At 38.8% G+C, this 57,671-nt stretch carries 42 protein-coding genes and 1 tRNA gene (1 of these 43 running past the window's edge); 22 read left to right on the top strand and 21 right to left on the bottom strand.

What is annotated here, in order from left to right; genetic code table 11:
• From I4641_RS10165 to I4641_RS10155, 3 genes are all read left to right on the top strand, one after another.
• Positions 1-574, top strand: partial view of an oligosaccharide flippase family protein gene (locus tag I4641_RS10165; protein ID WP_229640404.1) — the 3' end only. It extends 701 nt beyond the left edge of the window; 574 of the gene's 1,275 nt are visible here — the last part of the coding sequence; its start codon lies beyond the left edge, outside the window; the stop codon is at positions 572-574.
• A gap of 254 nt (positions 575-828) precedes the next feature.
• Positions 829-2,412 carry an MBOAT family O-acyltransferase gene (locus tag I4641_RS10160; RefSeq protein ID WP_229640403.1) on the top strand — a complete coding sequence of 528 codons (1,584 nt, stop codon included), beginning with the start codon at positions 829-831 and terminating at the stop codon, positions 2,410-2,412.
• 35 nt (positions 2,413-2,447) lie between these two features.
• Positions 2,448-3,596, top strand: a complete 1,149-nt coding sequence (locus I4641_RS10155; protein ID WP_229640402.1) for a hypothetical protein — start codon at positions 2,448-2,450, stop codon at positions 3,594-3,596.
• Positions 3,597-3,601: 5 nt separating this feature from the next.
• On the opposite strand, the gene I4641_RS10150 is transcribed toward I4641_RS10155, so the two are convergent.
• From I4641_RS10150 to gatB, 3 genes are all read right to left on the bottom strand, one after another.
• Complete coding sequence (locus I4641_RS10150; protein WP_229640401.1) at positions 3,602-4,882, bottom strand: MFS transporter; 1,281 nt, start codon at positions 4,880-4,882, stop codon at positions 3,602-3,604.
• A gap of 108 nt (positions 4,883-4,990) precedes the next feature.
• Entirely contained in the window at positions 4,991-6,133 is a 1,143-nt protein-coding gene (locus I4641_RS10145) for a citrate synthase (protein WP_229640400.1), read from the bottom strand.
• A 401-nt stretch (positions 6,134-6,534) separates the two neighbouring features.
• On the bottom strand, positions 6,535-8,025 hold the full coding sequence (gene gatB / locus I4641_RS10140; protein ID WP_229640399.1) for an Asp-tRNA(Asn)/Glu-tRNA(Gln) amidotransferase subunit GatB: 1,491 nt from the start codon (positions 8,023-8,025) through the stop codon (positions 6,535-6,537).
• 188 nt (positions 8,026-8,213) lie between these two features.
• Between gatB and I4641_RS10135 the strand changes: the two genes are divergently transcribed.
• Positions 8,214-8,933: a response regulator gene (locus tag I4641_RS10135; RefSeq protein ID WP_229640398.1), complete on the top strand. Its 720-nt coding sequence runs from the start codon at positions 8,214-8,216 to the stop codon at positions 8,931-8,933.
• 14 nt (positions 8,934-8,947) lie between these two features.
• Here the strand turns inward: I4641_RS10135 and I4641_RS10130 are convergent, their stop codons facing one another.
• The 3 genes from I4641_RS10130 to moaC are packed head-to-tail and all read right to left on the bottom strand — an operon-like array spanning position 8,948 to position 10,065.
• Complete coding sequence (locus tag I4641_RS10130; protein ID WP_229640397.1) at positions 8,948-9,247, bottom strand: DUF3181 family protein; 300 nt, start codon at positions 9,245-9,247, stop codon at positions 8,948-8,950.
• Positions 9,247-9,498 (bottom strand): 2TM domain-containing protein, encoded by a 252-nt coding sequence (locus I4641_RS10125; RefSeq protein ID WP_229640396.1) that lies wholly within the window; start codon positions 9,496-9,498, stop codon positions 9,247-9,249. The genes I4641_RS10130 and I4641_RS10125 overlap by 1 nt, the downstream gene beginning before the upstream one ends.
• A 60-nt stretch (positions 9,499-9,558) precedes the next feature.
• Entirely contained in the window at positions 9,559-10,065 is a 507-nt protein-coding gene (moaC, locus tag I4641_RS10120; protein WP_229640395.1) for a cyclic pyranopterin monophosphate synthase MoaC, read from the bottom strand.
• 74 nt (positions 10,066-10,139) lie between these two features.
• On the opposite strand from moaC, the gene I4641_RS10115 reads away from it, so the two are divergent.
• The 5 genes from I4641_RS10115 to I4641_RS10095 all read left to right on the top strand — a co-directional run bounded on the left by I4641_RS10115 (position 10,140) and on the right by I4641_RS10095 (position 13,735).
• Positions 10,140-10,213, top strand: a tRNA-Arg gene (locus I4641_RS10115).
• Between the two features lie 284 nt (positions 10,214-10,497).
• Complete coding sequence (locus I4641_RS10110; RefSeq protein WP_229640394.1) at positions 10,498-11,265, top strand: Tic22 family protein; 768 nt, start codon at positions 10,498-10,500, stop codon at positions 11,263-11,265.
• 10 nt (positions 11,266-11,275) lie between these two features.
• On the top strand, positions 11,276-12,172 hold the full coding sequence (gene prmC, locus I4641_RS10105; protein WP_229640393.1) for a peptide chain release factor N(5)-glutamine methyltransferase: 897 nt from the start codon (positions 11,276-11,278) through the stop codon (positions 12,170-12,172).
• A 28-nt stretch (positions 12,173-12,200) separates the two neighbouring features.
• Positions 12,201-12,797, top strand: a complete 597-nt coding sequence (locus I4641_RS10100) for an L-threonylcarbamoyladenylate synthase (RefSeq protein WP_229640392.1) — start codon at positions 12,201-12,203, stop codon at positions 12,795-12,797.
• Between the two features lie 140 nt (positions 12,798-12,937).
• Positions 12,938-13,735 carry a sensor histidine kinase gene (locus tag I4641_RS10095; RefSeq protein ID WP_229640391.1) on the top strand — a complete coding sequence of 266 codons (798 nt, stop codon included), beginning with the start codon at positions 12,938-12,940 and terminating at the stop codon, positions 13,733-13,735.
• A 524-nt stretch (positions 13,736-14,259) separates the two neighbouring features.
• Here I4641_RS10095 and folB read toward each other — a convergent pair.
• From folB to I4641_RS10065, 6 genes are all read right to left on the bottom strand, one after another.
• Positions 14,260-14,622 carry a dihydroneopterin aldolase gene (folB, locus tag I4641_RS10090; RefSeq protein ID WP_229640390.1) on the bottom strand — a complete coding sequence of 121 codons (363 nt, stop codon included), beginning with the start codon at positions 14,620-14,622 and terminating at the stop codon, positions 14,260-14,262.
• 20 nt (positions 14,623-14,642) lie between these two features.
• Positions 14,643-15,947, bottom strand: coding sequence for a glutamate-5-semialdehyde dehydrogenase (gene proA, locus I4641_RS10085; RefSeq protein WP_229640389.1), 1,305 nt, complete (start codon positions 15,945-15,947; stop codon positions 14,643-14,645).
• An 80-nt stretch (positions 15,948-16,027) separates the two neighbouring features.
• Positions 16,028-16,717: a carbonic anhydrase gene (locus I4641_RS10080; RefSeq protein WP_229640388.1), complete on the bottom strand. Its 690-nt coding sequence runs from the start codon at positions 16,715-16,717 to the stop codon at positions 16,028-16,030.
• 124 nt (positions 16,718-16,841) lie between these two features.
• Positions 16,842-17,150, bottom strand: coding sequence for a hypothetical protein (locus I4641_RS10075; RefSeq protein ID WP_229640387.1), 309 nt, complete (start codon positions 17,148-17,150; stop codon positions 16,842-16,844).
• 77 nt (positions 17,151-17,227) lie between these two features.
• Positions 17,228-19,141 (bottom strand): peptidoglycan D,D-transpeptidase FtsI family protein, encoded by a 1,914-nt coding sequence (locus tag I4641_RS10070; RefSeq protein WP_229640386.1) that lies wholly within the window; start codon positions 19,139-19,141, stop codon positions 17,228-17,230.
• Positions 19,142-19,173: 32 nt separating this feature from the next.
• A complete protein-coding gene (locus tag I4641_RS10065) occupies positions 19,174-19,689 on the bottom strand; it encodes a hypothetical protein (RefSeq protein WP_229640385.1) in 516 nt (171 codons plus the stop codon).
• Positions 19,690-19,918: 229 nt separating this feature from the next.
• Here I4641_RS10065 and I4641_RS10060 point away from each other — a divergent pair, with 229 nt between their 5' ends.
• The 4 genes from I4641_RS10060 (at position 19,919) to fusA (ending at position 28,079) form a co-directional block, all read left to right on the top strand.
• Positions 19,919-20,839 (top strand): NAD(+) kinase, encoded by a 921-nt coding sequence (locus I4641_RS10060; RefSeq protein ID WP_229640384.1) that lies wholly within the window; start codon positions 19,919-19,921, stop codon positions 20,837-20,839.
• Between the two features lie 81 nt (positions 20,840-20,920).
• The gene (locus I4641_RS10055; RefSeq protein ID WP_229640383.1) at positions 20,921-22,678 is read left to right on the top strand and encodes a mechanosensitive ion channel family protein; all 1,758 of its coding nucleotides are present in this window, start codon (positions 20,921-20,923) and stop codon (positions 22,676-22,678) included.
• A 150-nt stretch (positions 22,679-22,828) separates the two neighbouring features.
• Complete coding sequence (locus I4641_RS10050) at positions 22,829-25,411, top strand: M1 family metallopeptidase (RefSeq protein WP_229640382.1); 2,583 nt, start codon at positions 22,829-22,831, stop codon at positions 25,409-25,411.
• 580 nt (positions 25,412-25,991) lie between these two features.
• Positions 25,992-28,079, top strand: coding sequence for an elongation factor G (fusA, locus tag I4641_RS10045; protein WP_229640381.1), 2,088 nt, complete (start codon positions 25,992-25,994; stop codon positions 28,077-28,079).
• Positions 28,080-28,303: 224 nt separating this feature from the next.
• On the opposite strand, the gene I4641_RS10040 is transcribed toward fusA, so the two are convergent.
• The gene (locus tag I4641_RS10040) at positions 28,304-28,669 is read right to left on the bottom strand and encodes a hypothetical protein (protein ID WP_229640380.1); all 366 of its coding nucleotides are present in this window, start codon (positions 28,667-28,669) and stop codon (positions 28,304-28,306) included.
• 568 nt (positions 28,670-29,237) lie between these two features.
• Between I4641_RS10040 and I4641_RS10035 the strand changes: the two genes are divergently transcribed.
• Together I4641_RS10035 and I4641_RS10030 are read left to right on the top strand one after the other, a co-directional pair.
• Complete coding sequence (locus I4641_RS10035) at positions 29,238-30,485, top strand: type IV pilus twitching motility protein PilT (RefSeq protein ID WP_229640379.1); 1,248 nt, start codon at positions 29,238-29,240, stop codon at positions 30,483-30,485.
• Positions 30,486-30,584: 99 nt separating this feature from the next.
• On the top strand, positions 30,585-31,334 hold the full coding sequence (locus I4641_RS10030; RefSeq protein WP_229640378.1) for a circadian clock KaiB family protein: 750 nt from the start codon (positions 30,585-30,587) through the stop codon (positions 31,332-31,334).
• On the opposite strand, the gene I4641_RS10025 is transcribed toward I4641_RS10030, so the two are convergent.
• On the bottom strand, positions 31,331-32,656 hold the full coding sequence (locus tag I4641_RS10025; RefSeq protein ID WP_369426758.1) for a J domain-containing protein: 1,326 nt from the start codon (positions 32,654-32,656) through the stop codon (positions 31,331-31,333). The genes I4641_RS10030 and I4641_RS10025 overlap by 4 nt on opposite strands.
• A 369-nt stretch (positions 32,657-33,025) precedes the next feature.
• On the opposite strand from I4641_RS10025, the gene I4641_RS10010 reads away from it, so the two are divergent.
• On the top strand, positions 33,026-34,351 hold the full coding sequence (locus I4641_RS10010; RefSeq protein WP_229640377.1) for an MFS transporter: 1,326 nt from the start codon (positions 33,026-33,028) through the stop codon (positions 34,349-34,351).
• A 33-nt stretch (positions 34,352-34,384) separates the two neighbouring features.
• Here I4641_RS10010 and I4641_RS10005 read toward each other — a convergent pair whose 3' ends face one another.
• The gene (locus I4641_RS10005; RefSeq protein WP_229640376.1) at positions 34,385-35,470 is read right to left on the bottom strand and encodes a response regulator; all 1,086 of its coding nucleotides are present in this window, start codon (positions 35,468-35,470) and stop codon (positions 34,385-34,387) included.
• A gap of 316 nt (positions 35,471-35,786) precedes the next feature.
• On the opposite strand from I4641_RS10005, the gene dprA reads away from it, so the two are divergent.
• Both dprA and I4641_RS09995 read left to right on the top strand, forming a co-directional pair.
• Positions 35,787-36,896 carry a DNA-processing protein DprA gene (dprA, locus tag I4641_RS10000; RefSeq protein WP_229640375.1) on the top strand — a complete coding sequence of 370 codons (1,110 nt, stop codon included), beginning with the start codon at positions 35,787-35,789 and terminating at the stop codon, positions 36,894-36,896.
• 88 nt (positions 36,897-36,984) lie between these two features.
• Positions 36,985-38,706: a ShlB/FhaC/HecB family hemolysin secretion/activation protein gene (locus I4641_RS09995; RefSeq protein ID WP_229640374.1), complete on the top strand. Its 1,722-nt coding sequence runs from the start codon at positions 36,985-36,987 to the stop codon at positions 38,704-38,706.
• Here I4641_RS09995 and I4641_RS09990 read toward each other — a convergent pair whose 3' ends face one another.
• Positions 38,707-39,255 (bottom strand): metal-binding protein, encoded by a 549-nt coding sequence (locus I4641_RS09990; protein WP_229640373.1) that lies wholly within the window; start codon positions 39,253-39,255, stop codon positions 38,707-38,709.
• A gap of 165 nt (positions 39,256-39,420) precedes the next feature.
• Here I4641_RS09990 and tyrS point away from each other — a divergent pair, with 165 nt between their 5' ends.
• Complete coding sequence (tyrS, locus tag I4641_RS09985) at positions 39,421-40,641, top strand: tyrosine--tRNA ligase (RefSeq protein WP_229640372.1); 1,221 nt, start codon at positions 39,421-39,423, stop codon at positions 40,639-40,641.
• Between the two features lie 50 nt (positions 40,642-40,691).
• Entirely contained in the window at positions 40,692-41,243 is a 552-nt protein-coding gene (locus I4641_RS09980) for a hypothetical protein (RefSeq protein ID WP_229640371.1), read from the top strand.
• A gap of 46 nt (positions 41,244-41,289) precedes the next feature.
• On the opposite strand, the gene I4641_RS09975 is transcribed toward I4641_RS09980, so the two are convergent.
• On the bottom strand, positions 41,290-49,563 hold the full coding sequence (locus I4641_RS09975; protein ID WP_263858202.1) for a hybrid fatty acyl-AMP ligase/type I polyketide synthase: 8,274 nt from the start codon (positions 49,561-49,563) through the stop codon (positions 41,290-41,292).
• A 192-nt stretch (positions 49,564-49,755) separates the two neighbouring features.
• Positions 49,756-51,402: a mechanosensitive ion channel gene (locus I4641_RS09970; protein WP_229640370.1), complete on the bottom strand. Its 1,647-nt coding sequence runs from the start codon at positions 51,400-51,402 to the stop codon at positions 49,756-49,758.
• Positions 51,403-51,727: 325 nt separating this feature from the next.
• On the opposite strand from I4641_RS09970, the gene I4641_RS09965 reads away from it, so the two are divergent.
• The gene (locus tag I4641_RS09965; RefSeq protein WP_229640369.1) at positions 51,728-52,189 is read left to right on the top strand and encodes an SRPBCC family protein; all 462 of its coding nucleotides are present in this window, start codon (positions 51,728-51,730) and stop codon (positions 52,187-52,189) included.
• Positions 52,190-52,211: 22 nt separating this feature from the next.
• On the opposite strand, the gene I4641_RS09960 is transcribed toward I4641_RS09965, so the two are convergent.
• Positions 52,212-54,125: a sensor domain-containing diguanylate cyclase gene (locus tag I4641_RS09960; protein WP_229640368.1), complete on the bottom strand. Its 1,914-nt coding sequence runs from the start codon at positions 54,123-54,125 to the stop codon at positions 52,212-52,214.
• Positions 54,126-54,274: 149 nt separating this feature from the next.
• Complete coding sequence (gene recJ / locus I4641_RS09955) at positions 54,275-56,596, bottom strand: single-stranded-DNA-specific exonuclease RecJ (protein WP_229640367.1); 2,322 nt, start codon at positions 56,594-56,596, stop codon at positions 54,275-54,277.
• A gap of 61 nt (positions 56,597-56,657) precedes the next feature.
• Between recJ and I4641_RS09950 the strand changes: the two genes are divergently transcribed.
• Positions 56,658-57,314, top strand: a complete 657-nt coding sequence (locus I4641_RS09950) for a serine/threonine protein kinase (RefSeq protein WP_229640366.1) — start codon at positions 56,658-56,660, stop codon at positions 57,312-57,314.
• A gap of 89 nt (positions 57,315-57,403) precedes the next feature.
• Here the strand turns inward: I4641_RS09950 and I4641_RS09945 are convergent, their stop codons facing one another.
• Complete coding sequence (locus tag I4641_RS09945) at positions 57,404-57,616, bottom strand: GAF domain-containing protein (RefSeq protein ID WP_229640365.1); 213 nt, start codon at positions 57,614-57,616, stop codon at positions 57,404-57,406.
• Between the last annotated feature and the right edge of the window lie 55 nt (positions 57,617-57,671).

Genomic DNA, 57,671 nt, shown 5'->3' with positions numbered 1-57,671 from the left:
TTCGGCGAATAATATTAATGCTGGCTTAGATAAATCTATGCTGGGAAAGTTGTCTAATGTGGCTTCTGCTGGAATATATGGTTCGGCATATCGTTTTATTGACGTGGGAAATGTTCCTCTGTTAGCTTTGTTTGGAGCGAGCTACAAAAGATTCTTTCAACACGGTGCCTCTGGTATCAAAGGCAGCTTTAATTTTGCCAAACGGTTGTTGCCGATGTTGGTATTTTATGCGATCGCTAGCTTAATTGGTTATTGGCTTCTCGCCCCATTTATTCCGACGATCTTGGGAGAAGAATATAGAGAAGCGATCGGAGCTTTGCTTTGGCTATCTCCTTTACCAGCGATCGCCGCTTTTCAATATTTAGCAGCAGATACACTAACTGGATCTGGACATCAAAAAGCCCGAAGTATGGTACAACTTGGGGCTGCTGTCCTCAACATTATTTTAAATATATGGTTAATTCCACAGTTTTCTTGGAAAGGAGCAGCTTGGGCTACCCTAATTTCAGATTCTATCAGGCTCGTGTCTTTATGGTTAATTGTTTTTTTGTTATACCGTCGAGCAAATCGATAGATGTAACTAACGAAAAATACAGATAACAGAGAGCTTACAGATATTAGTAATTTTATATTTTTTCAACTATCTCGTCTGATTAAATTGACGTTTTATAAGGAATCTATAGATACTGTGATAAATTAAAAACCAATGCCCATTAAACAAAGATTAGTATTTGAAATTAGTATTTGAATACCAACAACTATCACTTTGATAATTGAGCAAGCTGTTTAAAACGGTAAATAACTATACTAAAATTATGAAATAAAATCATGCTTTTTAATTCTTTTGAATTTATTTTTCTGTTTTTACCTGTTACTTTGATAGTCTTTTTTTTACTAGGAAAAAGAAAAAAATATATTAAACAGCAGATACCAATACTATGGTTGGTCTTAGCTTCTTTATTCTTTTATGGTTGGTGGAAGCCATTGAATTTACCGTTGATTATTTTATCAATCGTAATCAACTACAGTTTAGGACACTTGTTAGGTAATGTACTAGAAAAAACAACAGTTAAAAAAGCTATTATTTTTTTTGGTATCATGTTTAACTTGGGATTGATTTGTTATTTTAAATATGCCAATTTTTTCGTAAGAAATGTCAATCAGTTGTTTAATACCAACTTTGACTTACCTTCCATTATAATTCCTCTGGCAATTTCTTTCTTTACATTTCAACAAATAGCATATTTAGTTGATGCCTACAATGGACAAACTAAGGAATATAACATTCTGAAATACATGCTATTTGTCTGCTTTTTTCCTCAGTTAATAGCAGGGCCAATCGTACATCATAAAGAAGTATTGCCACAGTTTGAGAAATCATCTATTTATCAATTTGACAAGCAAGCTTTGGCTATAGGTTTAACCGTTTTTGTTGCTGGTTTGTTTAAAAAAGTAATATTTGCCGATCGCATTGCTGAATATTCCAATCTAGCATTTGCAGCTGCTTCTCAAGGAATCGATCTCACTTTCTCCGAGGCTTGGGTAGGAGCATTAGGCTATAGCTTACAACTCTATTTTGATTTTTCGGGATACTCTGATATGGCAGTTGGCGCAGCCTATATGTTTGGCATCAAACTACCATTAAATTTCAACTCACCTTACAAGGCAATCAGTATTATCGATTTTTGGCGCAGATGGCACATCACTCTCTCCCACTTTTTACGAGATTATCTATACATTCCTCTAGGAGGCAGTCGTAAAGGTCAACTGAGACGCTATACCAATTTAGTCATCACTATGTTATTAGGAGGTCTTTGGCATGGTGCTGGCTGGACTTTTATTTTTTGGGGTGGCTTGCATGGAATATACTTAGTAATCAATCATTTATATCGCTCCCTCCGTAAAAGTTTGGGACATAATTTAAAAAATGATGGTGGGCTATTACGCGGTATCGGATGGTTGACTACTTTTATAGCAGTGGTGATTTCTTGGGTATTTTTCCGTGCCAATAATTTTCCCACGGCAATTTCCATGCTTAAATCTATGTTTGGCTTTGATGGCATACAGCTACCAGTCTTTTTAGAAGAATATCTAGGTTTTTTGAGAAATTTGGGAGTAGGATTTTTGGGCTTCACGGTCAATGTCGGTATTAGTCAAAAGTATGCCACTTTTGGAATTGTTATACTTTTATTAATTGCATGGTTTACTCCCAATACTCAACAGTGGATGGGCAACTATAACCCTACTTTGACAGAGCCAGTTGAGCAAAATAGTTCGGAATGGTCGCAAAAGTTTTGGAAATCTTTAGCTTGGAAACCCAATAAAATTTGGACGGTAATTATTGCAGGATTAACTTCACTATCTTTACTATGTTTCTCTAGAGTAAGTGAGTTTTTATATTTCCAATTTTAATTTTTAAAATATATACTTGTGGTGAAAATTTAAAAATGAATTTTAAGAGTGTAGCAGCAGAATTTTTAAAACTAGGTAAATATAAAACTCAAGAGATGTCCGTTAGTACAACTGCTCAAAAACACAAAAATTCCCAGTTTAGCTTTAAGCTGTATGGATTAGTGACATCCCTCTTGTTAGGTTCGGTGGCGGGTATAAATTGGGCGATCGATCCCTTGTGGTATAGTCACGGTAATATTCTTACGGGCAAAAATTTTACTTTTAATGAAAGAATAACCAAAACTAATTTATTCCTGAGAACTAAAGATAAAGTTAATTATGATTGTATTATTCTTGGTAGTTCTAGAGTTACCGCTTTAAGAACGTCTAACTTCAAGGAAGAGAAGTGTTTTAATTATGCCCTTAAAGGGGGTGAAATTCCCGACTTTGTTAATTATGCCGAATCTTTGAAAAATGAAGGAGTAAATCCTAAAACAGTCTATATTGGCGTGGATGGTTTAAATTTTGTGGAAAAAGAACGGAAAAGCCAAGAACCCGTAACCTTAGATACTTTGACTACTAAATCTCCTTTGCAAGCATATTTGTCGGCGGATGTTCTTTTGTTTTCTGTCATGACTTTATTGGGTATTAGTCCCGATCCAGGTAATTACTACGATCGAGATTTTGAACCTGTAGATTTTTCTGCCCCTCCTGTCTACACTCCAAGGTTTTATAAACCCCAACCACCACAAAAATGCGATCTTTCTTCTGTGGAAACATTCAAAAGTTTGAGAAGTATTTTCCCCAATGCTAAATTCATTGGTTACGTACCACCTAGATCTGCTTGGAGTATGATTAATGACACCTATGCCAGAGAATTGATGGATTGTGATTTGCTAGGGTTTCACGAACTCGCCCAAAGCTATGATGTGATGTATGATTTTTCTGCTCCCTCAAATATCACTAAAAACCCCAATAACACCTTTGATGGCAGTCATTATTCGGTGATTGTTAACAATCAAATCGCTGATATTTTACAAGGTAAAGATCCCGAAGAATTTGGGATTAGAGTCGATCAATATAATTTTGAGGAATATCGAAATTTATATCGTCAAAAGCTGAAGAATTTTCTGGCTGAAAATGAGCGATTGGATCTTTGGCAAGAATCGCCAGAAATATTGGTCAATATGGTTGAAAAAAAGTGATGGTTTTAATCTCTCAATGATTTTAAAGCATATGTATCTTGAGCTTGACCTAAAGCAAAAAATAGAGAGTGGCGCATATTTTTCCCTGCTTGAGTCATAAAAACCCCTAAAGCCATAGTAGCTAAAACTGCCGCCAGAGCAAAAATACCTCGATAGCCTCCTAAAAATCCAGCCAGAGAACCTAAAATTAAGCCACCCATAGCAATACCAACATCAAATCCACCCATGCACAGAGCAAAGACTTTGCCTCTTTCATTAGCATAAGAGCGATCGCTAATTAATGCCAAAATTAAAGGAATTAAAATCCCTGCTCCAGAACCTTCAGCGATCGCAGCTAAAATAAACATCATGGGAGTTTCTGCCTGGGTAAGTAATACCATAGAGATGATATAGCAAACTAGACTCCCACTAATAAATAAGCCTCGACCATAGCGATCGCTTGCTTGACCAATAAATAAACGTACCGAAAAAGAAGCGATCGCTACCACAGTATAGAAGAAGCCTACATTAAAATCCAGTTGTAATTCTGTGACAAACAAGGGTAGAAAAGCTACTAGAGTGCCAAAGACTAGTCCGATCAACATTAAAACAATAGTAGGCACTACTAAACCAGGATCTTTAGTTATTTGCCAAAAATCTCGCTTAATGATCGGAGAATTGGCATCTTGTTGTGATATTTCTCCTGGTAAAGAAGATTCTTTAATTTGGCTAGCTAATAAAAACGCCAACACTCCACAAATAATAGAAATTAAGAATAGTACCTCATAACCCGTACCATCAGGTACAAACTTCTTCCCACTCTCTTGTAAAAATCCGCCTAAAGCAGGACCTACAGACATTCCAATCGGTACGGCTAAATTCATGTAGCCGATTAAAGTTCCTCTATATTTTAAGGGAGATAAATCTACTACTAAGGCACTATAGCCAATGGTAAATGCAGCAATGCTGATGCCATGAAAAGCTCTAATGTAGCCCAAGCCTATAATGGAACGAACCATCAGATAACCAATTGGCGCAGATGCTGCAACAAAACTCCCAATCAAAATTACTAACTTGCGACTGCGAAGATCTGCTACTTTCCCCAGCCAAGTACGAGAGGCAATCAACCCAATGGCAAAACAACTCATGACCATGCCTACCTGCTGAGTTGTTCCTCCCATTGACTGTATATAAGTTGGGAGGGTAGGTAACATCAAAGTGATGCTAATCCAAAAAAGTAATCCTGCGGAGAATAAGTTGATTAGTTTTTGTTTAGTTTCTGTTTCAAGAACTTTCCAGGCTTCCACAGGCTTTTTCTAAATATAAAGATTACCAATATCCATTGGCTATCAGTTATATTAACGTTTATTAAGCTGCGGTTGAAATAATCAACAAGATAATAACTGTATCTTTAGTTACCTTTCTTCCATCGGAATGTAAGGTGCATTATGTTCTCCCGTATAAATTTGGGTAGGACGAAATATTCTATTTACAGCTAGTTGTTCTTTCCAGTGTGCCAGCCAGCCAGCCACACGAGCGATCGCAAAAATAGGAGTGAATAAATCGCTAGGAATGCCTAATTTACGGTAAACCAAACCAGAATAGAAATCTACATTAGGATATATACCTTTTTGTCCTAGTTTGCCCTCAATTATCCTTTCTAATTCTACCGCCATCTCATAATAGCGATCGTGTCCTGTTTGATCGAACAGTTTTTCCGCTAATCCTTGTAAGATTCTCGCTCTAGGATCTTTGACTTTATAAACTCGGTGTCCAAAACCCATGATTTTTTGCTTGTTAGCAATGAGGTTTTGTACGAAAGGCTCGACATTTTCAAGAGAATCGATATTTTCTAACATCAATAATACTTCTTCATTTGCCCCTCCGTGAAGAGGTCCAGCTAAAGTACCCACCGCAGAAGCGACTACAGCATAAGGATCTGTAAGAGTTGAAGCCGTTACCATCGCCGAAAAGGTTGAAGCATTGATCGTATGTTCTGCATGAAGAGTTAGGCAGACGTCAAATATCTGTGCTTCCAATGGATGAGGTTCTCTTTCTGTCAGCATATAGAGAAAATTAGCTGCATAATCGAGATTGTCATTGGGTGTAATGGCATCATTTCCCCGACGCATCTGATGGAATGCAGCAACCATAGTAGGAATTTTTGCCAGAATGCGTACTACTGCTTTTCTAATATATTCTGGGTCATCTAATGCCCGACGAGCGTAAAATAGACCTAATGCTGCTGCGGAGGTTTGTAGCGCATCCATTGGATGGGCAGTCTCAGGACAACATTTCATCATGTCTCTGATACGATACTTAATCCGACGATGATACAGAATGTCGTTCTGGAATTCTTTTAACTGTTGTTCGCTGGGTAATTTCCCCCAAATCAACAAATATGCCGTTTCTAAAAAGCTACCTTGTTTGGTTAACTCCTCGATCGCAATTCCTCGATATTCTAAAATACCTTTTTGACCGTCAACAAAACTAATACTAGATTTTGTGGCAGGAATACCTTCTAAGCCTGGCTTATATTCGCAAAATGTTGCTGTCATAGACTTTCCTAAATTAATTTAAAGATAATATATTTGAAATTAGCCCAAATCCTTTTGATTAAATGTCTTGAACGTTACTAAACTTAGACTGGGGGTATGAATTGTATTATTCCCATTTTATCGGCAATAGTCTAATTTCCTATCTGGAAAGAGAAATACTTATTGATTTTATAACCAACTCGATCTATTTTAGTTTGATATAAAGAGATCCCACGACAATATCTTTAACCATCAAATAACTAATTAAAAGCAAAAAAATAGCAGGTTTAGACCTTATCGATCTCCCTACTACTATGCCACATTTTCAATAGTCTTAATTAAGTACTTATGCGGAATTAATCAGACATTTATCTTTACTACTTTTCCAGTCATAAAAGATAAATTTTATGTTGCACGGGTACTTATCCTTGCAGCTTTTTACTTAATAATTGATTGGTTAATTTAGGATCGGCGCGTCCGCTAGTTTTCTTCATTACTTGTCCGACAAAGAAACCCTTGAGCTTAGTTTTACCGTCGCGGAACTGTTCTAATTCTTTCGGGTGAGAGGCAATTACTTCATCAATAATCTTTTCAATTTCTCCCGTATCAGAAATTTGAATCAAACCTTTTTTCTCCACCAAAGCTTTTGCAGAACCTCCTTTAGTTGAAAGTTCGGGAAGAATTTCCTTGGCAATTTTTCCGCTAATTGTACCTTCACTAATTAAACAAATTAACTCTGCCAAAATTTCAGGCTTTAACTCAGTTTCCGCAATCTTGAGATTGTTACTGTTTGCATAAGCAGCAAGATCCCCCATTACCCAGTTTGCCACTTGTTTGGTATCACCCCCAGCAGCGATCGCTGCTTCAAAATATTCTGCTACAGTGCGATCGTCTGTTAATACTCTCGTATCATAAGCAGACAAACCCAATTCTGACTGATAGCGATGGCGTTTGCTAAGGGGAAGTTCGGGTAATTCTGCTTTCCAGCTTTCTAATTGTTCGGTAGAGACTTCAATGGGGGGAAGATCGGGTTCGGGAAAATAGCGATAGTCGCTGCTTCCTTCTTTCATCCTCATGCTTTTAGTTCTTTGCGTACCTTCCTCCCAAAGACGAGTTTCTTGATAGATGGGTTCGCCTTTGCCAATCGCTTCGATTTGTCTTTCAATCTCGTAATCGATCGCTTTTTGAATGGCACTAAAGGAATTCATATTCTTAATTTCTACTTTAGTTCCAAATTCCTTTTGCCCCACAGGGCGTACAGAGATATTAACATCACAACGCAAGGAACCTTCGTTCATCTTGCCATCACTGATACCCAAATAAAGCATAATGCGACGGATCTCTTGGGCATATTCGGCTGCTTCCTTCCCGCTACGCAGATCGGGTTCGGATACAATTTCCACCAAAGGTATCCCCGCACGGTTGAAATCTACCAAAGAATAAGTAGAACCATCAATGCGATCGCTTCCTCCGTGGGTTAGTTTCCCCGCATCCTCTTCCATATGCAAGCGGGTAACGCCGATTTTCTTCCGAATCGGTTCGGTGTTGGGTTTTTCGACGATTTCGATTTCCACCCAACCATGTTCAGCGATCGGAAGATCGAATTGAGAAATTTGATAATTTTTGGGTAAGTCAGGATAGAAATATTGCTTGCGATCAAATTTACTATAGGGTGCAATCTGACAATTGAGGGCTAAACCCGCCTTTACCGCATACTCCAGTACTTTTTCATTCAAGACGGGAAGCACCCCAGGATATCCCAGACAAATAGGAGAGATATTGGTATTGGGGTTGTCGCCATCAAACCTAGTTGACTCGCGACTAAATATTTTGGTTTCGGTATTTAGTTGACAATGAGTTTCTAGTCCAATTATTGCTTCGTACTCTGTCTTAGCTGGTGCAGCACTAGTCATAAATCTTGAGCTTAATAGAAAATGATTTTCTTATTTTATCGGTATTATCCACTTTCCCGTCAGGTTGAAGCGATCGCTTGACTAAAAATAATTTTTCAATCCATTAAAAGTTACAGATTGTAAGATAATAAAATAATATAAAGAGTCTCCGCTCAATTCTATATTTAATATAATAATTATAATTAATAATGGTTCGTATTCTTATAGTTGACGATCAAAAACTTGTTCGAGAAGGTATTAAGATATTACTAGAAAATAGAACAGAAATCGAGATTGTAGGCGATATTCCCGATGGAGAAAGTGCCTTAAAGGAAATAAAACTTCTTCAGCCAGATATTGTTCTTTTGGATATAGATATGCCTGGAATGGATGGCTTAACTTTAGCCAATATTATTCGTTCTCGGTTTCCTTTAGTCAAAATAATTATGCTAAGTAGCCACGAAGAAAAAAGCTACGTACAGCAAGCAACGGAGTCTGGTGCCAAGGGATATTTACTGAAAAATGCTTCTTCTCAGGAATTAGAGTGGTCGATTAAATTAGTCCATCGTGGTTATTCGGCGATTAAATCAGAGTTGTTAGAACAACAGTTAATTTATCATAAAAAACCTGAAATAGACCTCAAATTAGACGTAGATTTTCAAACAGATGATCAACAAAGTTCTGGTTCGAAGACTATTTTATCGGAAGAAGATAGGGCTAATTTAGATAAGTTAGAGCTTTTATTAGCCAAAAAAGAAAGTCGAAAGAAATATTCCCACTACAAAGAACAGCAAAAACAACGCAAATTTTGGTTTCATGGAGTGAGGTTAACTCAAATCAAAAAAACAATAATGAGCTTTGAATTCAAACTTCTTGTTTTTATAATTTTGTTCTGTTTGGGATTTTTGGTAATAGTTGCCCTGTCTTAAGTAAAAAATATCAATCAAATATCTTTTTGATATTCTTCCAATAAATCTACCAAGTCAACTTTACATTGCATGGGTAATAGCTTATCTAATCCCAATTGAGTCGCGCCTCCTCCTAGCTTAATAGGTATAGACTGAAGAATTGCTATGACTCCATCTTCGCTCAAAGAATCATCTTCCAAAAGAGGATAAACTTTTTCGGCAACAACAGTGTGTAGCTTGGCATCATTGAGATATAAATGCCATTTGGCAACATCAATATATATGGTTTCGCCAATTTTAGCTGCGAGAGCTTCAATGTCTTGTGTATTAGCCATTAGGTTTTAATTGATGAATAGTCTGCGATCGCTTTAATATAGATGAAATGTAAAACTAAAATGCCAAACCAAATACCATTGATCCACAGTAGCCAAGGCCATTGGGTTGATTTTATAATATGCACAAACCACAAACCAGAGTTAGTAGCAGCATAAACGCCAACATGAACGGCAAAATTAATTAAATCTTCCAAACGACGAAATTCAGGGTCGGTTTTACGGTCTGGTTGTCGAGGCCAACGAGGAGGCATATATATATTATTACTAAAAATTCAATAAATTCATTCTACATATACTCTCATTGTATCTGTTTAGCTGCTTTTTTCGACCCCATAATAATCTCCTGATTTGCCTCCCGTTTTACTCAACAAACGAATCTCTGTAATTTCCATAGATTTCTCTAAAGCCTTTGCCATATCATAAAGAGTCAGGGCTGTTATAGAAACTGCTGTCAAGGCTTCCATTTCCACTCCTGTTTCGGCTTTGATAGCCACAGTTGCTTTAATTTCATATCCAGGCAGATCGTAATTGGGGGTAATTTCTACTTCAATTTTGTGAATGGGCAGGGGATGGCATAAGGGAATTAAATTAGCTGTTTGTTTTGCTGCCATAATTCCCGCAATTTTTGCCGTACCCAAAACATCACCTTTGGGCGCATTTCCTGCTTCAATAGTGGTCAAAGTTGGGGCAGACATGATGATTTTTCCAGTTGCGATCGCTTGGCGACGAGTTTTTTGCTTGTCCGAAACATCAACCATTTGAGCGTCTCCACTCTCATTGAGGTGAGAAAGAGAATTAGAATTGATTTTTTCTTGCATTACGTTCCATAGTTCTGCTAGTATTAAAAACTGTTGGGTTGAGTTTTTAAATATTTAATTGCCTGACAAATAGAGGGCGAGTAGCTCAGTGGATTAGAGCATTTGGCTACGAACCAAAAGGTCGGGGGTTCAAATCCCTCCTCGCTCATAAAAAGGGAATCGACTATCGTAAATGGTAGTCGATTTTTGTATTTTGATGAATTATTTATCCCCCTACTTACTCAAACCCAATTTGCTTAATATAGTTCCTTCTGTATAATGGGCGGAAACATTCGTGAATTTATTTTAGTCATATTAAAGTATTAAGCGTTTTATTTGAGATAAATATCCAGCAAGTAGATAAAAAATAATTACTTTAGTTATCCAGTAATTAACCGTTTTGTATACACAATAAGTAAACAAGTAGATAGGGCAGTTAAGCAATAATTAATCATGATCAAACTATTAGTTCGTTGGAGTGCGGGATTGGGTATAGCAGGAACACTATTTTTAAGTGCAGGGATCGCAGAAAATCTAACTGCGCTGGCTTTACCAGAAGCAGAAATATTAAAAAAACTCGATCCTGTACCTGTTTTTACAATTGCTGACGAACAAGGTGCGCCTTTAGTAGCATCGGGAGAAGATGAAGCGAAAGTTGCAGGAGTCTTTATTAGTCAAGAAGATGCCAATCAGTTTGTGAGTCAGTTAAAAACCAAAAATCCCGAATTGGCAGACAAAGTAAAGGTAGTTCCCGTTTCCTTGGGTGAAGTATATAAATTAGCAGAATCTGCTAAGACTGAAGAAAATGCCCTTAATTTTGCTTATGTTCCTCAAGAAGAAGCTGTAACTTCTGCTAAAACTATCGGTGAAGCCAATCAACAGCCATATCAAGGTGGAGTACCTTTGTTTGTAGCTAAAGGCGGAGAAGACAAAGGATATCTGACCATTGAAAAAGACTCCCAACAAGTTATTCCTTTCTTTTTTGATAAGAAACAACTAGAACAAGTAGTAACTAAATTCAAAGAACAAAAACCTGAAATTGCTGATAGCGTCGATATCGAAGTTGTTCCTCTAGAGGGAGTAATTCAAACTCTAGAAACAAGCGAAGATAAGATGTTAGAAAAAATTGTTCTGATACCCACAGAAGAATCAATTAAATTCTTACAAAATGTTTCTGCACCAGAAGAAGCAACACCAGAACCCGCAGCGCCAGAGAAATAAAAAAATAAGATTGGATAGCATTTCGGGCAGGGAATTATATTATTGGTATCAACGAGCTAAACAATATGCGATCGCCAATAATATCGAACCAAAGGAAGTTGATTGGCTACTTCAGACCATAACTGATTTGAGTAGTTTATCTCTACGGATCGGTTCGTTCCAAAATCAAGCCCAAATAAACAGTAAAAAATCCCTGTCAGAGCTTAATCTGCTCTGGCAACAGCGTCTTCAAAATCGTTTGCCAGTACAATATCTGGTGGAAACGGTCTTTTGGAGGCGTTTTCAACTAAAAGTCACCCCCGCAGTCTTGATTCCTCGTCCTGAGACGGAATTAATTGTTGATATTGCCCAAGAAGCAATTAAAAATAGCATTTTTGGTATAGAGCAAAACTGCCATTGGGTAGATTTGGGTACGGGGAGTGGTGCGATCGCCTTAGGGTTAGCCGATAGTTTTCCCCAAGCTAAGATTCACGCTGTAGATTGTAGCCCAGAAGCCTTAAAAATTGCCCGAGAAAATGCGATCAATTTGCAATTAGAGAATCATATTTACTTTTATCACGGTAATTGGTGGGATCGATTGGAGTTTCTCCGAGGCAAAGTTACAGGAATGATTTCTAATCCACCCTACATCCCCACCTCCGACTTAGAAAAGCTACAACCAGAGGTATTTCAACACGAGCCTCATTTGGCTTTAGACGGTGGTGTCGATGGTTTAGACTATATTCGTTATTTAGCTAAATCTGCGCCTCAATATTTGGTGTCTGGGGGAGTCTGGCTGGTTGAAATGGCGATCGATCAATCAGATAAAGTAGTCGAATTACTAGATCGACAAGAAGAATACTACGATATAAAAGTATTGCCCGATCTCAATGGGATCGATCGCTTTGTTTTGGCTTACAAATCTTAAATAATTTCTTTAAATAGTTTCAAGATCGATGGTAGAAGTTTCTCAAGTAGAATTAGTTCGAGGTGCGATCGCCCGAAAAGCAGTTAGTTTCCCTACGGATACCGTACCAGCTTTGGCGATCAAGCCAGAATTTGCCCAACTCATTTATCAACTCAAACAACGCCCTGCTAACAAGCCTCTTATTTTGATGGGAGGATCTATTGCGGATTTACTTCCCTATACAACCCATACTTCTGCTGAATTGACAGCGTGGCAAAAGTTAATCGATCGCCATTTACCAGGGGCGTTAACCCTAGTACTGCCCGCTTCCGATCTAGTACCCCAGGCGATCGATCCAACTCGCTCTAATACAGTAGGAATTCGAGTACCCAACTGTGCGATCGCTTGTCAAATATTAAAACAAACTGGAGTTTTAGCGACAACGAGTGCCAATATTTCTGGCAAAGATGCCTTAACCTCAATGAAGACAATAGCTGCAACTTTTCCCGACGTACTGGTGTTAAAAGATACAGGCTTAGGAGAAATAGAAGCAAAAGGTAGCGGACTCCCTTCTACAGTGGTATCTTGGCAAAATCAACAGTGGCAAGTTTTGCGTCAAGGAAGCGTCAAAATTGACCGCAGTTAAGATATATCGTAAAGATTATCCCACAAGAGCTATGTTAAATTAATCAACAATCTGAATAGTTTGACTGGGTTGAACTTTACAGGGCGATCTTGCCATTTATCAAAGACTAATTAACTATCAATAGTCAAGTTTCTTGAGTTATGAATGAAATTGACGAGCTGAAAGAAGAATTGAAACAAGCGCAACTAGCTTATCAAATGGCCGCACAAATGAGCCAATTTAAAGCGGGTTTTTTAGCTCGGACTTCCCATGAATTGAGATCGCCTCTCAGTGGTATGATCGGTCTGCACCAACTAATTTTGGCCGATCTGTGCGAAAGTCCTGAAGAACAAAAAGAATTCATTGCTCAAGCTTATAAGTCAGCATTAAAGCTTTTGAAACTAATTGATGAAATTGTAGCTGTTTCTAAGACGGAATACGGTAGTAACCGTTTAAATCCCGAATCACTCCAGTTAGCCGAAATATTCACCGAAATAGATCGCTTAACCCATCTACAAGCAGCCAACCGCAACTTAAAATTGGCTATAGTTACTCCCGATCCTCAGATTGTCGTGTATGCCGATCGTTCTCGTTTAATTCAATTAATATTTAATATAATTGACAGCGGGATTTCTTTGATGAAAACAGGAACAATCGAGCTATCTATCAGTCAAGTTACATCTAGTCGTGTCACGTTTGAAATAGATCTTGAATGTCCCATCGCCCTGTGGCAGGAACAAGAAACTATCGAACCAAACTTTGAGGGGAAAGATTTAGGGGAAATCCGTCAGTTTCTCCAAGAAATTAGCTTGTCGGCAAATATGAAACTATTGCTATCTAAAACCTTATTAGAAACAATGGGAGGAAGTTTGGAAATCTTAGATTGTACTCACCAAAATGACGGACAACCTCTAACTCGAATAGTTTTAAGTTGTAAAAAGAATCAAGATAATAATTAAGCTTAAAAATTAAAAGAAGGAGTTAAAACTGCCAATTGCAATTGCTCTCCTTCTTTGGTTAGTTGAATTTGCAACACCAAAATTATTGCTCAATCATAGATATGATTGCCCATAATGTAGATTAAGGTACTTAATATTGATGTTTGCTTTCTTGAGAATATTCCCGTTCCCAGCATTTTCTAAATAGTGTGATTTGATATAAATACCAAAAATGTCTGACATTCCAAATAGAGTATTGATCGAAAAGTTGCTGATTAAAATATTGCCAAATTAAATTTGTTGTTAGTTTTATTTTTCTATCCATCGACCAAAAATCCTTGATTAATAATTAAAATTGGTTTTAAAGTTGTGGAGGATCGAATGATTCAGTTGTCTTCAAAAGACAGATAGAATTGTCCTCTATTATTAAATTGCCCATTTTAATCACATTCCCCTTGGTCGGAATTGCCTAAAATAGATCGACAATAAAGAAAAGATTAAGTAACATCTCGGATTGTCAAACGATCACAAATCTGTTTTATATTTTATTTAGGTTGACTTCTGGTAATATCTAGGGTAATTATGCCCCCAAACTCAGGAATTGGGGCTGCGGGTTTGGATAACTTTACACGAACCTGGCTAACTTTTTCGATGCTTAATATTTTATCCGCGATCGCACTAACTAGCTTCTCTACTAAGTGAAATTTAGCGGTAGTAATCAATTCTTTAACTAAAGCGATCGCTTCTCGATAGTCTACGGTATCTTCAATATTATCGGTCTTTCCTGCGGTATCTAAATCTACCCATAAAGTTAGGTCAACCTCAAACCATTGTCCTAATACTCGCTCTTCGGGTAAATAACCCACGTAACCATAAGCGCGAATACCATTTACTTGAATTGAATCCATTTTTATCAATTATTTAATGATTAACGATCGCGATGAGTAAAAGGTTTAGCATTAGCACCTGTATAAGTAGCAGCAATATGACCGTCCCCCGTTACTTTATACTTATATGTGACTAAACCTTCTAAACCCACTGGACCACGGGGTGGCATTTGCTGAGTACTAATGCCAACTTCTGCACCAAATCCATAGCGAAAACCATCGGCAAAACGAGTCGAGCAGTTATGATATACTCCTGCTGCATCTACCAAATTTTGAAATATCTCTGCGGTAGCAAAATCTTCAGTAACGATCGCGTCGGTATGTTTTGAACCATATTGGTTGATATGAGCGATCGCCTTATCTATAGAGTCTACTATTTTGATCGCCAAGATTAAATCGCTATATTCGGTTTTCCAATCGTGTTCGCTGGCTAATTTGACATCAATATTTTTTTTAGTCGCTTCATCTCCTCGCAACTCTACTCCTTCTTGTAAAAGAGCTTGGGCTATCTTGGGCAGAAATTCAGCAGCAATATCTCGATGAACTAGTAAAGTTTCAATCGCATTACAAGCTGCGGGATAGTGAGTTTTTGCGTCTACAGTGATGGCGATCGCTTTATTAAGTTCGGCTGCTTTATCTAAATACAAATGACAGATACCATCAGCATGACCCAATACGGGAATACGAGTATTGTCTTGAACGTATTGCACGAAAGAATTAGACCCTCTGGGAATAATCAGATCTACATAACGATCTAAATCGAGTAACTGTTTGATCTCTTCTCTGGTAGTCAGCAACTGCACCGCAGCGGGATCTACTTTGGTCGATTCCAATGCCTGACAAATTATTTTAGTCAGCACCTTACAGGAATTAATTGCTTCTCTACCCCCTTTGAGAATTACCCCATTACCCGATTTAATCGCCAAACTGGTAATTTGAATTAAAGCTTCGGGACGAGCTTCAAAAATGATTCCCAACACTCCTAAAGGACAAGTAACCCTCTTCAAAACCAAACCTTCATCCAACTCGCGATTGATTTGAGCGACTCCAATAGGATCGGCTAATTTTGCCACATCTTCCACTCCTGCGATCGCAGCTTCTAATTTAGATTCTCCTAACTTTAATCTGGCATATAGTGCGGGAGCGATATTGTTTGCTTCGGCTGCTGTTAAATCTGCTTCATTGGCAGCTAGTATTTCTGACTTTGCTGTTAATAGAGCCTGTGCCACGGTCAAGAGCGCAGCATTTCTATCTTCTGTAGATAATATTGCTAGTTTTCCTGATGCTATGCGAGTTTGTTGGGCAATTTCGATTAAGGAGGGCGATGCTACTCCAGAGATAACCATACTTGTTACTAATATTTGAAGTACCAATAATTTTACTGGTTCGAGCAGACATTATGGCTAATTTTTCTTTTAATATAGTCTTATTTTGATTCGGATAATATTCTATTATTCAAAGCTTGTACTGGTCTGGCATTAGTACCGATAACTGACAAAAAGCGTTCTATTTGTAGTTGGGATACTTCTATTGGTTGCTTTAATACCAGCCAGGTAACAATTTCCGAACAGGGAGGAGTAGTTAAAGAACCCCGATAGCGATAGTAGCGATCGATGTTTTCAGGCAGTAAATCAAGGGCGTTAATTAATATATCCGATGTCTCTGGGGGGCGATCGCTTTGAACAGGTATTTTTTGCCAAACGGTATCTAAAGCCCGATTCATTTCACCTTTTGACATTAGCACCGCCAAAACTACAAACTCTCCTGTAATCTGGTTTTGATGGACAAAGTGAGCTTCCATTTCAAAAGTTTGTCCCCAAACTAAATGTTCGCTGGGTTGATGAAAATGAAATTGCAACAACTCGTATATTTGACCGTCAAGAGTTAGATTGCTTCCTGGCTGATAATCAACTCGGATGGTGCGATGGTTATTAACAATAGTTAGCGGTGTATCTTTATAGCTTAATTCTAGACTGCCAAAACTAGAACTAACAGAAGACGGCAAATTAATCGGTGACTGCGCTTTTCCTACCTTGCAAGTAGCAAATTCTGGATCTAATTCTCCCCAGAAAGACGAACCCGTATCTCCTTGATAGCTCCAAATACTAGGTCGCACATTTTTGGTTGGCAATATATTTAAAGCGATCGTTTCTATTGACAAATATTTTAATAAATCTCTTCGTTTCAACTAGATAATCTCTTTCATACTCCCAAAACCCTTATTTATGACCAACAATTAACTAACTTTGTGGTTGAGTTTCCGAACTATTATTGCGTACGAGATTTCTGCAGCCAGCGCAATCACAACCATAAAGAGAGATCGCTTTATCTCCTTCTCGATCTAATTCCGCTGCGGTTTCAGCGTCGTATTCATCGCAGCTACAATCAGCAAAAGGATAATCTGTTTCTCTTTGAGGAATTTGACTTATCTCTCGATCCAATTCTGGGGCGGTAAAAACATACTCTTTGGCATTGACAGCATCAGCCCCTAATATGGACAATGCAATAGAACTAGAACAACCTAAAACAGTCAGTAGTTTATTATTCATTTTGTTCATTATTTTCTTGTGGCAAATCAAAAATTAATTATATCTTGTTAAAAATATCTTGTTAAAAATTTAAGTTCTTATTTTTGGGAAATATCGGTACTAGGAGGAATGCCTTCAATATTAATTATTCCTTGAATTACCGAACCGACTATCGGCGCAGCTACAGTAGAGCCATAGGTATATTCTCCGTGGGGTTCGTCCACTACCGCTAATACTGCATAGCGGGGGGCTTCTACAGGAAATATACCGACAAAGCTAGTAATTTTGGCAGTTTCATCATAACCACCTTGGGTAATCGCTTTTTGGGAAGTCCCCGTTTTTCCTGCAATGCGGTAGCCTGGAATTTTAGCTGCATAACCGCTACCGTCTTCAACGACTTTTTCCATCATTTCTAAAACAGTTTTTGCTGTTTTGGGAGAAAAGACTTGTTTGGTGTTGGGTGGTTGAGAATAGTGAAGATAACCTTTGTAGTCGGACAAACCTCTAACTACGTGGGGTGTAATCAGTTTTCCTTCATTGGCTAATGCAGCATGAATTTGAATTAATTTGAGGGGAGTTAATGAAAATCCTTGCCCAAAAGCAGTGGTAGCGGGTTCGATTTCTCTAACGGTGAATTCAACTTCGTTTTTGAGTCTACCCGTGGTGTACCCAGGAATATCAAACTCGACTTTATCTTCGATACCTAATTTTTGGAGATCTCGATAATAGTCTAGAGGTTCGATGCGACGCATCACCTTAATCATCCCCACATTACTAGAATATTGCAGAATTTGGGATAGAGTTAATTCTCCCCGCGCGCCCTTTTTCTCGAAGTCATGATTGCGTACGACGGCATCCTTAATTTTTATTTCTCCCGTATCGTTAAATGTATCCTGGGGAGAAATCACCCCCGCATCCAAAGCCAGGGCGATATTAATTGGTTTAAAAGTAGATCCTGGTTCGTATAGATCGGTAACAGCCCAATTTTTAAAGACGCTAAAATCTTCATACTTATAATAAGTATTGGGATCGTAAGTAGGTTCGGATACTAAAGCTGCGATCGCGCCATCGCGGACATCCATCACAATTACCGTACCTCGTTTAGCATCGTATTCTTTCATCTGCTTTTTTAAAGCATTGCGGGCAATTTGCTGCAAACGCAAGTCGATAGTTAGTTGCAAGCGCAGATCATCAAAATTAAATAGTTGTTGCGATCGCTCTAAATCCCCTGGATGAAATACGGCTTTGTTGTTGCTAAAGCTGCGCTTCATTTTCCAGCTAATGGGATCGCGCTCTAATAATTTGTTTTGAGTATATTCTATTCCCGCTTGGGGGGTGCGACTGCTATCTAAATTGACATAACCCGTTACTTCTGCTGCCATTTCTCGATGGGGATAAAAGCGAGAGTAGTTTTGCTTGAGATCTAAGCCATCAATCTGTAAAGCAGCAATTTTTTCTTTGACTGATTCGGGTAAATCTTCTGCCAAGCGAATTCCCCAATCTTGTTTTTGGAAAATTGCCAGAAACTCCTGGGGAGTTTTGTTGCCTAAAATATCTGACAGTTGTTCGGCAATTTCTTCGGCGGGTACTGGTTCGGAGTTTCTCTTAAATAAATGGGGATGAACGTATAAAGTATAGGTAATTCTATCCGTTGCCAAAACATTGCGATCGCGATCTACAATTTGACGACGGGGAATATAAAAACTTAGTTTAGTAGTTTGTTGATCTTGGGCTATTTGAGTTAATCTTTTGCCATCGGGAGCTTGTTCGTAAAAAATTATAGGATTAACAATTTGGAGATAATAGAGCCTTGCAGCCAGTCCCACTGTACCAATTACTAAAACTCCCCAAACCAAAAACAGCCGCAATAATAAATGTGCCTGGGATTTATTTTTTTGATTATTAGATAATCGACGTTGTTCGACAAATGGTCGGGGATGAAATCTAGTACCTTTAGGTTTTTTTTTAGTATTATTCGATCTCAAAGGAAGTTTAAATCTAGATTTAGTCATAATTGAGTTATAAGTCGTCGATCTAGTATTAATTAATAACCCAAGTTGTTGTATGGAATTTCAGCTACTTCTTGATTGTGGGATATTGTTTTTAAACCACTTTTTAGATTTACTTTGGCAGGAGGAATAAATACAGCAGATTCTGGTTTAGAAATAGATAAGCGATTATCTTCGCTGGCATCGTGGGCGATTTGATACTTAATTTTTTCGTTGATTGCAATCAATTCTCTTTCTTGACTTTGTAGGTCTTCGAGATTGCGATATTCCTGACTCCAAAGTTCGGGAATTTTAACTGTAGAGGCATATAATCCGATACTTGCAGCCATCGAAACTAAAGCCAAACCAAAAGAGCCCTTTTGTAATAATGAAAGTAATCTTAATTTTTGAGGTAGTTTACTTTGTTGGGGGAAATTGCGACTCTTAACTACTTTTCTAACTTGTTTTTGGGGTAAATTAGTTAGTTGGCGATGGTATTTTTTTTGTGGCTTAAACTGGGTTTGTGGAGAGTAATATTGGGTTTCTAGATCGGGTTTGCGTAGAGCAGACATATAATAATCTCCATTTTTACAGGAAGTCGTTGGGCGAATTTTAACTCATATTTGAAAAAATGATAAGAGTATAGAGTGAAAATTAATATTGGATTACAAAAAACCATAAATTTTTAACAGAAGACTTTGCAATGTTTTTGTAGTATAAAAAAACGGACAGATTGAGGTAGGGAATTGATTCGCTATTCGTGTCCTTGAGTTAATTAATATTATCTATCTTAGAAACATAGTGGAATTAAAACGTGCGATCGTAGCCTACAAAGCAGGAGATAAGACTAGCAAGCAATGGGCAGAAAAATGTGTTAAAGAGTTAGAAGCTCGTAACTGCAATGTTTTAATGGGGCCTAGTGGCATCAAAGATAATCCTTATCCCGTCTTTTTAGCTTCTTCCTCGGTCAAAATAGACTTGGCAGTAATCTTGGGAGGCGATGGCACAATCTTAGCTGCATCGAGAAATTTAGCCCCTGAGGGCATCCCAATTTTGGCGGTAAACGTGGGGGGACATTTAGGTTTTTTGACCGAGCCCTTTGAATTATTTCAAGATACAGAAGCAATTTGGGAGCGTTTGAGCACAGATCGCTATGCCGTACAAAAGCGGATGATGCTACAGGCACAGTTGTATGAAGGAGAAGGCATTGAATTAACAGCAGTAGGGGAGAAGTTTTATTGCCTTAATGAAATGTGTATCAAGCCTGCCAGTATAGATCGCATGCCTACCTCTATTTTAGAATTAGAAGCAGATGGACAGGTAGTAGATCAGTATAGTGGAGATGGTTTAATCGTTTCAACTCCTACAGGATCTACGGGGTATACTGTTTCGGCTAACGGTCCAATTTTACACCCTAGTATGTGGGCGATCGCAATTACGCCAATATGTCCTTTAAGTCTTTCTGGTCGTCCGTTGGTCTTGCCTCCTGGTAGTACAGTTGGCGTTCGTCCAATTAGGGATTATGAAATTAATACCAAACTCTGGACAGATGGAGCTTTGGGGACAACAATTTGGCCTGGGCAAAGAGTGTCGATCGCCATGGCTAATTGTCAGGCTCACTTTATAATTTTACGCAAAAGTTATTCATTTTATGAAACTCTTCGAGAAAAACTACAGTGGGCAGGAACTAGAGTACATTATCAAGACAAGGAGAAAAGTTGATATTGGAAATTAAAGACAGATAGTAAGCAAACAGACAGACAAAACTAATTGGTAAGTAATATATAAATATATATAGATACAATGTGGTGGAAAAAACTTTCTCAGGTAACTTTGGCAGCAATCACGACTGCCATGATTTTGGTTTTAAATATTAGCCCAGGACTGACTCAATCAGATTTTAATCCTTTTACTTATGATGTCAAGTTTGAGGATTTGAATATTTATACGGACCCAAGTATTCCCAAAGCTCCTTTAGTTATTGATGGCAGAAATATATTATCAGTGAGTAAAGTTGATGGTAATACCGCAGGAGAAAGAGTTGATTTAATCAAGAAGGAATTGCTCGATGCTATTAAAAGTGACAACTTTACTGGAGTGACTATTAAAGAAAAAGATCGACTTCCAGTATTATATTTAGAATTTGATAAACCATCTCAACAAGATTTAGAAGAATCACCAGAGTCAATTACTACTCAAGACCGACGCTATTTGTTTACTGTTACTCAAGAAGATACTATCGGCAAAAAGTCGAACCGCGAAACGGCGGTGGATCTCAAACAAGAAATAGAACAAGCGATCGCTAGAGGAAAACGAGAAAGAAGTTCGGCATATATTCAGCGTCAGGGGATTATTACCGTCGGGTTATTAATTTTGGCACTATTGGGAACGAGACTTTTAGATCAGCTACAAACCTATCCCTTTAGACGAGCAATTCAAAGAGTGATCCCTGGATTGCCTAGCAATACTACTTCTCAACCTTCTAACTTGACTACTTTATTCAGGCTCAAGCTGGGTTTTGCCCAATTTATTCTCTGGGCAGTCACAATTTTTATTATTTTTCGCCTCTTTCCCTGGACGAGACATTGGTTATATCTGCTTTATAGCATAGTAGCTCTCTCCTTCAATAAGTCAGTGTTGAACTTTGGCGGGGATGATTTTTCAATTATCGAACTACTACTTTTTGTTGGTTTGTTGATTGCAGCCATTATTGCCAGTAGTTACATAGCCAATTTACTGCGTACCAAGATTTTACAAGTTACCAGAATGACCAGGGGTTCGCAAGAAATCATCTCGATTGTGACCAAATATGGGTTGATTGCCTTGGCGACCATAATTTTGCTTCAAGCATATGGCTTAAATCTTAGCTCTCTGGCATTGATCGGTAGTGCTTTGGGTGTGGGTATTGGTTTTGGTTTACAAGATATTGCCCGCAACTTTGCCAGTGGGATTGTTTTGCTGTTTGAACGTTCGGTACAGGTGGGTGATTTTATCCAGGTGGGAGATCATTTAGGGGTAGTAGAAGAAGTCCGCACCCGCAGTATTGTTTTAAAAACTTTAGATCGAATTTCGATTATCGTCCCGAATTCTCGATTTCTCAGCGAGGAAGTAATCAACTGGAATCATCGTCGAAGTGTTTCTCGTTTACACCTTCCCATTGGAGTCGCTTATGGTTCGGATGTGGCTAAAGTTAAATCTGCGTTGATTCAAGCAGCAGAAGAACATTTAGAAGTCTTGCGCAATCCGCCACCCCAAGTATTTTTTACAGCATTTGGGGATAGTTCTCTTGATTTTGAATTATTGGTTTGGACATCCGATCCTAGTCGTCAAGCACCCCTTAAAAGCGATCTTTGTTTTCGGATTGAAGAAATTTTTCGCGAACAGCAAATAGATATTCCCTTTCCTCAAAGAGATATTAATATTGCTCCTGAAGGATTGCCTATTAAGCTTCCTCCCCAATTGGAAGGTCATTTACTTTATTTATTGAAGGCTTTAGTTTCCCAGCAATATAGCAATAATAAAACCAATAAAGAACAGGGAACGGGAACTAACAAAAATTAGCAAAGTTTATTAAAAGCATGAAGTATATAAACCAAAGTGTTGATTAATAATTGTTCGGAATTCTTGTTAATCTAGCGATCGCTTTGGCTTAATTTTGCAGGATTAGATATTCTAATCAATAACGGTATATTGCAATTATCTCATCAGTTTATGTCTCATTTCTATTTCGATGCAGAAGAAAAAACTAGGTCTTTTGAACTTCCAGGTGCAAAACCCCACTACAACCCAGATCGCCCTGGACAGGTTGACCATATTTTTCTCGATCTAATTCTTGATATTCCCAATCAAAGTTTTAAAGGGACTTGTACTACGACTATTACCCCCGTGCGTCCTGGTATTACTCATTTAACTATGGATGGGGTGGATTTGACTATTGAGTCAGTGTTAATTGATGGTATAAGTCAAGAGTTTGATTATGATGGGGAAGAAGTAGAAATTTATTTACAGCAGCCTACTACTGATGCAGCAATTAAAGTAGAGATTGCCTATTCTGTGGATCGTCCCCAACGAGGACTATATTTTATTACTCCAGACGAAGACTATCCCAGCAAGCCAACTCAGGTATGGACTCAGGGAGAAGATGAAGATTCTCGTTTTTGGTTTCCTTGTTTTGATTATCCTGGTCAATTGGCTACTTCAGAAATACGAGTACAAGTACCAGTAGGCTTTAGGGCGATTTCCAACGGGGAATTGATTAATAAAGAAGAGGTGGATAATGGAGTTATTTATCATTGGTCGCAACAGCAAGTACATCCTACTTACCTGATGACTCTAGCAGTGGGAGATTTTGCCGAAATAGCCGACGAGTGGCGAGGAAAACCTATCACTTACTATGTGGAGAAAGGAAGGGAGGAAGACGGAAAGCGCAGCATGGGTAAGACTCCCCGCATGGTTGAGTTTTTATCCCAGAAGTATGGTTATGAGTATCCCTATCCTAAATACGCCCAGGTATGCGTTGATGACTTTATCTTTGGCGGGATGGAAAATACTTCTACTACCCTGTTAACAGATCGTTGTTTGTTGGACGAACGGGCAGCAGCGGATAATATGAGGACTGAGAGTTTAGTATTGCACGAACTGGCTCATCAGTGGTTTGGTGACTTGGTAGTAATTAAACATTGGTCCCACGCCTGGATTAAAGAGGGTATGGCTTCCTATGCAGAAGTATTTTGGACGGAAGAGGAATATGGTCAAGATGATGCTGCTTATTATCTATTAAACGAAGCCCGCAGTTATATCGCTGAAGATAGTACTCGCTATCGTCGTCCTATAGTTACTAATGTCTACCGCGAAGCGATCGAATTATATGACAGACATCTTTATGAAAAGGGTGCTTGTGTCTATCATATGATTAGGGCAATACTAGGAGACGATCTTTTTGATAAGGCGATTCAAACCTTTGTACGGGACAATGCCCACAAGACAGTAGAAACGGTAGACTTATTGCGGGCGATCGATAAAGCAACTGGTTACAATTTGATGTTTTTGTTCGATCAATATGTCTTTCGTGGCGGTCATCCTGACTATCAAGTGGGATATTCTTGGGATGGGGATAGTAAGCTGGCGAAGTTAACCGTTACCCAAAAGCAAGCGAAAAAAAATAGTGAGAGTAAAGAGTTATTCGATCTGAAAATTCCTGTAGGGTTTGGCTACATTACAAAAAATTCTCCTCAACCTGAATATAAAACTTTTACCCTTCGCATCCATCAAGCAGAACAAAGTTTTTATTTCCCTCTGGAAAAGAAACCTAGTTTTGTTAGCTTTGATGTCAACAATAATTTCCTTAAAACCGTAAGTCTAAAATACCCCGTTGCGGAACTTAAAAAACAATTACAACACGACCGAGATCCTGTTTCTAGAATCTATGCTGCTGGTGCTTTAAGCAAAAAAGGTGGACTAGAAGTGGTTAAATCTCTAGCTAATTCTTTAACGGAAGATTCGTTTTGGGGAGTACGAGTAGAAGTAGCTAAAAAGCTGGGCAATATCAAGCTTAATCAAGCTGCTGCTGCTTTAACCGAAGGCTTAAAAGATCGAGATGCAAGAGTGCGATGTGCAGTCATTACTGCTTTGAGTAATTTCAAACATCCTCTTACCTACGATACTATTGCTGATGCTCTCCAACAAGGAGATTCCAGTTACTATACAGAGGCTGCTGCTGCCAGAAGTATTGGGGGAATGGTATCGGGTAATCTTAAAACCAAACAAAAAGAAGCGATCGCTTTACTTAAAACAATTTTAGAACAAAGACAGGGTTGGAATGAAGTAGTGCGTGGTGGCGCGATCGCAGGATTGAGTAAAATGAAGACATCAGCTGATGCTGCGGATCTGATTATGGAATACACTAAGTTAGGTATTCCTCAAGCCTTGAGACTGGCTTCTATTCGCTGTTTGGGTACTATTTCTACTGGTCAAACTCCTGAAAAGTTAGGGGAGATTTTGGAAAGATTGGAAGCGATCGCAGGAGAGTCTTTTTTCTTAACTCAGATAGCCGTTGTCGTTGCATTGGAACAGATGCAAACCTCCCAAGCTATAACTATCCTCAATGAGTTAGCAGCCCAAACCCCCGATGGAAGAGTACGTCGTCGCGCTGAAGAGGCTGTAACTAAAGTACAGAAAAACTTAGGTACAGATAAGGCGGTTAAAGAGTTACGTCAAGAAATTGATAAACTCAAACAAACCAACCAAGATCTTCTTAGTCGTTTGGCTAAGTTGGAAGCAACTAACATTGAGTAACTGATGATTGTGCAAAAATACGCATATAGCTTTCTTGAATTGTAAAAAAATAAGCTATACTAATTTGGGTAAAGAAAAGTAGCCTCTCTTATCAGAAGCAAGGGACAATGAATATCTAGATACAGCCATTGACAAACTAATTTCCACAAAGCGAACGAAACATTTTGTAGCTTAGGATGATTCTCTTCATGGTTAAATCAAGTGTATCTGCTGGTTGCCAAACTTCGATGGCTCATTATTTTCGATTCCAACTCAACCCTAATGTTAATTAAATAATAGTCAAAGATGCGATCGCCCTTGGAGTATAGTTCGGCGATTACGCAATCTCTTGTCGTAACCTCTAGCTGTACCCCAGGGTAAATATATCTTATTATTATTTAATAATTAGCATTATAATGAGCATCGCTGCCATCAGAAATTAGCTTGGCTGCACAAAATTCATTATTGCGGTTGAAATCCAAACCCCAAGTGGTTAGATCTGACCATGTTATGACCTCATAAAATAGCACTTAAACAGCTGCCTTTTCGGTATGCTAGGCGATCGCGAGGTCAGTATTAATCATAAAAATTATAGACAAAAATGAAAGACCTTTCTCGATATCGGAACATAGGCATCTTCGCCCACGTAGATGCTGGTAAAACAACGACCACTGAAAGAATCCTCAAGCTTACTGGTAAGAGTCACAAAATCGGTGAAGTACATGATGGAGAAGCAACAACTGACTTCATGGATCAAGAGAAAGAGCGTGGTATTACTATTCAGTCTGCTGCCACTAGCTGTTTTTGGAAAGATCATCAGTTAAATATCATTGATACTCCTGGTCACGTAGATTTCACTATTGAAGTTTACCGTTCCTTGAAAGTACTTGATGGTGGTGTTGGTGTGTTCTGTGGTTCGGGTGGGGTTGAACCTCAGTCTGAAACTAACTGGCGTTATGCTAACGATTCTAAAGTGGCTCGTATTATTTACGTCAATAAATTAGATCGTACTGGTGCTGATTTTTATAGCGTATGCAAACAAGTTAAAGAAATTCTGGCTGCCACTCCTCTAATCATGGTGTTGCCCATCGGGGTTGAAAATGATTTCGTTGGGGTAGTCGACCTACTCACTGAAAAAGCTTGGATTTGGGATGATTCTGGTTTGCCAGAAAATTATGAAATCCAAGATGTCCCTGCGGATATGGTCGATCAAGTAGCAGAATATCGGGAACAGTTAATCGAAACTGCGGTAGAACAAGACGATGATTTGATGGAGAAATATCTCGAAGGAGAAGAACTTTCCATCGATGAAATCAAAGGTTGTATCCGCAAAGGTACTCGCGATTTGGCTTTCTTCCCTACTTACTGTGGTTCTTCCTTTAAAAACAAAGGCGTGCAGAATGTCTTGGATGCAGTAGTTGACTATCTACCCAATCCTACAGAAGTTCCCCCTCAGCCTGAAGTTGACTTAGAAGGTAACGAAACTGGTAAATATGCCATTGTTGACCCTGAAGGCCCTTTCCGCGCTTTGGCATTCAAAATCATGGACGATCGCTATGGTGCATTGACCTTTACTCGGATCTACTCTGGTACTTTAAATAAAGGTGAATCTGTCCTCGATACTGCCACAGGCAAAACCGAGCGTGTGGGACGGATGGTAGAAATGCACGCCGATTCTCGCGAAGAAATTGATTCCGCCCAAGCAGGAGATATTATTGCGATCGTTGGTTTGAAAAACATCCAAACAGGACACACTCTTTGTGACCCCAAAAATCCTGCCACACTAGAGCCGATGGTCTTCCCAGATCCTGTAATCTCGATCGCAGTAACACCAATGAACAAAGGTGCTTCTGAGAAAATGGGTGTAGCTCTTAGTAAGATGGTTCAAGAAGATCCTTCTTTCTATGTGGAAACAGACTTTGATAGTGGCGAAACTATTATTAAAGGTATGGGGGAACTTCACCTAGATATAAAGGTGGATATCCTTAAGCGTACTCACGGTGTTGAAGTAGAAGTTGGTAAGCCTCAAGTAGCTTATCGCGAGTCCATAACCAAGGTAATTGAAGACAGCTATACTCACAAAAAACAATCTGGCGGTTCTGGTCAGTTTGGTAAAATTGATTATACTATTGAGCCTGGCGAACCTGGTTCTGGGTTTGAGTTTGAGTCTAAAGTTACTGGTGGTAACGTTCCTCGTGAATTTTGGCCCGCAGTTGAAAAAGGCTTTGCTCAAAGTATTGAAAAGGGTGTTTTGGCTGGTTTCCCTTGTGTGGATTTGAAAGTAACCCTCAAAGATGGTTCTTTCCACCCTGTCGATTCTAGTGCGATCGCTTTTGAGATTGCTGCTAAGTCTGGCTATCGTCAAACTCTACCTAAAGCTGGCCCGCAAATTCTTGAGCCAATTATGAACGTAGATGTATTTACTCCCGACGATCATATGGGAGATGTTATTGGCGATCTTAACCGTCGTCGTGGCATGATTAAGTCACAAAACTCTACTCCTATGGGTGTCCGCATCAAAGCAGACGTTCCTTTGAGTGAAATGTTTGGTTACATTGGTGACTTGCGTACTATGACTTCTGGTCGCGGTCAATTCTCGATGGAATTCGATCACTATTCTCCTTGTCCTAAGAACGTTGCTGAAGAAGTGATTGCAGAAGCCAAAGAGCGTCAAGCAGCTAAATCTTAGAGATCGATCTAACTAACATTAAAGATTAAACATCGAACAATTATAGTAATTGTTCGTTAATCATAAAAATCCTGTCTAGGATTAATTCCTAGACAGGATTTGATTTTTGATTCATGAGTAGTAAACAAATTTGTAGCGAAATCGATCGAATCAAACCCTCGCAAAAAAAAGGCTGAAAAATAATATGTTTTTTCAACCCTAACAACTTATTTATATTTTGCTTATTAAATGTTTGTTTCAAACTGACAAGTTAGAGGACATGAAGCGTATACAGGGGTATGAGCTAAATTATTTTGTCCGTGCAACCAGCTCAACCAGCTTACTTGTTCGGGATAAATTCCTTTGAAAGCTAAAATCGCTGCGCCAACCAAAACCACTCCAACATTTAAAGCAAAAATACTTCCCGTAACTACTAATACAGCACTAGCAGGAATTACTGTTTGTAAAATAATTGTTGCTAAAATGCCCACCATTACCACTAATGCACCTACAGGAAAGCCAACTACTAGCAAGCAAACTGTAAGAGTGAAACTCCAAATTAAAAAACTTTTGACTAGATCTAAGTAACTATTCTTTTGTACTAATTCCATTATTTTAAGACTCAACAACAACAACAACAACAAAAGATATTTTTGAGCAGGATCGGCTCTTTTATATCGTTATGATTAAGTATAAGAAACTCTAATCTATAAAACAATTTTTTTAAATATAATTTTACATTTGCCCTAATAATCTGCGATAAGGATTTTATTTTAATCGGCTTTTATCGCGATCCCCAATTGTTTACAGGGTTTTTTGATTATTTAATCATGTATACAAAAAAATACCAGTATTGTTAAATACTCTGGATCTCTCAAATATTTATTTTCATTACATTTGTTAAGTATTAATGCTTATAGCGCGTTTGAACTATTGTTTTCTGAATCAGAAACTAAACATTTTTCAGGCAAATATTTTTATCAAAGTAATTTTTTAATTTCAAAAAAATGTTTTTTATTACAATTAATTACAAAAAATATTATAGCCAATTAAATATGTAATAAATCAAGCAAATCTAGACTAGATAAGCCATTTGATTCCAAAATAGCTGGTTAGAAACTTCAAAAAAATGGGCATACTAAATCTAGAAAAGATAACATTCAAAATAACAATAATAAAATGAATCAGAATACAGGTTCGCGACCATTGCCCCCACCTCCGCCATCAACTTTGGGAAGAACTAGTAATAATCCATCCAATGCTAAGTTTGGAAAAACACAAGATTCTCATGTTGCTAAAACCAAAGCAGAAACTAAGACAGAAACCAAGGTAGAAACCAAAATTATTCGTCCCAAACGCTCTTCTGGTCAACCTTCTTTGGAATATATTATTAAAAAAGCGTACGATCAAGGATATTCTGATATACATCTAGGAGTCGAAGAAGTACCAAGGATGCGCGATCGCGGTGAAATGGCATTGACCGAATATCCCAAAACCGATCTCAATACCTTCATGAGTTGGGTACACGAAGTTTTAACTGATGAAGAGGTTGCGAGGTTTAAAACAGAACTAGAATTTGACGGGGCTACCCAATACGAATTTGCTCGGGTTAGGATCAATATCTTTGATACTTTACGTGGCCCCGCCTTAGTAATGCGTCTCATTCCCCTAAAAATTCTTACTATGGAACAATTGGGGTTGCCTCCTGTATTTCAAGACATTTCAGACGCTCACAAAGGACTAGTGCTAGTAACAGGGCCTACAGGTTCGGGTAAATCTACTACTATGGCTGCAATGGTAGATTATATCAATAACGAACATGCCAAACACATCATTACAATTGAAGATCCGATTGAATTCGTTCATCAAAGTAAACGTTCTTTGATCAAACAAAGAGAAGTAGGAATCAATACTCTCAAGTTTGATAATGCCCTCAAAGCATCTTTAAGGGAAGACCCCGATATCATCTTAGTAGGGGAAATGCGGGATAAAGAAACTGTCAATACTGCTCTTAAAGCAGCACAAACAGGTCACTTGGTCATGGGAACATTGCACACTAATAGTGCCGTTAAAACCATTGAAAGGATTTTGACCCTCTACAGTGCGGAAGAACAAGATGCCATGCGAGTTGCTATTTCCGAATCTTTAGTAGCTGTAATTTCTCAGGGTTTGTGTCGTACCACCGATGGTAAACGAGCTGCATATCATGACATTATGGTAAATACCGAAACTGTCAAAGACTATATCAAACAAGGTAAATATGACGACATTCACAATTTGATGCAAGATGGTGAATATGACGGTATGATTACAACCAATCAAGCATTATTCACTCTTTATGAAGAAGGCAGAATCACAGAAGAGACTGCTTTGGAAATGTCTCCTACAGCTAATGAAATGGCAATGATGCTGCGAGGAAGAGTTTAACATTTAACATTCAACATTTAACATTTAGGTCTAAAATAAGACTGCTCTTGATACAGCAAAAAAGAGTTTTCAGCAAAGATAGTCAATGATAAATGATAAATGGTAAATGTTTTACCCAACATCTTCAAAGCTATTGCTTTATTCACCCCTGGGGGGGATCTGATTTACGGTATAGATACCAATAAACAGGCTCAATGGCATAGCGATCTGTGCTTGGGTTTGCAAAAAAAATGGGGTTTGGACGATTCACCCCATTTTTTAGTCCCTGGATATAGTGCAACTGTCGAGCGTTGGTTCAATCCTCAGACTCAACAAATAGAAACCATTGCAGAAGTTTATCCTCCCACCGAACGTTATATTCCCCTCTTACAAGTATTATTTAATCTAGAAATAAACACGACATGGCATATTGCCCCTTGGCAAGAAGAACATTGTAATCGTGCGATAATTGAAACTTATAAGACCCACTTTCCTCAACTTTGGGAACAACGGGATTTAATCATTCGCCTCGATCGCACTGTTGTCAATTCCGATCGAGTATCCCAGACCGCCGAGCTTATAGAGAGTGATAATAATCATAGTAGTAGTTATGTTTTACGTCTATTTATTTCTGGCGATCGCCCTAGTGCCGAACAAATTTTAAGTAGCATACACCAACTGTTAGAACAAGGCTTAGATAGTCCTTATACCCTTAAAGTCATAGATATCGATAAGCATCCTCAACAAGCAGCGATCCACCAAATAACTGTAACTCCCACATTAGTTAGAGTATTGCCCAAGCCAGTTAGGAGAATTGTTGGAAAATTAGATGATATTCAGCGAATATTAAACATTATCAGCAGTTTTTAGTAAAAGATAAAACCAGATATCAATGACAGACAAATATAACTGTTAACTCCCAACATCAAAGCTACAGTCAGGGCTGCTTTAGATTCGGAGATATTTAGTATTTGAGTATAGCCAGCGTTTAGGCTGAGTGCGCTATAAGCAAAACCCAAAAGAGCTAAAGGTATAGTAAAAGAAAATTCAGATAAGGGAATAAATCCAATCGACAGGCTTGTCAAAGCCAGAGGTACAATTGCAACACCCCCAATAAAAACATCCGTAGAAAAACGTCCTCGATGGTGAAGCCCAAAGCGCATAATGCTACCCGTAGCTACCAAGCTAACAAAGGGGATCGTACCAATGAGGAATAACTGCCAAATTCCCATAATTGCGGGCAATCCAACCATAAAATAGGTACAAACAAAACATAAGCTAGAAAATAAGCCATAAATAGTCCCTACTTGTTTTGATTGTTGACTATTCAGACGAGAAAATGCAGGTAATAAACCTCCTCCAGGATTGAATAGAGAAAGACTTAAAGTCATCAATAAATTATGAACTAGATTATCAAACCAGCCAGAAATTCGATTATTTTTAGTTAGTTCGTTAATAATTTCTTGACTACGACGATAGGCTTCATAATTTTTCTGAAGACGGAAAAGCTCGGCTGCTTTATTGAAATCGTCAATTGCAGAAGAAACAACTAACATTTCTTTATAAGCAATTCCTCGATAATAATAAGCTTGAGGATAATTACTATCATGAGAAATCGCCAGATCGTAAGATTCAATAGCTGGCTGAGTATAACCCAAACTGTACCGCGCTCTTCCTTGATAATAATGCGCTTTGGCTACCTTGGGATTGATACTAAATATTTGATAGCAATCGTCTAAAACTCCCTGATTATCCCCCATTTTATAGCGCATTTCGCATCTTTTGAGATAAGCATCAATAAATTTGGGATTGAGTTTGATTGCTTGGGTATAATCTTCGATCGCTTGACGATATTCTTTGTTTTGAGTCCTTAAGCCACCACGACGATAAAAATCCTGGGCTGTCTTAGGACTAAACCCATGACTAGTATTCTCTCGACTAGTGTGGTGAGTTTTCGATTGCTTTTGATTAAAAGAAGAACGGAGATCGTAGCGACGACGTTTGGTGGAGTCAGATAAAACATCATAAGCTTGAGAAATTTGCTTGAATTTCTCAGCAGAAATTGGATCGTCTGGATTTAGGTCAGGATGATACTGACGAGCTAAACGACGAAAAGCTGCTTTAATTTCCTTGATATCAGCATTTGGGGACACGCCCAAAGCGAAGTAGTAGTTATCTGTGTAATTCTCCACCCTTGCCATTAATTATTCTTGTTTTAATCGCTACTAATTATTATTGAGCCAGCTTATTTTCCCTTCATCATAAGGTAACAGGCTAGTTATAGAAAGTCACCATCCAAGATTTTATAATCTTGAAATAAAAAGTATTGAAATACTGATATGATAGCTTGTGTTTTAAGTATAAATACTTATTCAAGCTGAAAAAGATAGATGTAGCGTACAATGTTAATCTCAAAATCCCATCGGTATTTTTGGCAGACAAAAATCACTAGGGTATACTGTTGAGACTTTGTATAAATAGATCTATCTACCCATTACACTACTTGTTATCTCACTGCTAAATGCACTCATGTTGGCTGATAAACGAATATTTAAAACTATATGCAAACTTTCTTTATTGTCTGGATCGGACAAGTTATTTCATTATTAGGGTCTAAATTAACCGAATTTGCTTTAGGATTTTGGATTTTAGATCGAACATATCAAGACACGGGAACGATCACTCAATTTGCCTTGACTATCTTGTTTATGTATCTCCCGAAAGTAATTATTTCTCCGTTGGCAGGGGTTCTGGTAGATCGCTGGAATCGTCGTTCAGCAATGATTATGAGCGATTTGGGAACGGGAATAGTAACTTTGGCTGTATTTTTCTTGGTCGGTTCAAATAACCTGGCAATTTGGCACATTTATTTGGCATTGACTATTACTTCTAGTTTCAATGCTTTCCAACAGCCAGCTTATATAGCAGCAATCTCTCAATTAGTTACTGCTAAAAACTTAAGTCGTGCTAACGGGATGGTTCAAGCCTCGTTTGCGATCGCCAAAATTGCGGCTCCAGCGATCGCGGGTTTATTAATGAAATTTTGGGGTTTAAAAACCATCTTATCGATCGATATTGTTACATTCACGATCGCGATAGTTACTTTATTGAGCGTCAAATTTCCTGATTTCAAGCGATTTACCAGAAGGAGGCGCAAAGTTGTCCATCAGGTAGCTTCTGATGCCGTTGCTGCTTGGAATTACATCGCTCTTAGACCAGGCTTAGTCCGTTTGGTATGTTTTATTGCCATCAGTTATTTTACGATGGGAATGCTAGAAGTCGTTTTATGGCCTTTATTGTATCAGCCAGGGTCTACCGAACAATTGGGTTTTGTCCTGTCTGTTGGCGGCTGTGGCATGCTTGTCGGTAGCGTTTTGATGAGTCTTTGGTCTGGACCTCAAAATCGAGTCAAGGCAATTATTAGCTTTGTTGGTTTCCAGGGAATTATTATCTTAATCGGCGGTCTTAAAATTTCTACCTTTATTTTGGCTATCGGTATTTTTGGCTATTTGTTTTCTCAACCAATTATTGTTAGCTGTAATCAGGCAATTTGGCAAAGTAAAGTACCCAGTCGGCTGCAAGGTCGAGTATTTGCTCTGCAACAGACTTTAGAAAGATCCTTGGCTATTTGTGCTTATTTATTAGCAGGTCCTTTAGTAGATAATGTTTTAAACCCTTTGATGGCAGAAGGTGGCATCATAGCGCAAAGCATTAGCAAATTCATTAATACTGGGATGGGACAGGGAGTTACATTACTTTTAGTACTATTGGGACTTCTCAATTTAACTGTTGTTGCGATCGCCTATAGAGAACCTCGTCTGCGATATTTGGAGACAGAATTACCTGATCGCAATAAGTTTAATCAAACTAAAACTACCCCTGCCTAAAAATTTTGAAGATCTAGATTTTTGCGGTAATTTTTAGATCTTTCCCACAATAATAACTACTGCTGCTCCCAATAAGATAAACCCCAGATTCCACAATAGATCTTGTTTTTGCTTTTGTTTGAGTAAGGATTTTAGTTTTGATTGGTATTTAGTCAATCGAGACTTCAATTGAGCTATTTGGGGTTTATAACGGGAAATCCTGGGGTTAGCCCCCAACTTTGTTAAATATTTGGCGACGGGTGCAGTTTTCTTCTTTGTTTTACTACTATTGATGGGAAATTTATATTGTTCTAGAGAGGAATGTTTGATAACGGTTGTCAGAGCAGTTTGATTGACAACGGAAGGCGATTTTTCGCCAGAAGTTTCTGGATCTATCTGTTCCAAGGTTGTGGAATCAGGTATATTTGGGGAGAAATTTGCTAGTTTTTTGACAACATAATTAGATGTTGCATCAGGTTTTGATAATTTAGATGCAACTTTTGTTGATGGTAATGTAGTTTTAGATTTTGTGACTACAGATTCCGCTTTTTCTGCTGGTTCTTCGGGTGTTTTAAATTTAGTCGAACTTATCTCTTCATCCAAACTAATAGTATTTTTAGACCGATCTTTTTGATTTTTTACTAAACTGCTGTCTCGTTCTAATTGTGAATCATCTGGTTTTTTATCCCCGTATTTTACATTTGAGGAAGTTTGTTTGACTTTAATATTTTGGCGATCAAAAACTTTGGCTAACAACCTGGAATCTATTTGAGAATAACCGTTATTAACCGCTAAAATTGCCTGTTTAAGATCGGTCATCAAACTGGTTTTGAGTAAGTAGCCTTTTGCCCCAGCCATTAATGCAGCCATGATATATTTTTTATCTTCATGGCTGCTGAGAATAATGACTTTAGTTTGTGGCGATATACGATTGATATATTTAGTAGTTGTAATACCATTCATTCCAGGCATTTCAATATCTAATAAGACAACATCGGGCTTAAGTTGAGGAATCTGTTTGATTGCATCGCGACCATCTTCGACTGTACCAATAACATTAAATTCCATATCTCGATCTAAAAGAGATTTGATGCCCTGTTGAACTAGATTTTGATCGTCTACTATTAAAATGCGAATCATTTTAGGCTTAAATTGAGTTTATTAAATATGGTTGAATTATTGATTTTAAATAATTTTAATAAGTATTCTCTCAGAAAATCGGTAACGTTATCGACTATCTAAAAATTGTTTTTGTGCAATCATCTCCAAAAATATACCAAGACAATAAAAGAAGCACTTTAAAAGATTGATGAGATACCCAATTATTATCAATTTTTGTCCGCCGATTTTAATCTATTTTTTGGTTCTATTGACTCAAATTATCAAATCGAGCGAAATATAAACTAGATTAGAACTCTTAAGGGAACTAACTTAATTTAGTAAAAAGTGAAGATCGATGGAACAAGAAAGAGCTTATTGGTTAGCGTGGTCGCAAATTTCGGGAATTGGAGCAATTTCTCTGAAAAAAATCTATCAACACTTTGGTTCTCTCCAACAGGCTTGGCACGCTGAGGCGATCGCTTTTGCTGAAATTGAAGGTTTGGGCGGTAAAGTTGCCATGGCTATTCAACAGAAAAGAAACAAGATAGATCCAGAAGCATTACTCTCGCGATACCTAGAGCAAAATCCCTTGTTTTGGACGCCAACAGATCCAGAATATCCTCGTCTATTATTAGAAATTCCTGGTCCGCCACCCCTACTATATTATTCGGGACGAGTCGAATCAAAGGAAAACAGCGGAATTACCCCAATGATTGGGATTGTAGGAACGCGCAATCCTACCGAATATGGTAAACGTTGGACAAAAAAAATTACTCAAGCCCTAGTACAACACGGCTTTGGCATTGTATCGGGAATGGCAGCAGGAATAGACACCATAGCCCACCATAGTTGTTTGTCAGCACAGGGGAGAACTATCGCTGTTTTAGGTACGGGGGTGGATACAGTCTATCCCCACAGCAATCGCACTCTTCATCAAAGGTTGCAGAATGAAGGCTTAATTATTAGTGAATATCCTTCCCAGACTCCACCAGATCGGGGTCACTTTCCCGCCCGCAATCGCATTATTGCAGGATTGTGTCGTGGAGTAATAATCATTGAAGCTCCAAAACGTTCGGGGGCTTTAATTACGGCTCGTTTTGCCAACGAATTTGGTCGCGATGTCTATGTTTTACCAGGCTCTTTAGATAATACTCAATCTCTAGGTTGTCTGACCCTACTCAACTCTGGAGCGCATATAATCTTAGGGATAGAAGAGTTGTTAGAAATGTTAGGTACAATGCCTTGTTTGGATCTGGTAGCACCTCAAGCTAAGGTAGCACCTCAACTAGAACCAAATTTAGAGAGTATCTATCGGCTTATTGATGAAAAATCCATATCTTTAGATACAATTGTCGAGCAAACTGGCAAAAATACGGGAGAAGTTCTGGCTGCTTTATCTCAGCTAGAGTTAATGGACTTAATCGTTCAGTTACCAGGAATGCGATATCAAATTAGTGGCAGTTAATAACTGTTTTTAACTAACCATCGCGTTATCTATGGGGTATTTTTGGGAATGCTATGAAAGTGGCTCTATATCCAACATAGTTACCAATATGTTTGTACCAAATACTTTTTGGCAACAGTTAAGCTCAAACCAATTCTTCAAGGTCAATATCAACTATAATTCTTTATCATTTTTATCAATTTATTTATTGGCATTAATTGCAAGCTGTGGGGAATTGCAGCCATTAAACGCAGCAGAAGTTAGTCCGCCACAGAAGAAAGCGAATTTATTAACTCAATCTCCAGGCGATGGAACTATTGCTCAAGATTCTAACTCTAATGATGTTCCCGAACAAATCGTCGTCAAGAGTTTTGATATAGTTGGCAGTAGTGTTTTTAGCGATCGCGAATTAGATAAAGCGATCGAGTCTTATCGAGATCGCCCTCTTACTTTGCCAGAATTATTTCAAGCCAGAAGTATTATTACAAAGTTATATACCGATAAGGGCTACGTTAATTCAGGTGCTTATATCCCTCCCCAAGAATTAGATAATGGTACGGTAAAAATTGCCGTTCTCGAAGGCAAATTAGAAGGCATCAATGTTTCTGGTACAGAACGTCTGACTCCTAAATATATTTCCTCTAGAATTGAAGCTGCTGCGGGAAAACCAGTTAATATTGAGTCTCTGTTAGCTGCACTACAACTATTGCGCCTCGATCCCTTAATTAATAATGTTTCGGCGGAATTATCAGCAGGAATTGAACCAGGAACGAGTTTGTTGGATATTCAAATTGAAGAAGCAGATGTATTTAGTATATCGACTAGCTTTAACAACAAAAAATCCCCCAGCGTTGGCTCAAATCAAAGATCTGCCAGTTTCAATCATGGTAATCTCTTAGGAATAGGCGATCGCTTTGATTTTAATTTTAGTAATACCGAAGGTAGCAATAGTTTTGACTTTGGTTATAGTCTGCCCTTCAATTCTAAAAATGGCACGATTAAGGCAGCTTATGGCACTAATTCTAATGATGTCGTCGAAGATCCTTTCACTCCCATCGATCTAGAATCCCAATCCCGTTATTTTGAGTTAAATCTGCGTCAACCTTTAGTATTAAAGCCCAACCAAGAGTTTGCCATGGGAATTAGTTTTTCTCGTAGCGAAAGTGAAACTTTTTTACAAAACGATGGCTTTTTTCTGTCTCGCGGTGCTAACGAAGATGGAGAAACCAGAATTAGTGCGGTTCGACTATTGCAAGAATATGTCAATCGAGATGACAAAAAAGTTCTAGCTTTTCGTTCTCAATTTAGTTTGGGTATTGATGCTTTTAATGCCACTATCAATGATGGTGATGTTCCTGATAGTACTTTCTTTGCTTGGCGGGGACAAGGCCAATGGGTAAGACGATTGGATGAAGACTTTTTGTTTTTATTACGGGGCGATGTTCAAGTTGCAGGAGGAAGCCTTGTACCCCTAGAACAATTTAGGGTAGGTGGTGTCAATAGTGCTAGAGGCTATCGCCAGGATCTTAGCTTGGGAGACAGCGGTGCATTCGCCTCAGCAGAATTACAAATACCTGTTCTAAGATTTAAGAAAATTGATGGTCTAGTTCAGATCGCACCTTTTTTTGATATCGGTACGTTATGGAATACTGACGAAGTAGAAATTGCCAACGCAACTTTACCTTCTTTGGGGTTGGGGTTGAATTTTGCCATGGGAACTAGATTTAATGCCCGTTTGGATTGGGGAATTCCTTTAGTGGATGTGGAAACTACGAGAGACTCTCTGCAAGAAAATGGAGTACATTTTGCAGTCGATTATAGTTTCTTTTGATTACCGTTTGATTTTAGTGACTTTAACTGTTTTTCTGGGCTTTTTGTTCAAACGTTTTTTGTGACTAGAACTAATCCAATCGCTGATGCTGTGGCTCATTGCACCTAATTCCAGACCCATGAAAAGAGCGATAGTTTCTCGATCGCGATGATGGGTTAACAGATGAAACTTACTCCCGACAAAATCTTGCCAATTCCAACTAAAACCAAACAATAATTGAGCAAAACCAACTACAAAAATAGCAATTCCAGCTACAAAGAGAAACAAGTATAGAACCCTCAGACAAGTACCAATAATTAAACCGTGAGAAAATAAAGAACGATGGCGCAATAGCTTGCGATATGGCAGCCAAATTCCTCGCAATAAGCCCCAGCGTTGGAATTGTATCGAGCGAATATCGAGGTCGGGGCCAAACATCAAGCCACTAAATAAAAAACCCCCAGATACAAGTAAAGTCAAGTCTCCATTGCGAGTTAAACCATAGGTAATGCTAGCTACCCAGGGGAGCGTCCAAAGAGTAATGCGATCGTGGGTTGTACCAGAGGGCATATCAATTATCGATTATCATTTATCATTTACCATTTATGATTTACCATTTATCATTTGTCACTCATTAGGCAACATCAGATGATTGGATTTCTAGATTTGATTTGAATAGTCTGATATTTTGGTAGTCTGACTATTTAATATACGGGTTCAAATTGGTAATTGGTAATGTCTTCAGATTCAGATAAAAACTTTGATTGGCTACACAGGGGGACGAGTGAGATTTTCCCAGATCGCCAAGACTCCAATAGCAGTAACGAAAATTTAATCGAGCGAATTAGCCAAAGCAAAAAGCCTTTAAGAGTTAAGCTAGGTATTGACCCTACAGGTACGGATATTCACCTGGGTCATAGTATTCCTTTTCGCAAACTACGGGCTTTTCAAGATGCAGGACATACCGCAGTCGTAATTATTGGCGATTTTACGGCACAAATTGGAGATCCGACAGGGAAGTCTGATGTGCGCCGTCAGTTAACCTCAGAGGAGGTAAAAGCTAACGCTCAAAGCTATCTCGATCAACTACGTCCGATTTTAGACTTTGATACCCCAGGGCGTTTGGAGATTCGTTACAATTCTGAGTGGTTGAGTAAATTGGATTTGGCTCAAATTCAAGGGTTGCTAGCCACCATGACTGTGGGGCAAATGCTGGCTAAAGAAGGTTTTGCCGAACGCTACAAACAGGAAAAACCGATCTTTCTCCATGAGTTTTTATATCCTTTGATGCAGGGTTATGATTCTGTGGCAATAGAAGCAGATGTGGAATTAGGGGGGACAGATCAAAAATTTAATATTGCCGTAGGGCGAGATCTGCAACGACACTTTAGTAAAACTCCCCAGTTTGGTTTGCTATTGCCTATTTTGCTAGGTACGGATGGAGTACAAAAAATGTCTAAGTCTTTGGGTAATTATGTGGGACTTAGGGAAGATGCTTTGTCGATGTATTCTAAGCTGGAAAAAACCCCCGATACTTTATTAAATGATTATTTTGAATTGTTGACTGATATCGATCTCAAGCAATTACCCGATAACCCTAGAGAGGCGCAGAAACTATTAGCAATTGAAGTTACATCCCAGTTTCACGGGAAAGATTCCGCACTCCAAGCTCAACAAACCGCATCACAAATTGTTCTTGAGGGCAATACTACGGGGGGAGATATTGCGGAATATTCTTTGTCAGAGGTAGAATTCCCCGCTAAATTGTTTTACATTTTGGGTGCAAGTGGTTTGTGTAAGAGTAGTGGGGAGGGAAGAAGACAAATTCAAGGTGGTGCGGTACGTTTAGAAGGCGATCGCCTGAATGACGTGAACCTATCTTTTGATAGTCCTGACGATCTGGCAGGAAAAGTGCTACAAGTAGGCAAGAAGAAGTTTGTTCGTTTAATTACCTAAGGAAGCGATCGCTCTTTATATCTACAATCAGTAACCAGCAATCAGTAATTATGAAGGTTTGGCGATCGCTTGTATTAGTAATAGTTTTATTCCTGATTATTCCCCTCGAATATGCTCGTAGCGAGGGGGAAAGATCCTCAATTGATCGCCTTAGTTGTCCTCAAGATCTGCAACAATTGACTGCTTTGTTATTGAGGGATCTACCTAACTATAGCAACCGAGTAATTCAGCGCACTCAAAGAAAAAATCGAGCAGAGGGTGTTAGAAATTTTATTGTTACTACTAGTCAAGCTGAATTTGAACCTTTAGATCTGCCCAGAATTCAATATAATCCGATTGAAGGTCGCGATCCAGAACAGGTTTTTTTTACGGTTTTGGAAAGGCAATATAAAAATAAAGAAGTTGCTACTATTCAAACTTATCATTGGCTATTCTTAACTCAAACTGATGATGCTTGGCAGACAGTGATGATGTATTCTCGATTTGGTAATTCTAAAGCTACTAAACCCCCTGCGCCACCAAGAGAAACTACCAACGGCATTATCGGACAAGGAGTTCAATTATGGTTAAAAGATTGTCGTGCAGGTACGGTGAGGCGATAGATTTGTCATTTGTTAATTGTCATTTACCTTATTTTTTTCAGTAGCATTAAGGAATTAACTTATTAGTAAAAGCTACCGCACCACTAATAATCTTTGCCAAAGCATTCGGTGCCTCTAAAGGTAAATTGTGTCCCCCAGAAACTACCACTTTAGTAGCATTCGGCATTGCTTCCTGTTGTTTATTAAGATCTTCAATACGGTTAAAGTTGCTCTTGTCGCCATAAACCAGGGTAATGGGTACTTTGATCTTCTTTAAAATGCTCAAGTAGCGCGATCGCCCGATTCCATTCAAACTAATACCAGCCCTAGTCCGCAATAAAGGCTCCCACCGCCACCTGACACCCCCTTCGCAGGGTTCGGTAATTCTTTCGGCTAACATCATCGCTAAAGATAGAGATATAGCAGGAGTGGCGCGACGCAAGCGTTCGGCTGCTGTTTTGACATCGGGAAAGACAGGATGTTCGGGGGGTGATGCCATATAGTCTAGTTGGTTGGTTAAACTAGTTGTAGGATCTTCATCTTCGTTATTGGTAGGTAGGATAGTTTCGACTAAAACGATATTTTTAATTCTTTGAGGTCTAATCGTGGCAAAAATTGCTCCCAAGACCGAACCTAAGGAATGTCCTACCAAAATAAAAGCTTTACCTGCTAAATTCTCGACCACAGCATCAATATCTCCGAGGAAGTCGATTAGATTATAAGAACCGCCTTTGCCCACGCGATCGCTTCTACCATGTCCCCGTAAATCTGGTGCAATGACACGATAACCTTTTTGGGCTAAATTGATCGCGACTTCCGACCAAGCTGCACCCTGTTCTAAAATACCGTGCAAGCACAAGACTAAAGGTCCTTCTTCGGGTCCCCAGGTACAAACACATATTTTTAAACCCCTGATACTAATCAGGGTTTCCTGCATGGGTAAAATGTCGCTTTGGGCTTCTTGAGTTAGTTCGTATTTTAGTTGTTGTGCTAGTTGTTGAGTATATATGCCTAAAGGTTTGGGAAGTTCTATTTCGCGCCAAGTTTCGGCTAATTTGGCATCAATGGTTTGGCGATCGAGGAAGTTAGGATCGCCCACAGACATGGCTGTGTTACTCACGCCATCAGTCATGCGATCGCCTTGATAGGGAGTTAATACTGCTTCGTTAAAGGGTACGTCTAAGAATTGACAAATCTCTGTCATTACCTGGCGGGGTTTGCTGACCAAGTCTTCATAGTAAACAAGATGATAACGATCTCGATCAATATCCTCAGCAAAGTTAATAATATTTTGGTTACTATTGCGCCAAATTAATTCCGCCATCTCGTAAGGATCGCTTTTTCCCGATCCCACTAGCTTATCCATCCGCATCCGCGTAAAGGATTCAATTACGGAATAGGGGTGGCGCACTAGATGAATGTATTTTGCGTTATTAAATATATTCTCGGCTTTATTTAGAGTCTCGCGGTTGCTAGCATAGGTAGGAGACTTATCTAATAGTAATCGCTCTCCTGCTAGCTGTTGCAACATTTGATATACGTGCGCCACAGAAAGATTTTCTTGAATCAAGCTTTCTACTAAAGCTTGACTTTCCTCAGCACTAATATCTTTTAGTGTCATAAATGCTCGTTTTAAACCTTCTCCTAGTTGAGAAACTCCTAATTCTGCTTCTCGCTCTTGCATCGTCTCGAAAGGTAGTAAATGCAATTCGGGAGGGGAAGACAAGTCAGGATGTCCTGCGAGCATTACCCGCAGCAAAGTGGAACCAGAACGAGGACTAGAGAGAATAAAGGCTGCTGCTGGTAGTTTTTCGGTTAATAAACTGGTTTTTCTTTGATTATTACTCTCTCTAGTTTTTTTAGTTACTCGGTCATGAGTTTTAGCCAATTCTACCGCTAGATATGATGCCAAGGCGGTAATTTGAGGATGTTCGTAAAATTCTCTGGGATAGAGGATTAACTGCAAGTCTGTTTTTAATTGGTTAATCGCTTCCATTACCATCAATGAATCCATGCCAATGTCTAACAAACTAGCATCCACATCAAGGGCAGCAGGTTCGATTTGCAGAATTTCGGCGATCGCTTTTTGCAGATAATCAGTTAGATATGCTGGGCGTTTTTCGACATTTATTGCTAATAATTCGGCTAATATCTGCTTATTACTTGAGGAATCATTACTGGAGTCTGACTGAGGTATTAATTGAGAGAAGTAATTAGATGCTTGTAAAGCAGAAAATTTCTGGCTTAATTGCTGCCAATCTGCGCTAATTACGCCAACTTGAGTTAAATTACTGCTTAATATTGCTTCTAGGGCATCAAAGCCAGCTTTAGGAGGAATTAAATCTAATCCTTTAATATTAAACCCTTGGTTAATCGCCATTCCCCCCTCTCCCCAAGCACCCCAATTGATACTAGTTGCGGGTAAATCTTGGCTGCGACGATAACGGGCGATCGCATCTAAACCTGCATTGGCTACACTATAATTACTTTGTCCAGGAGATCCGATTAGGGAAGCAATGGAAGAGAATAGGACAAAGAAGTCTAGATCTATGTCTTTAGTTAATTGATGTAAGTTCCACGCCCCAGTAACTTTGGGTGAGATAACTGTATTAAATCTATCCCAAGTTTGTCCCTGCATCAAACCATCATCGAGGATTCCCGCAGCGTGGATTATGCCTTTTAAAGGGACTAGGGGACTGGGATATAGAGTTTTTTGTAGTGTTTTTAGATTGGTTATATCTGCACTAATAACATTAATGTTAATTCCTTGTCGATCTAATTTTGCGATCGCTTGTTGAGCGTTTTTGTTTGGTTTACTTCTACCCAATAAAATTAAATTTTTTGCTCCTTTTTCTGCTAGCCAAGTAGCTATTTTTAAACCTAACGAACCCAATCCACCAGTAATTAAATAAGAACTTGCGGGATTAATATTTAAAGTTTTATTCTCGGTTAACTTCGATTGTTTTTGTAAGCGAGGAAGATAAATTTTATCTTCTCGTAGCATAAAGCGATCTTCTCGATCTTTTTCGGTAGCAATTATCTTGAATAAATTTTCGTTTTCTGTTTCATTTTGTTTGTTACTAAGATCGACAATTCCACCCCATAGTTCGGGATGTTCCATGACGATCGCATTACCCAATCCCCACAAACAACTGGATGCTACACTGCCAGAGTCTAGAATACTATCAATTTCCAAACTACCTCTAGTTACCAACCAAATAGGTACAGTTAGGGAATTGGCATACAAAGACTGGACTAAATTTAAGATATTAGTACAGTGTTGTTCTTGATAACCATTAATAGATGCAATTTTTTCTGCTTCTGGATTATCTAAACCTGTCAGGTAGACAATGCGATCGATATTTTTATGTTGCTTAAATATTTGATTGAGATAATCGCGATCGAGATAGTAATTATTGACTACAATACATTTTTGTTGGCTTTGTTCTAGCTCACTTATAATCTGTTCTTTTACCAGACTATCCCCAGTAAAAATCAACCAGGTTTGACTATCTTTGTCTATTTTTTTGGCATCTACTCTTGTCTCACATAGCTGCCATGATATTTGATAAAAATCAGGATTTACTGCTATTTTAGCTTGAGATGGTAAATGTACTTTTATTTTATTATTGTCTGCATTTTTAGGAGTCAACCAATAACTTTGTCTTTGGAAAGGATAGCTGGGCAAACTAACTTTGTTATTGTTATCCCCTAAAGCAAAACTTTGCCAATCAATATTTATTCCTTTAGCATATAAAACCGATAAACTTTGAATTATTTGTTGCCAATCTTGTTTTCTTGGACGCAAACTTGGCAACCATTCACTATCTCTTTTTTTATTATTAGATAGAACCGAGCGACCCATGCCTAATAAGATTGGTTTTGAGCCAATTTCTAAAAACAAATTATAGTTTTCTTGCTGCAAAGCTTGCATACCATCGGCAAATCTAACTGTTGCAATTACATGATTTACCCAATATTTAGCAGTTGCAATTGATTCTGATGCTATTTTTCCCGTAACATTAGAAACTAATTTAATTTGGGGTGGATGATATTCAATCGATTCGGCAAACTGTTGAAAATCTGCTACAATTGGCTTCATTAAAGGAGAATGAAAAGCATGAGAAACAGTTAACTGTTTAGTTTTAATCTTATTGTCGGCAAACAAACTAATTGCTTGTCTAATAGCAGTTTTTTCTCCCGAAATAACAATACTCTGGGCAGTATTAATAGCTGCGATCGCAACTTTTTCTTCAAAGGGTTTAATTACTGCCTCTACTTCTGCTTCTGTGGCAAACACTGCATACATTTCCCCCTCGTGGGACAAACTCTGCATCAATTTACCCCTGGTAGCTACCAGTTTCAAACCATCTTCTAAACTAAATACTCCTGCAATAGTTGCTGCGACATATTCCCCTACACTATGACCGATTAAAGCAGAGGGTAACACGCCCCAACTCATCCACATTTGCGCCAAGGCGTATTCTAGGGCGAATATAGCAGGTTGAGTGTAGACAGTTTCATTGAGGATCGAAGAATTAGTAGAGTTTGACGGTTGTCCGCCTTGAGGATATAAAACTTCGAGGAGTGGCTTTTCTAAATAAGCATCCAGAATATCCCCACAACGATCCAAAGCTTGTTTAAATAAGGGTTGGGTTTGATAAAGCTGGTAGCCCATGTTGACGTATTGCGAACCTTGTCCCGTAAACAAAAAGGCGATTTGATGGTTATGACTAACCTCCCCCTTGACAATTCCTGATTTAAGTTTTCCTGCGGTAACTTGAGCGAGTTTCGATCGCAATTCTTCTTTTGACTCACAAGGGATGAAAACACGATAATCAAAATGAATTCTTCCCGTATTAGCTGTATAACAAATATCCGCTAAATCTACATCTTCTCGTTCTTCCAAATAATCTTTATAACTTAAAACCAAATCTGTCAAAGCAGATTCATTTTTAGCCGAAAGAGTAAGCAACTGTAACTTCCGTCTCCTTGTCCCCTTGTCCCCTTGTCTTTCCCCGTCTCCCAAAACAACATGGGCGTTAGTACCCCCAAAACCAAATGAACTTACCCCCGCATATCTCTTTCCCCCATTCCAAGGCTGTAACTCTTGAGGAATAGTAATTCCTGTATCTGCAATATCGATGAGAGGATTTAACTGTTTAAAATGCAAATTGGGTGGAATGGCTTGATGTTGCAAACACAAAACAGTTTTAATCAAACCTGCAATTCCTGCTGCTGCTTCCAAGTGTCCTATATTAGTTTTAAGCGAACCTAGATAACAAGTATTGTCTTGTCCTTGTCCTAATACCGCCTTGAGAGAATTAACCTCAATCGGATCGCCCAAAGAAGTACCCGTACCGTGAGATTCAACATAACCAATATCTGCCGAGTCTAGCCCCGCATTAGCCAATGCCTGACGAATTACCGCCTGTTGAGATAATCCATTAGGTGCGGTTAAACCATTACTTTTACCATCTTGATTGATTGCCGAACCTTTCACAACTGCTAAAATGCGATCGCCATCTTTTTGGGCATCATCCAACCGTTTGAGGATAATTACGCCACAGCCTTCTCCTCTTACGTAACCATCCGCATTGGCATCAAAAGTCTTACAGCGTCCGTCTTCCGCCATCATTCCCGCTAGGGAGAAAGTCTGAGTAAGTTCGGGGGATAACATCAAATTCACCCCACCTGCGATCGCCAGATCGCATTCTCCTGTTTTCAAACTCTGACTAGCAAGGTGTATCGCCACTAGAGACGAAGAACAAGCGGTGTCTACCGCGAGAGAAGGTCCTTTTAGGTCAAATAGATAGGAAAGGCGGTTTGCAGCAATGCTATGGGCATTTCCTGTTCCTGCATAGGCATCGATATCTACCCCATAGTGGAATCTTAGTTGAGAATAGTCGCTGCTACTCATGCCGATAAACACACCAGTATTGCTACCAGCTAATTCTTGATTAGCCACGGCTGCATCTTCTAGGGCTGTCCAACTAACCTCAAGTAACAATCTTTGTTGGGGATCTATGCTTTGTGCTTCGCGAGGAGTTATGCCAAAAAACTGCGGATCGAATTGATCCACATCATCAATAAAACCACCGTAATAAGATTCCGACCAGCGATCGCTTTTACTAATGGCATCTTTGCCATCCCGTAATAACTGCCAAAATTCTTGGATATTATTGGCGGAAGGAAAACGACAACCAATACCAATAATGGCAATATCTTGTTGTTGGTTAGGTGATTTGTAGGGACGAGAGGCTGTTTGCTCTTGGGATATTCGATTGTTCGACAAATAAACGGCAAGTTCGACAATATTGGGATAGTCAAACACAATCGTGGGAGAGAGTTGGATATCTAGCCAGTCTTCTAAATCTGCCGACAAACTTACTGCATCTACGGAATTTAAACCAGAACTAGCAAAGGGTTCGTTAATATCTATGTCTGATACAGGTATAGCCAAACGCTGCGCCAAATTTTCAACTAACCAATCTTGAATTTGTTGTTGGTTGGATTGATTATTGGTGAAATCTCTATTTTGGGCGAAAGGCATTTCGCCCCTACTGTTTTGTGATTTATATTCCCCGACTGTATTTAAACTCCCGTCTAAATATCCTGCTTTACAGGCGTGACGTTTAATTTTTCCGCTGGATGTTTTGGGGATACCGCCAGTTTTAATTAAAGCGATCGCGTGGACTTGTAGATCGTGGTTTTGGGCTACCGTTTTTCTAATGGCTTTAGTGACTTCCTCTACGTCTAATTTGCGGAGATGAGTTCGTTTGATTTCTGGAGTAATAACTAATTTTTCTTCTCCGTCAACTTCTACAGCAAAGGCTGCGATATTGCCCAGTCTAATCGCTTCGTGGGCATTTTCAACGGTGAGTTCGATATCTTGAGGATAATAATTGCGTCCGCGAATAATAATCAGATCTTTCAATCTTCCCGTGACGAATAATTCCCCATTCTGCAAAAATCCCAAATCTCCAGTACGCAACCATCCCCCTTCTTGGGTATCCGCCAGCACTGCCTCAAAATTGCGATCGCTTAATTCTGGTCGATTCCAATATCCTTGGGCTACGCTATCGCTTTTTGACCAGATCTCGCCAATTTCGCCATCGGAACAGGATTTTAGGGTATCTGGATTGGCAATAACAATACTTTGTCCTGGGATATTGCTACCACTACTAACCAACACGACTTTATTTGTTTTATTGCTAGGAGGTGCTGCAATATTTTGCTCCAGCTTTTTGCCATCAAACTCCTGGGTAACGATATCTCGATATTTATCTCCCCCAGTAATCATCAGGGTAGATTCTGCCATGCCATAGCAAGGATAGAAAGCAGATTTGCGAAAACCACACTCAGCAAAATATTCACTAAAGCGAGCGATGGTTTCTGCTCTAACTGGCTCTGCACCAGAGAAAGCAAGCTCCCAACAACTAAGATCTAAATCCGCTTTTTGTTCTGGGGTAATGCGATCGACACAAAGATCGTAAGCGAAATTTGGGCCACCATTAGTGACGCCTCTGTATTTAGAAATAGCCTTCAGCCAACGATAGGGACGTTGTAAGAAGGTGACAGGAGCCATAATGTACATTGACAACCCGACATACATTGGCTGGATGATACAGCCAATTAAGCCCATATCGTGATAGGGAGGCAGCCAGGAAACCGCAGTATGTTGGCGATTATTCTGAAAACAATGATTAATAGTTATCGAGTTAGCCATCACGTTTTGGTGACTAACCATTACTCCTTTTGGTTTACCAGTCGAACCGCTGGTATATTGCAAGAAAGCTAGACTGTCCGTCGAAATATCTGGATATTGCCAATCTTGGGCTAAGTGTAATTCAAAAGCATCAGTGGCGATAAATTTAATCTTTTCGGTGGTGTGGTGGAGGTCAAACTTGTCTGCAACTTGATTTGCGATCGATTGAGTGGTCAGAGCAAAACTGGCTTCGGCATCAGCCACGATGGCACTGAGGCGATCTAGAGAACGATTGGCTCGGGGCGGATATACTGGCACGGCAACAACTCCAGCATACAAACAGCCCAAAAAAGCAGTAATAAAGTCAAGCCCTGGCTGATAAAGCAACAATGCTCTTTGCCCTTGAGCATTATGACTCTGTAGTACAGAAGCGATCGCCTTAGCCTTGTGATTTAGTTGTTGGTAGGTAAGACTATCTATTTCATTTTCACCATCAGCTAAGAAAGTAAACGCCCTCTTGTGGGGTTGTCTACTCTCTTGCTCTTGTAATCGGTCTATTAGGGTTGTTTGCTTGCTCAATCGTTTCCTCTCTTTGCCACCCACTAAGCTAGATGTATTTACTAGCTTATCCAAAAGCGAGGTATCTTTGTTAATACTCGCTAATGAAATAAATATCTCAGACAAAGAATAACCGATAAAGGAATAAAAATATAGTAATCAAGTTGAGGAGCGAGGAATATCAAGGGCGATACAAAATAAAAAACTCCCAGCAGTTGTTTGCTGGAAGCCCAAATAACTAAGTTAGATCGAGTAACTTAAACGGAATTATTTTCCTTTAAAGGAATTGACCCAAGATCTCAATTCTTCTTTAGCTACTTCTCTACCACCCAAGCCGAAGGCTAAGGCGATCGCTACAGCAATTCCGCCCAAGATTAAGCCAAAGGCTAAGTTAACAATATTAGGAGCTATCCCGATACGGTTTAGTGCCATTGCACCCACTAAAACCAGAATGGCAATCCGAGCAGATTGAGCCAACAATCCAGCTTGAGTTGCTCCCGAAGCTAGAATCAAATTGTGGGCTAGATTGGCTAAGTATAAGCCAATGGCAAAGACAATTACTCCAATCAGAACTTGAGCAGCGATCGCTAAAATTACGCTAACTACTTCTTGTAAAGCAGGAATTCCTAAGATATCCACTGCGGTTAAAGTAGCAATCAACATGATTCCTACCAAACAAAGCAAACCAACTAGCTCGGAGGGAGTTTTAGCAGCTACCACAGGGCCAGTTTGAATCATAGTAGGCTGTTCTGAGCCTAAACCTAATTCTATGGAATCGTCTGTCAATGCTTCCCCAGGAGTCGGTAAGTCAGCATCACTTGGAGAAAGACCCAACCATTGCAAGAGGTTATTAAAACCAAAATTAGTTAGGATATTAGTCACAAAATCCGAGACAAATTGTCCTGCAACATAGAAGAAGGCTAACACTACACCTGCTGCAAAGATTTTAGGCATCAAGTCCAGGACTTGATTGAGCATATCAGTTGCAGGTTCAGAAATAGCACTAATCTGTAGTTGTTCTAGAGCAGAGATGATTCCTGGGATCAGGATGAGAACAAAAACTACCGTACCAATGATAGAAGAAAGAGATTGTCCCGATCCACCTCTACCCAAGCCAAATTTGCGTCCAATGTTGTCTACGCCAGTAGCAGCCAATAAGTTGGCAACAATGCGTCTGACAATAGTGGCAATAAACCAAAATACAGCTCCAATAATAACCGCGCCCAAAACATTAGGAAGCATTGCCAGAATTTCATTGAGCATTTCTTGGATTGGCTCAAGAGTTCCGTTTAGCTGTAGGGCATTTAGTACTGCTGGCAAAAAGAGTAAGAAAATAAACCAATATAGGGCATTACCCAAGGTATCGGTTAAGGAGAAATCATTTGAACTTCCTGCATCTAATCCCAAACGTTGTTCGATATTCAATGCTCCTAGGGCTGTTGTCACCAAAGTTTTGACTATGGTAGCTACCACCCAAGCAATACCCAACAAGAAAGCTGCACCCAAAATCTTAGGGATGAAGCCTGTAATTTGGCTTAGAAGGGTATTTAAAGGAGCAGAGACAGCATCTAGTTGCAGCGCGTTTAAGAAAGCTACAACCGCAAACAGCACTACTAGCCAATAAAACAAACTAGAGATCCAATCTTCTATAGGAATTGCATCTCCGCCTCTTTGCCCTGAAATTGCACTAGCAATTCTATTGTCTATATCAGTGCTATTGAGTAACTTTTTGATTAGCCCTTTAACAATAGAAGCAACAATTAAACCTAGTACTAGGATAACAATTGCCTTGATTACTCCTAGTGCAGAAGATCCTAAGTTGCCATTAACCAAGTTGGTTATTCGATCTCCAACTCCAGCCTGAGCTACAAGCAGAGGATCTAGTGACGAAATATTACTAATTATTTGTGTCATGTTTTTTAGTTTTAATTCATCTATTCGTTCCCGCCATTGATATTAGCGAGAATTCTCTTAGATGTCTTGTTATTTTGCTCGTCAAATATATTTTTCTGCGATAATTATGCCAAATTAAATTCCATATACTGAAAAAGTTAATGTTATTCGCTTTTTTCAGCCAATATGCTTAGTCCAAACTTAATGTTTCGTCAACCTTATTAATGTTTTCAAAAGATCTGCATCGATACTGTTGTTTAAAAGTTAAGAAAAAATTAATTGTACATGTATGTATATGTAGATTTTGAAACAATTAGTCTATCTTTTTGATTTTTGATCGTAAATAATGCCATCGTCTCAATTTTTTGAACAATCTATCCAAATCGAAGCTAGTGCTGTAATTACCGAAGAATGCTTGACCAATTTAGAGTTGATGCATCGTTGGCTCAATCCTCTGTTGCAATGCGAGCCAATAGGTACGTGGAGTACTGATGTCGGTAGCTTGAGTCGATTCACGATTAAGATACCTTTATTGCAGCCAAGTCTGAGGACTGTCGTAGCTCAAAGAGAACCTGGATTAATTGTTTGGGAGTTTAATGGCTTTTTCAAAGGACGCGATCGCTGGGAATGTCAGCCGACTAAATATGGTACTTTTTTGCTCAACCGTTTTGAGTTTGAGATTCCCAACCCTATAGTTACTTGGGGCTTTAATACTTTTGCAGCGAGTCTGACTAAAAAAGATATGCAAGCTCAACTACGTAGGTTAAAACGAGTCGCGGAAGAGGTATATCGTCTCAGTGATAATTAAAATTGAATAGTCAAGTTTGTCATTAGCACCTGACAACACAATCTCTACCCTTTTCTTTGGCTTGATAGAGGGCTTTGTCTGCTGTCTGAATTAGTTTTTCGGCATCGGTGCTATCATCAGGAAAGCAGCTAACTCCAATGGAAACGCTGATTGATTGCAGTGTTTTGCCTTCATGTTCTAGCTGTATTTTTTTGATTCCCCCTCGGATTTCTTCTGCACGCAGCACAGTATTTTCAATCGAAGCATCGGGCATAATAATGATTAATTCTTCTCCGCCATAGCGACAGGGAATGTCATATTGACGAACTTCGGATAAGAGATATTCACCTATCTTATGGAGTACTAAATCTCCCGCACTATGACCATAGATATCATTAAACTTTTTAAAATGGTCTACATCCAACATAATTACCCCAATAAACTGCTGTTTGCGCTTGGCGCGGTCAATTTCTTTGCGGAGGGCTTCTTGGAGATAGCGACGATTATATAAGCCAGTGAGGGGATCTCGCAGACTTTGAAATCTGAGTTTTTCCTGAAGTTTGAGATTGGCGAAAGATAGTGCTAGATTTTGCGCCACGGTTTCGGCTAAATTCTGAATCGATCGCTCGATTGTTGTCAGTTTGTGAAAGCTAAGATGTAGCATACCAATGGTTTCTCCCTTGGCAATCATGGGCAAACAAAGGGTAGGGCTAGAGGGTTGGTGAATATCTACGTGGGAGCAATATAATCCTGGGAGATGAATTTGGGCTTGATGAGAGTTTCCGCAACGAATTGCCCAACATTCTTTAGGATCTAAATGTTCTTCACTATGGAGATCTCCCCAAGATGCGATCGCATCTAAAATATTTTTGCTATTATTCATCAGATAAACTACCCCACTTGTATGGGGAAATAGTGGTTTTAGTAGATCTGCCACTACGGTTTTAGCTTCCTCTAAACTCACACAAGCTTGAATAAACTCATTCATTTTAGCTAGCTTAATTCTAGCTTGATTACTTTTTTCAAGGACGGCAATTTTATCTTCTAGTTTTTGATTTAATTCTTTGGTTTGAGTAATATCTTGAGCAATACCTAAAATTTGCTCTGGTTTGCCATCTAGATTGCGAGCAAAGATAGTATTTTTGTCGTGTAGCCAATGCCATTCTCCTTGGATGTTTTTGATACGATATTTGACTTCCAAATATTTATCATCTGGTAAATTCAAACATCTCTCGTGATGTTTTTTAATGGTTTCTATATCTTCGGGATGGATTAATTCATAGATCGAGCCATTGTTTGATTTTTGTAACTCTGTAGGAGTGTAGCCTAAGAGTTCGGTAATAAAAGGGTTGCAATAAATATTACGCTTGGTTTTTAAGTCAAAAATATAAAGAATGTTCGGTGTTAAATCTGTAAGTTTTTCTTTAAATCTAGTACTTTCTTGTAGGTCTTGATTGGCTTTAACCAAGGCTGCCGTTTTTTCATCTACTCGCTTTTCTAGTTCTAAATTGAGCCGTTCTATTTCTTGTCGGGCGTTATCTTTGGCAATTACCTGCTCGCTTAGTTGTAAATTCAAACTTGCTAAATGCTGTGGTGAAGGAAGATTTATAACTACAGGAATTATTGGAATTAAAGAAAAAGCAGTATATAAAGAAATTAAAGCTGTAATTGCTTTGAGAATGCCATAAATCCAATAATTAGGATGCCAAAGTGTCCAAATTTCTACTAAATGAGTAGTGCCACAAGATACAATAAAAGCCCCAAAAAGGATAAAAATATTTTTAAAAGGTAGCTCGTCTATTTGACGGACAAAATAAATTAAAAATATCGGAATTAGATAATAAGCGATCGCGATTAAAGTATCCGCTGCAACATGCAATCCAACCAAAGGAGTTTGCCATAAATAGCAATGTCCGTGAGGAATATACTGGGTATTAGTTAATAATAATTGTGGCATTATATACATCACCAGATAATTGAAAATACTTCTCGATATGTGATTTGTTTAACATAACCCGAAGAAATAACGATCGCCACCTATCTTAAGGCTTAGGTGAAAAAACGTAATTATTATTGGTCAAAGAATTAGTGGGGATCGATGAATAACTATCTGACCAGTTGCTGATTGATAGTAACTAGGGGGACTTGATAAAAGTATTGTTGCTGAAATTTTTCTTCTTCAATTGCTGAAATAAAGCGATCGATATATGTCGGCAATTCTAAATTTATTTTTTCTCTATTATCAGAAAATTGATATAAATTATCTTGAAAAATATGTTGAAAACCTGCTTGATTTAAAGTATTTAATCCTAAATAAAAACTACGATCGCCGATGTTTAATTGGGTTTGTATTTGTAATTTACTCACTTTTTTTTGAGTCCGCACTAAATATTTAGCAATCCCGACCAATTTTTGCCAAGTTTTGGCTACGTCCGTTGCTGCGTCAGGAGTATAAGCCAAAACAAGGGCGCGACCACTTTGGGTGGCATCGCGGTACTCTCGGCGGATATTGCCCCAATTATCGGGACAATGTTGCATAATATTAGTTTTAGTTGAGGAGACTTCTAGATCGTCTAATTCTTGGGGTTTTAAACGGCGATCTATAATTGAAAGCGATCGATCCATTGCTGAATTTAACCAAGAATTTTCTGATGTCAAACGGACAGCAACTAATCTAATTTCATACTGTTTGCTAAAGGTATTAAAATCCAATTCGGCGATCGCTTCACACTTGCCCGTGACAGGAATTTCATCTTTATAATGTCCCCACCACAAACCAGGAAAACCTTGTTTAGTTGTTTCATCCCAGATTTTAAACGTAGTTTTAATATATTGAATTTTATTCCCGCGATTATCTTGGATATTTTGATTCCAAGCATTTTTAAACCAGCAATTTTTAATTAATAATTTGGGGATAGGATTGCCCATACCATAGGGTTCAAGTTGTCTCAATTCATCAAATAAATCTCGTCCCAAATCTCCTACTGTTACCACCAGATCTACATCAATTTGAGGTATCAATTCAGTAACATCAATTTGTTGCCTTAACTGCTGGTTAATTCCTTGTTTAAATAGATTGAGATTGGTCATAGGCAGACTTAACCCCGCAGCAAAAGGATGTCCCCCAAAGCGATGCAATAAATCCCCTTGGGATTTAACCAGTTGATATAGATCGATCCCATTAACCGATCTGGCAGATCCTCTAGCATAGATTTCCCCGTCGTCATTTGCACCACCGCTACTCAACAACACTGTGGGACGACCATATTCTTGAGCGATTTGTCCTGCTGCCAAACCCAAAACACCTCCTTGCCATTGAGGATCTTCGAGGACAATTACTGAGGTGGTAGACAGATCCAATTGCTGTAGTTTTTTGGTGACGCGATTAATCGTATCCTTCTGCAAAGACTTGCGACGGGTATTGGCTAATTCTGCCTCTTCTGCTAATTGACTACACCGTTGAGGATCTTTACTGGTAAGTAATTCCACACAAAAACTAGCATCGCCATGAATGCGACTAACAGCATTGATTCTAGGTCCCAAACCAAAAGAAATATCTGTAGGGCGATCGCCATTTCCCTTACAGTAATTTAATAGTTTGGCTACGCCTGGGCGAGTCATGGTATCTGGTTTGACTTGCTTTTGAAGTTGTTTGATCCCAATTTGGGCTAGATAACGACAGTCCCCTTTTAATTCTACTAAGTCGGCAATTAAACCAATTGCCACCAAGTCTAATAAGTTTTCTAAGGGCTGCTGAGGTATATCGGGTAGAGTTTGATAAAGTGCTTCGACCAATTTGTAAGCCACTGCTACTCCCGAAAGACTATAGAGAGGATGGTCTTTTGCTAGATAACGGGGGTTGATAATGGCAGTAACTTCGGGACGAGATTCGGGCAAAGTATGGTGATCCGTAACGATAATATCAATACCGAGATCCGTCGCATAGGCGATCTCTTCTAAGTTAGTACTACCTGTATCGCAAGTAACAATAAGCTTTGTCCCCGCTTCTGCCAATCTAGCTATCCCTGGGCAATTTAAACCATGAGATTCGGTCATCCGATTGGGAATATAATAATCAAGCTGTAAATATTGCGTGAAAAACTGTCCTAACCCATCCCATAAGACACTGGTCGAAGTAATCCCATCCGCATCAAAGTCTCCCCAGATAGTGACTTTTTCTTGGCGACTGCGTGCCTGTTGTAGACGAGCCATTGCCCATTCTATCTCTACTCCAAAAACAAAGGGACTAGCAGGTTGATATTGGGTATCATCTAAAAATCCTGGTAACTTATCTAAATCTTTAATTCCTCTTTGCCACAACAGTTGGGCGCAATATTTGGCATCTTTTCCCGTAATTTTTTGTACCCCGCTAACAAATTCTATGGGTGCATTGGATGTTGATAAAATTTGCCACTTCTCATTGAGCATCTGTGATAGAAAGAATTGCTAGGGGGATCTTTATGATAATCGTAATTTAGGCTTTAAATTCATGTTAACTAAACCAGAATATCCTACGCTAGAGACTATTTGCCGCTATCGGCAAGAATATGAAATTATCAAGTCTTTAAAACATCCCTACATCATTAAAGCCTATGAGTTAATCCACTGCGATCGCCGATTGGCTATTGTTTTTGAAAATTGTCAAGCAAAGTCTCTAAGAGATTCTTTAGAAGAGCGAAAATTTGCCCTAGAAGAAATTCTTAATTTCGGTATTAAGGCGATCGATGCTCTAAACATTGTGCATCAGGCAAATGTAATTCACAAAGATATTAACCCCAGCAATTTCTTATTTAATCGGCATACAGGGGTCTTAAAATTAATCGACTTTGACATTGCTACCCAACTATCTAAAGAACAAAAGTCGATTCAAAATTACCAGAGCCTAGAAGGAACTTTAGCATATATCTCCCCCGAGCAAACACGGAGAATGAACCGCAGTTTAGACTATCGCAGTGACTACTATTCTTTGGGAGTTACGCTTTATGAACTCCTAACTCAGCGATTACCTTTTAATATTCAAGAGCCAAGGTCGTTGATTTACTCTCATTTGGTAAAAATAACCCTCTTTTGTCACTCTCCGAAAACAATTGTCATTTCTAGATTCTGCAACCCTTGTCTGATAAGCGATTACTTCATTATTTCTTAGTATCAATTAATTTTGCGATCGCAAAAAGCAAAATTCGCTTACAAACATCTCAATGAATTGATATAGTTACTCTTGAAAATTTTCTATTATTAGGAAATCGCGGAGAGTGACAAAAGAGGGTTAAATACACCGTTTTTCAGAATTGCCATGCCATCAACGGAAGATTCGATCACTTTAGACTTGAGACTGGCATCGGCAAAAAGCTGGGCGTTGTGAAGAGCGATCGCTGCCTGGGAACAAAGAAATTCTAGAATAACAATTCTTTCTGGGCTAAAAACATGGCTAGCACTAGTAGCATGCAAGTAGGGTGTTGATTTTGAGGTTGATTAACAGATAAAATGTCATATGAGTTCTCTG

This window comes from Waterburya agarophytonicola KI4 (genome assembly GCF_020640915.1).
Lineage (GTDB): Bacteria > Cyanobacteriota > Cyanobacteriia > Cyanobacteriales > Xenococcaceae > Waterburya > Waterburya agarophytonicola.
The sequence above is the reverse complement of the archived record's forward strand: the minus strand, read 5'-3'. Positions and strand labels throughout refer to the sequence as shown.

What these genes read in the sequence shown, in the direction of transcription:
- I4641_RS10160 (WP_229640403.1), top strand. Translation starts at nt 829, where the DNA reads ATGCTTTTTAATTCTTTTGAATTTATTTTTCTGTTTTTACCTGTTACT.
- I4641_RS10155 (WP_229640402.1), top strand. Translation starts at nt 2,448, where the DNA reads ATGAATTTTAAGAGTGTAGCAGCAGAATTTTTAAAACTAGGTAAATAT.
- I4641_RS10145 (WP_229640400.1), bottom strand. Translation starts at nt 6,133, where the DNA reads ATGACAGCAACATTTTGCGAATATAAGCCAGGCTTAGAAGGTATTCCT.
- gatB (WP_229640399.1), bottom strand. Translation starts at nt 8,025, where the DNA reads ATGACTAGTGCTGCACCAGCTAAGACAGAGTACGAAGCAATAATTGGA.
- I4641_RS10135 (WP_229640398.1), top strand. Translation starts at nt 8,214, where the DNA reads ATGGTTCGTATTCTTATAGTTGACGATCAAAAACTTGTTCGAGAAGGT.
- I4641_RS10130 (WP_229640397.1), bottom strand. Translation starts at nt 9,247, where the DNA reads ATGGCTAATACACAAGACATTGAAGCTCTCGCAGCTAAAATTGGCGAA.
- I4641_RS10125 (WP_229640396.1), bottom strand. Translation starts at nt 9,498, where the DNA reads ATGCCTCCTCGTTGGCCTCGACAACCAGACCGTAAAACCGACCCTGAA.
- moaC (WP_229640395.1), bottom strand. Translation starts at nt 10,065, where the DNA reads ATGCAAGAAAAAATCAATTCTAATTCTCTTTCTCACCTCAATGAGAGT.
- I4641_RS10110 (WP_229640394.1), top strand. Translation starts at nt 10,498, where the DNA reads ATGATCAAACTATTAGTTCGTTGGAGTGCGGGATTGGGTATAGCAGGA.
- I4641_RS10100 (WP_229640392.1), top strand. Translation starts at nt 12,201, where the DNA reads ATGGTAGAAGTTTCTCAAGTAGAATTAGTTCGAGGTGCGATCGCCCGA.
- I4641_RS10095 (WP_229640391.1), top strand. Translation starts at nt 12,938, where the DNA reads ATGAATGAAATTGACGAGCTGAAAGAAGAATTGAAACAAGCGCAACTA.
- folB (WP_229640390.1), bottom strand. Translation starts at nt 14,622, where the DNA reads ATGGATTCAATTCAAGTAAATGGTATTCGCGCTTATGGTTACGTGGGT.
- proA (WP_229640389.1), bottom strand. Translation starts at nt 15,947, where the DNA reads ATGGTTATCTCTGGAGTAGCATCGCCCTCCTTAATCGAAATTGCCCAA.
- I4641_RS10075 (WP_229640387.1), bottom strand. Translation starts at nt 17,150, where the DNA reads ATGAATAATAAACTACTGACTGTTTTAGGTTGTTCTAGTTCTATTGCA.
- I4641_RS10070 (WP_229640386.1), bottom strand. Translation starts at nt 19,141, where the DNA reads ATGACTAAATCTAGATTTAAACTTCCTTTGAGATCGAATAATACTAAA.
- I4641_RS10065 (WP_229640385.1), bottom strand. Translation starts at nt 19,689, where the DNA reads ATGTCTGCTCTACGCAAACCCGATCTAGAAACCCAATATTACTCTCCA.
- I4641_RS10055 (WP_229640383.1), top strand. Translation starts at nt 20,921, where the DNA reads ATGTGGTGGAAAAAACTTTCTCAGGTAACTTTGGCAGCAATCACGACT.
- I4641_RS10050 (WP_229640382.1), top strand. Translation starts at nt 22,829, where the DNA reads ATGTCTCATTTCTATTTCGATGCAGAAGAAAAAACTAGGTCTTTTGAA.
- fusA (WP_229640381.1), top strand. Translation starts at nt 25,992, where the DNA reads ATGAAAGACCTTTCTCGATATCGGAACATAGGCATCTTCGCCCACGTA.
- I4641_RS10040 (WP_229640380.1), bottom strand. Translation starts at nt 28,669, where the DNA reads ATGGAATTAGTACAAAAGAATAGTTACTTAGATCTAGTCAAAAGTTTT.
- I4641_RS10035 (WP_229640379.1), top strand. Translation starts at nt 29,238, where the DNA reads ATGAATCAGAATACAGGTTCGCGACCATTGCCCCCACCTCCGCCATCA.
- I4641_RS10030 (WP_229640378.1), top strand. Translation starts at nt 30,585, where the DNA reads ATGGTAAATGTTTTACCCAACATCTTCAAAGCTATTGCTTTATTCACC.
- I4641_RS10010 (WP_229640377.1), top strand. Translation starts at nt 33,026, where the DNA reads ATGCAAACTTTCTTTATTGTCTGGATCGGACAAGTTATTTCATTATTA.
- I4641_RS10005 (WP_229640376.1), bottom strand. Translation starts at nt 35,470, where the DNA reads ATGATTCGCATTTTAATAGTAGACGATCAAAATCTAGTTCAACAGGGC.
- dprA (WP_229640375.1), top strand. Translation starts at nt 35,787, where the DNA reads ATGGAACAAGAAAGAGCTTATTGGTTAGCGTGGTCGCAAATTTCGGGA.
- I4641_RS09995 (WP_229640374.1), top strand. Translation starts at nt 36,985, where the DNA reads ATGTTTGTACCAAATACTTTTTGGCAACAGTTAAGCTCAAACCAATTC.
- I4641_RS09990 (WP_229640373.1), bottom strand. Translation starts at nt 39,255, where the DNA reads ATGCCCTCTGGTACAACCCACGATCGCATTACTCTTTGGACGCTCCCC.
- tyrS (WP_229640372.1), top strand. Translation starts at nt 39,421, where the DNA reads ATGTCTTCAGATTCAGATAAAAACTTTGATTGGCTACACAGGGGGACG.
- I4641_RS09980 (WP_229640371.1), top strand. Translation starts at nt 40,692, where the DNA reads ATGAAGGTTTGGCGATCGCTTGTATTAGTAATAGTTTTATTCCTGATT.
- I4641_RS09970 (WP_229640370.1), bottom strand. Translation starts at nt 51,402, where the DNA reads ATGACACAAATAATTAGTAATATTTCGTCACTAGATCCTCTGCTTGTA.
- I4641_RS09965 (WP_229640369.1), top strand. Translation starts at nt 51,728, where the DNA reads ATGCCATCGTCTCAATTTTTTGAACAATCTATCCAAATCGAAGCTAGT.
- I4641_RS09960 (WP_229640368.1), bottom strand. Translation starts at nt 54,125, where the DNA reads ATGCCACAATTATTATTAACTAATACCCAGTATATTCCTCACGGACAT.
- recJ (WP_229640367.1), bottom strand. Translation starts at nt 56,596, where the DNA reads ATGCTCAATGAGAAGTGGCAAATTTTATCAACATCCAATGCACCCATA.
- I4641_RS09950 (WP_229640366.1), top strand. Translation starts at nt 56,658, where the DNA reads ATGTTAACTAAACCAGAATATCCTACGCTAGAGACTATTTGCCGCTAT.